The 57,671-nt window shown below is 48.2% G+C and carries 52 protein-coding genes and 1 tRNA gene (2 of these 53 cut by a window edge); 30 read left to right on the plus strand and 23 right to left on the minus strand.

Going from position 1 to position 57,671, the window contains the following annotated elements:
* A protein-coding gene (locus G459_RS0100250) for a DUF748 domain-containing protein (RefSeq protein ID WP_026965829.1) crosses the window boundary here: on the plus strand, window positions 1-93 show its 3' portion. Its footprint begins 1,515 nt before the window's first position; the window shows 93 of its 1,608 coding nt (coding positions 1,516-1,608); its start codon lies off the left edge, out of view; the stop codon is at window positions 91-93.
* Between the two features lie 70 nt (window positions 94-163).
* Here G459_RS0100250 and G459_RS0100255 read toward each other — a convergent pair whose 3' ends face one another.
* The gene (locus tag G459_RS0100255; protein WP_026965830.1) at window positions 164-448 is read right to left on the minus strand and encodes a sll1863 family stress response protein; all 285 of its coding nucleotides are present in this window, start codon (window positions 446-448) and stop codon (window positions 164-166) included.
* A gap of 242 nt (window positions 449-690) precedes the next feature.
* Here G459_RS0100255 and G459_RS0100265 point away from each other — a divergent pair, with 242 nt between their 5' ends.
* Window positions 691-2,079 (plus strand): S8 family peptidase, encoded by a 1,389-nt coding sequence (locus tag G459_RS0100265; protein WP_026965831.1) that lies wholly within the window; start codon window positions 691-693, stop codon window positions 2,077-2,079.
* Window positions 2,080-2,133: 54 nt separating this feature from the next.
* Here the strand turns inward: G459_RS0100265 and G459_RS0100270 are convergent, their stop codons facing one another.
* Window positions 2,134-2,754, minus strand: a complete 621-nt coding sequence (locus G459_RS0100270; RefSeq protein ID WP_026965832.1) for an FMN-binding negative transcriptional regulator — start codon at window positions 2,752-2,754, stop codon at window positions 2,134-2,136.
* 110 nt (window positions 2,755-2,864) lie between these two features.
* Between G459_RS0100270 and G459_RS0100275 the strand changes: the two genes are divergently transcribed.
* Together G459_RS0100275 and G459_RS28725 are read left to right on the plus strand one after the other, a co-directional pair.
* Window positions 2,865-5,144 (plus strand): helix-turn-helix domain-containing protein, encoded by a 2,280-nt coding sequence (locus G459_RS0100275; RefSeq protein ID WP_026965833.1) that lies wholly within the window; start codon window positions 2,865-2,867, stop codon window positions 5,142-5,144.
* Window positions 5,145-5,307: 163 nt separating this feature from the next.
* Window positions 5,308-6,021 carry a DUF502 domain-containing protein gene (locus G459_RS28725; RefSeq protein WP_051314997.1) on the plus strand — a complete coding sequence of 238 codons (714 nt, stop codon included), beginning with the start codon at window positions 5,308-5,310 and terminating at the stop codon, window positions 6,019-6,021.
* On the opposite strand, the gene G459_RS0100285 is transcribed toward G459_RS28725, so the two are convergent.
* The 3 genes from G459_RS0100285 to G459_RS0100295 form a co-directional block, all read right to left on the minus strand.
* Entirely contained in the window at window positions 5,990-7,507 is a 1,518-nt protein-coding gene (locus G459_RS0100285; protein WP_026965834.1) for a M20/M25/M40 family metallo-hydrolase, read from the minus strand. The genes G459_RS28725 and G459_RS0100285 overlap by 32 nt on opposite strands.
* A gap of 86 nt (window positions 7,508-7,593) precedes the next feature.
* The gene (locus G459_RS0100290) at window positions 7,594-8,154 is read right to left on the minus strand and encodes a YdeI/OmpD-associated family protein (protein WP_026965835.1); all 561 of its coding nucleotides are present in this window, start codon (window positions 8,152-8,154) and stop codon (window positions 7,594-7,596) included.
* 50 nt (window positions 8,155-8,204) lie between these two features.
* Window positions 8,205-8,765 (minus strand): DUF4256 domain-containing protein, encoded by a 561-nt coding sequence (locus G459_RS0100295; protein ID WP_026965836.1) that lies wholly within the window; start codon window positions 8,763-8,765, stop codon window positions 8,205-8,207.
* A 343-nt stretch (window positions 8,766-9,108) separates the two neighbouring features.
* On the opposite strand from G459_RS0100295, the gene G459_RS0100300 reads away from it, so the two are divergent.
* Together G459_RS0100300 and G459_RS0100305 are read left to right on the plus strand one after the other, a co-directional pair.
* Window positions 9,109-9,807 carry a ferritin-like domain-containing protein gene (locus G459_RS0100300; protein ID WP_026965837.1) on the plus strand — a complete coding sequence of 233 codons (699 nt, stop codon included), beginning with the start codon at window positions 9,109-9,111 and terminating at the stop codon, window positions 9,805-9,807.
* 24 nt (window positions 9,808-9,831) lie between these two features.
* Window positions 9,832-10,653, plus strand: a complete 822-nt coding sequence (locus tag G459_RS0100305; RefSeq protein ID WP_026965838.1) for a ferritin-like domain-containing protein — start codon at window positions 9,832-9,834, stop codon at window positions 10,651-10,653.
* 74 nt (window positions 10,654-10,727) lie between these two features.
* On the opposite strand, the gene G459_RS0100310 is transcribed toward G459_RS0100305, so the two are convergent.
* On the minus strand, window positions 10,728-11,258 hold the full coding sequence (locus G459_RS0100310; protein ID WP_026965839.1) for a GNAT family N-acetyltransferase: 531 nt from the start codon (window positions 11,256-11,258) through the stop codon (window positions 10,728-10,730).
* Window positions 11,259-11,556: 298 nt separating this feature from the next.
* Between G459_RS0100310 and G459_RS26505 the strand changes: the two genes are divergently transcribed.
* Window positions 11,557-12,024 (plus strand): methylated-DNA--[protein]-cysteine S-methyltransferase, encoded by a 468-nt coding sequence (locus G459_RS26505; protein ID WP_035454791.1) that lies wholly within the window; start codon window positions 11,557-11,559, stop codon window positions 12,022-12,024.
* A 40-nt stretch (window positions 12,025-12,064) separates the two neighbouring features.
* Here the strand turns inward: G459_RS26505 and G459_RS0100320 are convergent, their stop codons facing one another.
* A complete protein-coding gene (locus tag G459_RS0100320) occupies window positions 12,065-12,574 on the minus strand; it encodes a RidA family protein (protein ID WP_026965840.1) in 510 nt (169 codons plus the stop codon).
* Window positions 12,575-12,650: 76 nt separating this feature from the next.
* Here G459_RS0100320 and G459_RS0100325 point away from each other — a divergent pair, with 76 nt between their 5' ends.
* A complete protein-coding gene (locus tag G459_RS0100325) occupies window positions 12,651-13,112 on the plus strand; it encodes a GNAT family N-acetyltransferase (protein ID WP_026965841.1) in 462 nt (153 codons plus the stop codon).
* Window positions 13,113-13,214: 102 nt separating this feature from the next.
* Entirely contained in the window at window positions 13,215-14,039 is an 825-nt protein-coding gene (locus G459_RS0100330) for a universal stress protein (RefSeq protein ID WP_026965842.1), read from the plus strand.
* On the opposite strand, the gene G459_RS0100335 is transcribed toward G459_RS0100330, so the two are convergent.
* Window positions 14,040-14,963 (minus strand): DUF6089 family protein, encoded by a 924-nt coding sequence (locus G459_RS0100335; protein WP_026965843.1) that lies wholly within the window; start codon window positions 14,961-14,963, stop codon window positions 14,040-14,042.
* Window positions 14,964-15,014: 51 nt separating this feature from the next.
* Complete coding sequence (locus G459_RS0100340) at window positions 15,015-15,890, minus strand: mechanosensitive ion channel family protein (RefSeq protein WP_026965844.1); 876 nt, start codon at window positions 15,888-15,890, stop codon at window positions 15,015-15,017.
* A 184-nt stretch (window positions 15,891-16,074) separates the two neighbouring features.
* On the opposite strand from G459_RS0100340, the gene G459_RS0100345 reads away from it, so the two are divergent.
* The 5 genes from G459_RS0100345 to G459_RS26510 all read left to right on the plus strand — a co-directional run bounded on the left by G459_RS0100345 (window position 16,075) and on the right by G459_RS26510 (window position 22,595).
* Window positions 16,075-17,616: a bifunctional GNAT family N-acetyltransferase/carbon-nitrogen hydrolase family protein gene (locus G459_RS0100345; protein ID WP_026965845.1), complete on the plus strand. Its 1,542-nt coding sequence runs from the start codon at window positions 16,075-16,077 to the stop codon at window positions 17,614-17,616.
* Window positions 17,598-18,173: a KdsC family phosphatase gene (locus tag G459_RS0100350; RefSeq protein ID WP_026965846.1), complete on the plus strand. Its 576-nt coding sequence runs from the start codon at window positions 17,598-17,600 to the stop codon at window positions 18,171-18,173. The genes G459_RS0100345 and G459_RS0100350 overlap by 19 nt, the downstream gene beginning before the upstream one ends.
* Window positions 18,170-19,018: a 3-deoxy-8-phosphooctulonate synthase gene (kdsA, locus tag G459_RS0100355; protein WP_026965847.1), complete on the plus strand. Its 849-nt coding sequence runs from the start codon at window positions 18,170-18,172 to the stop codon at window positions 19,016-19,018. The genes G459_RS0100350 and kdsA overlap by 4 nt, the downstream gene beginning before the upstream one ends.
* 11 nt (window positions 19,019-19,029) lie before the next feature.
* Window positions 19,030-20,673 carry a L,D-transpeptidase family protein gene (locus tag G459_RS0100360; protein WP_026965848.1) on the plus strand — a complete coding sequence of 548 codons (1,644 nt, stop codon included), beginning with the start codon at window positions 19,030-19,032 and terminating at the stop codon, window positions 20,671-20,673.
* A gap of 275 nt (window positions 20,674-20,948) precedes the next feature.
* A complete protein-coding gene (locus G459_RS26510; RefSeq protein WP_051314998.1) occupies window positions 20,949-22,595 on the plus strand; it encodes a L,D-transpeptidase family protein in 1,647 nt (548 codons plus the stop codon).
* On the opposite strand, the gene G459_RS0100370 is transcribed toward G459_RS26510, so the two are convergent.
* Entirely contained in the window at window positions 22,585-23,274 is a 690-nt protein-coding gene (locus G459_RS0100370) for a murein L,D-transpeptidase catalytic domain family protein (RefSeq protein WP_035454794.1), read from the minus strand. The genes G459_RS26510 and G459_RS0100370 overlap by 11 nt on opposite strands.
* Window positions 23,275-23,669: 395 nt before the next feature.
* Here G459_RS0100370 and G459_RS0100380 point away from each other — a divergent pair, with 395 nt between their 5' ends.
* Window positions 23,670-24,080: a 6-pyruvoyl trahydropterin synthase family protein gene (locus tag G459_RS0100380; RefSeq protein WP_026965851.1), complete on the plus strand. Its 411-nt coding sequence runs from the start codon at window positions 23,670-23,672 to the stop codon at window positions 24,078-24,080.
* Entirely contained in the window at window positions 24,040-24,744 is a 705-nt protein-coding gene (gene folE, locus G459_RS0100385) for a GTP cyclohydrolase I FolE (RefSeq protein ID WP_026965852.1), read from the plus strand. Before G459_RS0100380 ends, folE begins: the two co-directional genes overlap by 41 nt.
* Before the next feature lie 135 nt (window positions 24,745-24,879).
* On the opposite strand, the gene G459_RS28730 is transcribed toward folE, so the two are convergent.
* Window positions 24,880-25,767 (minus strand): restriction endonuclease, encoded by an 888-nt coding sequence (locus tag G459_RS28730; protein ID WP_051314999.1) that lies wholly within the window; start codon window positions 25,765-25,767, stop codon window positions 24,880-24,882.
* Window positions 25,768-25,897: 130 nt separating this feature from the next.
* Between G459_RS28730 and G459_RS0100395 the strand changes: the two genes are divergently transcribed.
* Window positions 25,898-26,893 (plus strand): phosphotriesterase family protein, encoded by a 996-nt coding sequence (locus tag G459_RS0100395; RefSeq protein ID WP_026965853.1) that lies wholly within the window; start codon window positions 25,898-25,900, stop codon window positions 26,891-26,893.
* A gap of 67 nt (window positions 26,894-26,960) precedes the next feature.
* Here G459_RS0100395 and G459_RS26520 read toward each other — a convergent pair whose 3' ends face one another.
* The 4 genes from G459_RS26520 to G459_RS0100415 form a co-directional block, all read right to left on the minus strand.
* Entirely contained in the window at window positions 26,961-27,341 is a 381-nt protein-coding gene (locus tag G459_RS26520) for a DUF2750 domain-containing protein (RefSeq protein WP_035454797.1), read from the minus strand.
* A gap of 79 nt (window positions 27,342-27,420) precedes the next feature.
* Complete coding sequence (locus G459_RS0100405) at window positions 27,421-29,142, minus strand: M28 family peptidase (RefSeq protein ID WP_245588100.1); 1,722 nt, start codon at window positions 29,140-29,142, stop codon at window positions 27,421-27,423.
* Window positions 29,143-29,185: 43 nt separating this feature from the next.
* The gene (locus G459_RS0100410; RefSeq protein WP_026965855.1) at window positions 29,186-29,788 is read right to left on the minus strand and encodes a hypothetical protein; all 603 of its coding nucleotides are present in this window, start codon (window positions 29,786-29,788) and stop codon (window positions 29,186-29,188) included.
* A 118-nt stretch (window positions 29,789-29,906) separates the two neighbouring features.
* Window positions 29,907-30,509: a hypothetical protein gene (locus tag G459_RS0100415; protein ID WP_026965856.1), complete on the minus strand. Its 603-nt coding sequence runs from the start codon at window positions 30,507-30,509 to the stop codon at window positions 29,907-29,909.
* Window positions 30,510-30,850: 341 nt separating this feature from the next.
* Between G459_RS0100415 and guaA the strand changes: the two genes are divergently transcribed.
* A complete protein-coding gene (guaA, locus tag G459_RS0100425; RefSeq protein WP_026965857.1) occupies window positions 30,851-32,380 on the plus strand; it encodes a glutamine-hydrolyzing GMP synthase in 1,530 nt (509 codons plus the stop codon).
* A gap of 232 nt (window positions 32,381-32,612) precedes the next feature.
* Here the strand turns inward: guaA and G459_RS0100430 are convergent, their stop codons facing one another.
* From G459_RS0100430 to G459_RS0100450, 4 genes are all read right to left on the minus strand, one after another.
* The gene (locus G459_RS0100430) at window positions 32,613-33,479 is read right to left on the minus strand and encodes a cation diffusion facilitator family transporter (RefSeq protein ID WP_026965858.1); all 867 of its coding nucleotides are present in this window, start codon (window positions 33,477-33,479) and stop codon (window positions 32,613-32,615) included.
* 72 nt (window positions 33,480-33,551) lie between these two features.
* The gene (locus tag G459_RS0100435) at window positions 33,552-34,859 is read right to left on the minus strand and encodes an APC family permease (protein WP_026965859.1); all 1,308 of its coding nucleotides are present in this window, start codon (window positions 34,857-34,859) and stop codon (window positions 33,552-33,554) included.
* A gap of 162 nt (window positions 34,860-35,021) precedes the next feature.
* Window positions 35,022-37,583 carry a cation-translocating P-type ATPase gene (locus tag G459_RS0100445; protein ID WP_026965860.1) on the minus strand — a complete coding sequence of 854 codons (2,562 nt, stop codon included), beginning with the start codon at window positions 37,581-37,583 and terminating at the stop codon, window positions 35,022-35,024.
* Between the two features lie 114 nt (window positions 37,584-37,697).
* Window positions 37,698-38,237: a DUF4924 family protein gene (locus tag G459_RS0100450; protein ID WP_026965861.1), complete on the minus strand. Its 540-nt coding sequence runs from the start codon at window positions 38,235-38,237 to the stop codon at window positions 37,698-37,700.
* A gap of 176 nt (window positions 38,238-38,413) precedes the next feature.
* On the opposite strand from G459_RS0100450, the gene lepA reads away from it, so the two are divergent.
* The 6 genes from lepA (at window position 38,414) to G459_RS26525 (ending at window position 44,909) form a co-directional block, all read left to right on the plus strand.
* On the plus strand, window positions 38,414-40,201 hold the full coding sequence (lepA, locus tag G459_RS0100455) for a translation elongation factor 4 (RefSeq protein WP_026965862.1): 1,788 nt from the start codon (window positions 38,414-38,416) through the stop codon (window positions 40,199-40,201).
* 75 nt (window positions 40,202-40,276) lie between these two features.
* The gene (locus tag G459_RS0100460) at window positions 40,277-40,630 is read left to right on the plus strand and encodes a four helix bundle protein (protein ID WP_026965863.1); all 354 of its coding nucleotides are present in this window, start codon (window positions 40,277-40,279) and stop codon (window positions 40,628-40,630) included.
* 55 nt (window positions 40,631-40,685) lie between these two features.
* Window positions 40,686-41,567, plus strand: a complete 882-nt coding sequence (locus G459_RS0100465; protein ID WP_026965864.1) for a bifunctional 5,10-methylenetetrahydrofolate dehydrogenase/5,10-methenyltetrahydrofolate cyclohydrolase — start codon at window positions 40,686-40,688, stop codon at window positions 41,565-41,567.
* Between the two features lie 78 nt (window positions 41,568-41,645).
* Window positions 41,646-41,729: transfer RNA gene (locus G459_RS0100470), tRNA-Leu, on the plus strand.
* A 91-nt stretch (window positions 41,730-41,820) separates the two neighbouring features.
* A complete protein-coding gene (locus G459_RS0100475; RefSeq protein ID WP_026965865.1) occupies window positions 41,821-42,363 on the plus strand; it encodes a DsrE family protein in 543 nt (180 codons plus the stop codon).
* Window positions 42,364-42,410: 47 nt separating this feature from the next.
* Window positions 42,411-44,909: a hybrid sensor histidine kinase/response regulator gene (locus G459_RS26525; protein WP_051315000.1), complete on the plus strand. Its 2,499-nt coding sequence runs from the start codon at window positions 42,411-42,413 to the stop codon at window positions 44,907-44,909.
* A gap of 2 nt (window positions 44,910-44,911) precedes the next feature.
* On the opposite strand, the gene G459_RS0100485 is transcribed toward G459_RS26525, so the two are convergent.
* Together G459_RS0100485 and G459_RS26530 are read right to left on the minus strand one after the other, a co-directional pair.
* The gene (locus G459_RS0100485; RefSeq protein WP_026965866.1) at window positions 44,912-46,333 is read right to left on the minus strand and encodes a sigma-54-dependent transcriptional regulator; all 1,422 of its coding nucleotides are present in this window, start codon (window positions 46,331-46,333) and stop codon (window positions 44,912-44,914) included.
* Window positions 46,334-46,417: 84 nt separating this feature from the next.
* A complete protein-coding gene (locus tag G459_RS26530; RefSeq protein WP_051315001.1) occupies window positions 46,418-46,735 on the minus strand; it encodes a hypothetical protein in 318 nt (105 codons plus the stop codon).
* 323 nt (window positions 46,736-47,058) lie between these two features.
* Here G459_RS26530 and G459_RS0100500 point away from each other — a divergent pair, with 323 nt between their 5' ends.
* From G459_RS0100500 to G459_RS0100520, 5 genes are all read left to right on the plus strand, one after another.
* On the plus strand, window positions 47,059-48,942 hold the full coding sequence (locus tag G459_RS0100500; RefSeq protein ID WP_026965867.1) for an amidophosphoribosyltransferase: 1,884 nt from the start codon (window positions 47,059-47,061) through the stop codon (window positions 48,940-48,942).
* Between the two features lie 123 nt (window positions 48,943-49,065).
* Window positions 49,066-50,118, plus strand: a complete 1,053-nt coding sequence (locus G459_RS0100505) for a M42 family metallopeptidase (protein WP_026965868.1) — start codon at window positions 49,066-49,068, stop codon at window positions 50,116-50,118.
* A 56-nt stretch (window positions 50,119-50,174) separates the two neighbouring features.
* Window positions 50,175-51,146, plus strand: a complete 972-nt coding sequence (locus tag G459_RS0100510; RefSeq protein WP_035454800.1) for a phosphatase domain-containing protein — start codon at window positions 50,175-50,177, stop codon at window positions 51,144-51,146.
* A 9-nt stretch (window positions 51,147-51,155) separates the two neighbouring features.
* Complete coding sequence (locus G459_RS0100515; protein ID WP_026965870.1) at window positions 51,156-52,028, plus strand: diacylglycerol/lipid kinase family protein; 873 nt, start codon at window positions 51,156-51,158, stop codon at window positions 52,026-52,028.
* A 115-nt stretch (window positions 52,029-52,143) separates the two neighbouring features.
* On the plus strand, window positions 52,144-52,863 hold the full coding sequence (locus tag G459_RS0100520; protein WP_245588101.1) for a 3-keto-disaccharide hydrolase: 720 nt from the start codon (window positions 52,144-52,146) through the stop codon (window positions 52,861-52,863).
* A gap of 53 nt (window positions 52,864-52,916) precedes the next feature.
* Here G459_RS0100520 and G459_RS0100525 read toward each other — a convergent pair whose 3' ends face one another.
* Window positions 52,917-53,948 (minus strand): hypothetical protein, encoded by a 1,032-nt coding sequence (locus G459_RS0100525; protein ID WP_035454803.1) that lies wholly within the window; start codon window positions 53,946-53,948, stop codon window positions 52,917-52,919.
* A gap of 177 nt (window positions 53,949-54,125) precedes the next feature.
* Entirely contained in the window at window positions 54,126-56,759 is a 2,634-nt protein-coding gene (locus tag G459_RS0100530) for a valine--tRNA ligase (protein ID WP_026965873.1), read from the minus strand.
* Between the two features lie 288 nt (window positions 56,760-57,047).
* Here G459_RS0100530 and G459_RS0100535 point away from each other — a divergent pair, with 288 nt between their 5' ends.
* On the plus strand, window positions 57,048-57,671 hold the 5' portion of the coding sequence (locus tag G459_RS0100535) for an alpha/beta fold hydrolase (protein WP_026965874.1). Its footprint extends 207 nt past the window's final position; 624 of the gene's 831 nt are visible here — the first part of the coding sequence; it begins with the start codon at window positions 57,048-57,050; its stop codon lies beyond the right edge, outside the window.

Genomic DNA, 57,671 nt, shown 5'->3' on the forward strand with positions numbered 1-57,671 from the left:
TTTCACCTGATTTGGAACAGCGCCAAGGAAGGGATGATGCGAACGGTGCCCGGCGGCGCCGCAAAGACCATCCTGAAACCTGAGAACAAATAAAAAAGCCAGCTTTATTGCCGGCTTTTCATTGGAACTTCGAGATAAATGGGTTTACGTTCTCAAACGGGTCTTAATCAAACAGTCTTCCGAGATTCGTAAATCCTTCTTTGAATGACTTGAGCGAATCAGCCAGTATATCTTTTATCTCTTCCCAGCTGTCATCCGCATCATCCTGCAGCGCATCGATCTTTGCTTCGAGGGCATCTTTTTTGGCTTTCAGGACTTCGACTTTTTCCATAAATTCTTCCTTCAACTCTGCGGAGAGGCCGTCTTTCTTGGCGTCCAGCTCTTGGATTTTTGACTTGGCCTCTGCGAGTGCTTCACCGGCTTTGGCTTTTATTTCTTCTTTTGTCATGATAAAAATGGATTGAGATGAGACATTAAGTTAGCTAATAAAATCTTGATTTTTTGTCGTTTTGAGGGTTGGATTTTGTCCATTGCACGAAGCTGAAAAGTAACTGGTTTTGGGATTTTTCACGTTCCCGATATTTTTTACAAAGAGAGGTGTCGAAATAGTTTTTGTCAGGCATGTGTGGTTCGGAATATTTGTCGGTTAAAATTCTTATTTTCACTTTATTATCTAACCAAATTTACCTTATGAGAAAATTATACTCTATGCTGTCTTTTTCCGCTCTGTTGGGCGTAGCAGCATCCTGTGGGGACATCATCGAAAACGATGTTACAGTTGATGACACCGTCGAGGCGGTGCTTCACGAGGCTTTTGTGCCTGGGCAACTATTGATCAAATACAAAACCTCGAGTCAAAGCTCCCGCCTTTCCCAAGACATCTTGGCGATGATCGATGCGAGTGTGGTCGAAGAGATCACTACCGGAGCCATGGAAATGGCCAATGCAAGAAAGAGTGGACCCTCTGGAGATCTTCTGCTGGTCGAGTCCAAACTCGGTACGATGGAAGCGATCGAGCGATTAAAAGGAATGCCTGAGGTCGAATACGCTGAACCAAACTGGATCTATCAGCACCAAGCCACTTCCAATGATCCGTACTTCACTGGTGGGCAACTATGGGGTATGTCAGCTAGTAACCAATTCGGTTCAAAGGCAGCAACAGCTTGGGCTGCAGGTAAAACGGGATCCGCGTCAGTTTATATTGGAATCATCGATGAAGGCTACATGTACACCCACGAGGATCTTGCAGCCAATGCGGGAGTAAATCCTGGAGAAATTGCCAATAACGGAGCGGATGACGATGGCAATGGTTTGGTCGACGATGTGTATGGATGGGATTTTGACGGAGGAGACGCCTCCGTGTTTGATGGGACCGGTGATGACCATGGTACTCACGTAGCAGGAACTATCGGAGCTGTCGGTGGCAATGGAAAAGGTGTGGCTGGAGTGGTTTGGAGTGTGAAGTTACTCAGCGCGAAGTTTTTGGGCAGAAGAGGTGGTACCACCGCCAACGCCATTAAAGCGGTAGATTATTTTACAGATTTGAAAGCCAGTCAAGGATTGAATATTGTGGCGACTAATAACTCCTGGGGTGGCGGTGGATTTTCCCAAGCGTTGAAAGAGGCAATTGACCGTGCCAACACTGCTGGGATTCTTTTCATCGCTGCGGCAGGCAACTCAGGTACCAATAATGATACATCTCCCAGCTATCCCTCAGGATATACTTCATCCAACGTGATCGCCGTGGCCTCAATCACAAGTAGCGGGGCGTTGTCTTCGTTTTCGCAATACGGAGCGACTACTGTGGATATCGGAGCTCCTGGATCTGGTATATGGTCCACTGTTCCCGCGACAGTTGGGAAAGGCAAAACGGCTACCGTGGGTTCAGGCTATGCGAGCTATAATGGCACTTCCATGGCGACCCCTCACGTGTCTGGCGCAGCAGCGTTGTACGCTTCATTGAATCCGGCTGCGAATGCTGCTCAAATCAAAAGTGCTATTCTGGGTTCCGCTATCTCAACAACATCATTGCAGGGCAAGGTGGCAACTGGAGGCAGACTGAATGTATCCGGCTTCTGATACGCCTGATTAATCATAAAATAAAAAGAGCGTCGGAAGGCGCTCTTTTTTTATTTACTCGGGTCGTCTTTTTCGCATCTCATCAGCGACATCCCTATCCGAAGGATAAGGGCTTTCCCCGAGTTTCGAGACGATGTTTTGATAATTGACGTCATCGCGGTTTTGGGAAAGCTTGGCGCTCGCCTGTACTTCTTTGATCTCTATTTCGATCCCTACCAGGGCCCGAACCTGACTCTGCACATAGGATTCTGACATTGTTTCCACACTGACCCGGTTGGGACGGCCAGACTCATAGACATCTACCAAGGATTTTAAGTGAGCCATCAGCTCCTCGCCTTCGATAATTCGGACTTTGCCATAGACGTGCACCGCTAGGTAGTTCCACGTAGGGACATTTTCGTGATTGTACCAAGAGGAGGAGATGTAGGCGTGCGGCCCTTGGAAGATCACCAAGACTTCGTCCTGCTCGGAGATACCTTTCCACTGAGGGTTTGCTTTGGCGATGTGACTGCTCAGGATAGCATTTCCTTCCTTATTTTTTTCCAAGACAAAAGGGATATGGGTTGCCCAAGATCTTCCTTTTGCCTGGCTGACCAGTGTAGCAAACGCGTTCTTTTTGATGAATTCGATGATTTCAGGTTCGTTTTCCCAGGAGTTGATCGGGTGGATGTACATGGAAGAAAATTTGAGGTTTGAGATTTGAAATTTAGGGATTCGTCTTCAAATGTTGGGTCATTTAACAGCTGCAAGATTGGCTTTACCCGAAAAGAATCTAATTTAGTTGAATGGAAAACCAATCCACCAGCAGACTGGAGCTCGCGGCTAAGTTTATCAACAACACGGGAGCGCCGATTTTTTTGACGGGAAAAGCAGGGACCGGAAAGACCACCTTTTTGAGAGATCTCACCCGGCTGACCCATAAGCAATTTGTCATCGTGGCTCCGACCGGCATTGCCGCACTCAATGCCCGCGGGGTGACCATCCATTCCCAGTTTCTGTTGCCATTCGGGTCTTTTATCCCTACCCGGGAGGCGGAAGGGAACTACTCGGATCAGTCTGGGTTCTTCACCCAGCAGACCCTGGCAAGGCGGCATCCCCTCAACCAAGTGCGGAGAAATGTGCTGAAGGCCATCGACCTCCTCGTGATCGATGAGGTCAGCATGCTTCGCGCGGACATTTTGGATGCGATTGATTATCGGATGCGAAGTGTGAAGCGCAACTATCAGGTGCCTTTCGGCGGCATCCAGGTGTTGCTAATCGGAGATCTGTACCAGCTGCCACCCGTGGTCAAAGATCAGGAGTGGACCGTCCTCAGCCGATTTTACAAGTCTATGCATTTCTTTGAGGCGAAAGGCCTTCAGAACTCCGGCATGATCTACTTGGAGCTTGACAAGATCTTTCGTCAACAGGACGATGTCTTTATCCGGATATTGAACAACCTGCGAGACAACCGTGCTACCCAAGAGGATGTGCAGGCGCTCAATCAGCATTTCAAAACCGTCGACGAAATACGCGATTTGCCACCGACGATCACGCTCACCACGCACAACTACAAGGCCGACGAACTTAATCTGCGAGAGCTGAGGGTTCTTGATTCACCTTCCTATTTTTATGACGCCGAGGTCGAGCGGGACTTTCCGGAGTCGCTCTTTCCGCTACCAAAGTCAATCGAGCTGAAAGTCGGCGCGCGGGTAATGTTTATCAAAAACGACTCCTCGGGCAATTCATCCTACTTCAATGGCAAATTGGCTACGGTCACCAAGCTCAGCAAAGAGGAAGTCACGGTAGACTTGGACGACTCATACGCGGAATATGTGTTGAGAAAAGAGATCTGGGAGAACAAAAAATACCGCATCGATCCCGACACCAAAGAGCTCGAGGAAGAGGTGGTCGGGACGTTTTCCCAATATCCCGTCAAGCTGGCCTGGGCTGTGACGGTACACAAAAGCCAGGGGTTGACTTTTGACAGGGCGATCATCGACGTGGGGCAGGCCTTTGCGCCCGGACAGGTGTATGTGGCACTCAGCAGGTTGAGAAGTCTTGATGGCTTGATCCTGAGAACCCGCGTTCAGACCGAGGTGATCTATTCGGATCCGAAGGTGGTTGATTTTACGCAGGGAGCGGGGCAGAGTAATTTGTCAGAACTGCTTTCCCAAAATCAATCCCGGTACCTCAGTCGCTTGATTGAGGAGACTTTTGAGTTTGAAAGTATGCTGAAGTCGATGGTGCAGTTTGACAAGGACCAGACGAGCAGCATGGAGTTTGAAGATGATGACCTGCGAAAGGACCTGCCGGCGATCTATCAGGCTTTGGAGTCGGAGAAGGAAAATACCCGAAAGTTCCGGCTACAGCTGCAGGTTTTACTGCAGCAAAATGAGGGCGAAAAACTCCTTCAGCGAATCGAAAAGGGCTCTGGCTATTACCTCAATTTTCTCCAAAATGTCCTGGAAAAGCTGATGCTCCATGAGGCCATGGTGGAGGACTTTTCCCGAATCAAAACTTACCAAAGTGGCTTGGAAGAACTCGAACTGGAATTGCTGCGAAAGTACCTCGGGATCGCGAGATCGGGACGCCTGATTCAGGCGATTACCAAAGGGGAAATCACCGGGAAGATGGTAGATCTGGAGCAGGAAATCATCTCAAAAAGAAAATCGATCTTGGACAAAATCCGGGAGACCCTTCCCGAAAAAGCCAAGAGCAGCACGAAAACCGGAAGGAAAAAATCAGCCGAAAAAAAGACAAAAGCGCCGAAAGAAAAGAAAGGGAATTCCAGTTTGCTCAGCGTCCAGATGTTTCTCGAAGGAAAAAGTCCCCAGGAAATCGCCACAGAACGGGAGTTTGCGCTGACGACGATCATGGGACATTTGGGAGCTGGAGTGAGATCAGGCACACTCAAGCTGGAGCAACTCGTGTCGGATGAGGCCATTCGGGAGATTCAACCTCTGGCGGGAAAACACGATTCGCTTAAGCCGTATTACGAGCATTTTGAAGGGAAATACGATTACGGCACGCTGCGGCTGGTGTTGTTTTCGGGAGGGGAAAAAGACCAGTCAGAGGAAGGCTGAAATCATCCTTTCTCTGTTCAAAAAAGCGAACCAGTAAAGCGGGAGAGACACTGGCACAATTTTGACATTAAGTCCGGCTGACAATTAGAGAATTGTTCCTTCTGATGAATAAGATGAACGATTGATCGGTCTGCTAAACTAAATCGTCCGAAAAAAGCTAGAAATGGAAAACCCCGCATCCTCCCAAAAAGAAGAAGAATTCCGAAGCGACGCGTTTTGGTCAAAGTCGTTCTTTTTCAAGACTTTTTTACATGGATTGTTTTTGATTTTACCGACGATCATCATCTTATTTTTGCTGTCCGTGATTTTCAGATTCGTTTTTAACGTCGTATCGCCGATCAGTTCTTTGTTAAATCAAAATCCGGAAGAGCATACCTTTTTGATCAACATCTTGGCTTTGATGATCCTCCTTTTACTGATCTTCATCATTGGCCTTGTATTAAGAAATACCGGCCGAAAACGGTATTTTATACAGTTTGAAGGTAAATATTTGCTTCAAATCCCGCTTTATTCCACGATCCGGGAGATCATCGCCCAGTTTACGGGACTTAAGAAAATGCCCTTCAGCCAGGTTGTTTTGGTGGATGCTTTCAATACCGGTGTATTGCTTACAGGGTTTGTTACGGAGACGAACACCGGAGGTATTTACACCGTTTTTGTCCCAACCGCACCCAACCCAATGAATGGCAACATCTATCATGTGCCTGCTTCCCAATTGAGATTCTTAGACATCGAGCCCGAAAAGGCGATGCGCTCTATCGTCGGACTGGGGACCGGTTCCGCTACGTTGTTTGCTGCCGGGTACAGAATCGGGGAAGCGGAAGAGCTAGATCAAGCCGCCGGGATCAATACATCGGCTCCGTCAATACACTCATAATTGCCAAGATCCCTTCTTTGAAATTCCCCAACCTGAGGTTTTCGTTGGGGCTATGTTGGTTGTTGTCTGCATTGACGGTCGGGATCGTCACTGCGGGAATTCCCAGCGCATCGACGAATGGAGCGATCGGGATCGAACCTCCCGAGATACGGATCTGAACAGGGTCTTTGCCAAATGCCCGGTTCATGGCTTTTCTCAGCCAAATACCGACGTCAGAATCCATCGGTGTTCGGAATGCCTGATAGGAAATCGACTTGTTTAGCCTGACTATCTTGGGATATTTCATCCGCTCTTCATCCGTCGGGTCATGATCCAGGATTTGAAATCCCTGCGCTTTGATATGGCTTTCAATCAATCCAAAAAGCCGATTGGGATCTGACTCTGGTACGAGTCGAATGTCCAACTCGGCCACTGCCGTCGCGGGAATGATCGTCGTGGCCTGGGCTCCGGTGTATCCGGAATTTAAACCTCGGATGTTCAAAGACGGGTAGTTGATGCTTTCTTGGTAGGTGTCGCCCACTTGATCTGTCCGCCCGATTCCAAGGCGCTTCTGCACGGCGGGTTCGTTGTCCGGGACTTTGGAGAAAATCTCCCGCTCCGCATCGGTAAAGCTGATCCCATCGTAATAGCCGGGAATGACCACTCGGCCGTTGGCGTCCTTCATCGATGCAAGTAGTTGGGACAAAAGGAGCGCAGGATTTGGCGAGTAATTGCCGTAGTGACCACTGTGCTGGGGGACTTTTGGGCCGTAGGTGGTAAGCGTCATGTCGGCAATTCCACGGGCGCCATAGCTCAGCGTGGGTTCGTTGCTGGTGTGACGCGGCCCGTCCATGATCAGCATCAGATCGGCCCGGAGCTTTTCTTTGTATTGAATTACAGCAGCGGGTAGTCTGGGTGAACCCTGCTCTTCTTCGAAATCCAAGATGATTTTCACGTTGAAATCAGGTGCGATTCCGGCTTCAGCCAGCGCATCCCATCCAGCGATAAACATTGCCAGAGGTCCTTTGTCGTCCGAACTTGATCTTGCAAAAATCCTCCATTCCGGATTGTATTCAGTTTTTAATCTTTCCAGAGGGATAGCCTCCCAAACTCCAGCGGAGTTCTGGTTTTTCAGGACAGGAACGTAGGCGTTCGGCTGATCCCATTTGCTGATGTCGACTGCCTGTCCATCGACATGAAAGTAAAAGAGTGCAGTCTTGCTGGCATTTGGCTGTTTTTTTTCTACCAAAAGGAGGGGGATTCCGCCCGTCTCCAGTCGCTCTAAGTTCCAGCCTCTGGATTCAAAAATATCCTCGCACCAGGTGATATTGACCTCGATCTGCTCGGGAAAGACGGCATCATTTGGCATCGACACAATCTCTGTAAGGAGGTTGAGCGCAGGCTGCCACTGCTTTTCGGTGAGGGATTCCAGCTGTGCGCGACTTGGTGCCTGCGCCTTGATTATTGCGGGAAGGAGTAGGCAGGAGACAAAAAGGAGAACTCTCATAGGAAGTGGGTCGGAGGGATGGGGGGAAACAGAAATTTAGAAACAGTGGGTAAGAAGGCAGGGATGATCCCAACTGTAGGACAGACTCATCGATATTTGTCATTCAAACCGACTCCTTCCAACACCATCGGGATGATCTTTTCCAATCTGGTGATCTGGGTTGCTTCTCGCTTGGCGGATTCCAGGTATTCGACGTATTCTTTTTGCTTGAATAGAGTGAGTTTTTCGAAAGCGGATTTCAGGTTTTTGTCGGCATCAAGTCTTTGCTGAAATAGATCGGGAATGACTAGTTCTGAGGATTTTTCCGGCTTCCAGACTTTGCCAGCGTCTTCGTTTCGGATCGCCTCACGGATGTATTCCAGGATCTTTTCCTCGTCGATTTCTTCACCAGATTCAAATCTCCAGTGCCTCAGCGCTTTGGTGACACCTTCTTGGGCATTGACAAGTTTATGGTAAGGATCGGACAGGAAGACGCCGTTGTAAAACCAGAGGCTGAAGTAATTTTTGAAGCCGAGTGCGCTTACCACATTTTTGCCCTTGTGGGTGTAGACCTTGGTTCCCCATTTGATTCTTTCCTCCAATCCGCTTTTTGCGATGATGGATCGTAGTGTCTCGATTTCTTCCTGCCAAAGTGGATCGCCGTTCATAGATTGTTGGGTTTGTAAGTCGATTTATGGTGTTGCTGGATGAGATCAGTTTAGACCCGAAGCAGACCCCGAAATCCCCGTGCAGCATAGTAAGAGTCCGCTCCGTTGTGGTACAAAAAGACGTGATCGTAGCGACGGTCGCAGAAAAGTGCGCCTCCGAGTTTTCGGATCGCAGCAGGCGTCTTGATCCAGCTGGAGGTTTTGGTGTCAAATTTCCCAACTTGTTGCAGTGCTCGATACTGCTCCTCGGACAGGATTTCGATCTTCATTTCGGCGGCCATTTCCATGGCGTTTGTTGCAGGCTTATTCTGTTTTCTGGACTCCCAGGCCTCCAGATCGAAGCAGCAACTTCTGCGGCCAGCGGGGCTTTCGGCGGAGCAATCAATAAAAATGACTTCACCGGATTTCCCCTCTGCGAGTACGACGACGTCCGGTTCGCCACCGGTGGTTTCCATTTCATGCAGACTGTCAATTTTCTGAGGATTAGACTCGAGTTTCGCCCGCACAGCTTCCCAGTCCATTCCTGGGTGGCGCTGCATGTTTTTTTCGAAGCGGGTTTTTAAAATGCTGAGAAGTTCTTCTTGGCTTAGTTCTTCTTTGGGATGGTTCATTGTGCTGAATTTTTGGAATGATCAAGTTACTCGCTTGGCTAAAAATAACCCAACAAGCCGCGATTTTTCAAGTCTGGGAGAGCTAGAAATACTGCAGTCTTTCAAAAAAAGCTATTTTTTTCAACAGGCCATTGTGTTTTTAACTGTCTGAAATTCAATATCAAATAGCGTCTTTTTTGCCCGTTTCGGAGAAAATATTGAGAAAATAATTCATCGCCTCAATCCAAGGCCAACTACCACTTCGTAATTCCCTTCAAATCCAATCTTGAGAAAAGTCTGATTTCGGATTTGACTTTTTTTAATGGGAGACCGAAACCGAATTATTAACCTAAAACACCACAACATGAAAAAGGAATTGATCAAGCCTCAAGGCTTGGTAACCAATGCAAACAGACGTCAGTTTCTCCGGGTGGGAACCATGACCGTCGCTGGAGCAGGCCTGCTGCTCATGGGCTGTAACGATGATGACGATATGGTGCCAACGATGCCGGGTAAAGTGAATCTCGGCTCTGGAGATACAGGTATATTAAACTATGCCTATGCTTTGGAGCAACTGGAAGCGGCTTTTTACGCAGAAGTGATGAAGGGGAGCTATTTCGCAAACGCTTCTGCGGAGGAAAAAACCATCATGGGCGACTTGGAAAAGCACGAGAGAGCTCACCGCGAATTCTTCAAAGCTGCGCTCGGGACCAGTGCCATCGGTGCTCTGGAGGTCGACTTTAGCAGCATTGATTTCAGCAGTAGAAACTCCGTCTTGGGAGCGGCAAAGACATTTGAAGATTTGGGTGTAGCGGCTTATAACGGCGCTGGTCAGTTTTTGGAAAGTCCTGACTTTCTTCTCATCGCAGGTAAGATCGTGTCCGTCGAAGCCCGTCATGCGGCGGCGATCCGCGATCTGATCAACCCGGGCTCTGCAGATTTTGCAGGAGATGACATCATCGATGCCAACGGCCTGGAGCGCACATTGAATTTTACTGAAGTGTTGACAGCTGCCAGCACGTACGTGAAGACTGAGATCGACTTTAGCTCGCTACCAAGCTAATCCCACACTTTAAATCACACAGACATGAACTTGATCAAATTATTAGATAGCATGTGTCCTGACACGAATAGTGCGGAGGACAAGGATCGTTTTTATTCCCGAAGAGATGCCTTTAGGCAGTTTGGGGATTTCAGTAAGAAAGTAGCCATGGCCGCCGTGCCACTAGGAGTGTTGAATGCCATTCCCCATGTAGCCAAGGCTGATACAGCCAGCCTGATCGGCGTGCTGAATTACGCGTTGACACTCGAGCATTTGGAGTATCGGTACTACCAGATGGGCTTGGATTCAGGCGTGATAGAAGCTCCGGAGCGGGTGATTTTCCAAAAAATCAGAGACCACGAATTGGCTCACGTGAAGTTTTTGCAGGAGGTGATCGCTAACGTGCTCATGGGCACTCCGGTCGCTGAGCCTGGATTTGACTTTACAGCGGGAGGAAATTTCAGTCCGTTTACTGACTATCCTACTTTCTTGGCGCTTTCACAGGCATTCGAGGATACGGGAGTGAGAGCTTACAAAGGACAGGCCGCGAATGTGCAGGAGAGTGATGTGGTGTTGACAGCGGCCCTGTCCATTCATTCGGTGGAGGCACGCCATGCTTCGATGGTTCGTAGACTTCGTACCAAAAAAGGGCAGGATACCGTGAAAGGTTGGATCACCAATGGCTCGATCGGCACGCTGCCTGCAGCTACCACTGCGATCTATGCCGGCGAGGAAAACCTCACGCATGGCGGAGTGAATGTGTCAACGGCAACAGGAATCGATGCAGCGGCAGTGTCCGAAGGATGGGATGAGCCACTGAGCAAGGATGCCGTACTTGGTATCGCCAGCCTGTTTTTGGCCAGCTAAATCCCAGTCAGAGTTGAAAAGGGGTAGGAGTGGATGTCATCCTCATACGGGGATGGCATCTTTTTTTGCCTCGCTCAAAGATCGATCCGGTACAGGGCACAGCGCTCGATGTCGGGAAAGTCCTGAAGTTCGGAGTGGTCAAAATGCTTCCAGTAGGTCATCCCGATCTTTTTCATCACCTGAATGGATGCCGTATTTCCTTCAGATGCCATGGACAGCACTTCACGGATTTCTTTTCGCTTCGCAAAGTCCAGGCAGGCCAAAGCTCCTTCTGTAGTCATACCTTGGTTCCACCACTTTCGGGCGATTCTCCACCCGATATCCACGCAGGGAGTGAAATCCGCCTCAAAGGTCTTCCATCCAAGGCCGATCGTTCCGATCAACTCCTTGGTTTCCAATAGATCTACTGCGAAATAGCAGTAGCCCCTGTCGTCATAGAGTCGGAGCATCCGGTCGATCATCGCTTGGGTTTCCTCTCGGGAAAGAGGTTTCTGAAAGAAGCGCATGACTTCTTTGTCTGCATTGATGGCAGCAAAATCATCCAGATCGAAGGACTGCCAAGTGCGAAAACCGAGTCGGCGAGTAGTGAAGAGATATGGGCTCATTAAATGGGGAACTGCAAAATGCCTGTCGAAACCGAAAATTTACTGGTTTATTTTTGATTTCGTCCTTAAGGTGACAGGCCATGAAGCCAGAATTCGGTTCCTCTCGTGGTTTTTAACGAAGATTAAAAGCAAACAAAAAACCGCGTTGTTCAGTTAAACAGACCATAGTTGCGTTAGATATGGGAGCGGAGCAATGCAGCGGATTGCAGGATGTTATTGAGCTCTCGGCCGACTACTCCTGATTTTTGATCCTTTTCCGTTTTTGAGTATTCACAGCACGCAAACCAATTTCGCTATCATGGCTATCATCTCTTCTCCCGTTGGAAATATCCGCATTACCTCCCGGGAAGGCTGTCTTTCTGAGTTGAAGTTTACTGATGAAGAGCCGGATGGATTGATCTTGGATCAAGTGCTGTTGAGTACGATGCAGCAGCTGGAGGAATATTTCGCGGGAGCGCGGACGACTTTCGATATGCCAATCGGGTTGGGAGGAACGGATTTTCAGCACAGAGTATGGTTGGAGATGGCTAGTATTCCATTCGGTCACACGACCACCTACTTGAAGATCGCCCAAAAACTCGGTAATCCGGCTGTGATACGTGCAGTGGGGGCGGCAGTTGGAGCCAATCCGATTTTGGTGGTCTTGCCCTGCCACCGTGTGCTGGGGACTGACGGCAGCCTGACCGGCTATTCCGGAGGGATGAACAGAAAAAAGGCCCTCCTGGAAGTGGAAGGCCATGCATTTCAGGGAAGTCTCTTTTTGTGACCTGACTGCCATTTACTCTAACTCATCGCGGCAACTGAATCTACTGTAGTTCCACGATGACCTCGATTTCGACAGCCATGTTGTTTGGGAGGGATCCGACGCCGACCGCGGATCTGGCGTGTTTTCCCTTTTCTCCAAAAACCTCCACCATCAGATCCGAGAATCCATTGATGACCGCGGGCTGGGCAGTGAAATCCGGTGTGCAGTTGACCATGCCGAGGACTTTTACAAACTGCTTCACCCGGCTGAGATCTCCGCCCGTGGCAGCTTTGAGCACCGCGATGATTCCGAGTCCCGTCTCTCTGGCAGCATCATATCCTTGTTCGACAGTGAGATCATCACCGACTTTTCCCAATGTCTTTGGACCACTTCCCGAGAGATAGAGTAGGTTACCGACTTGTTTCCACTTGACGTAGTTGGCGATAGGCAGGCTGACCTCGGGGATCTCCAGGCCCAGCTGTTTGATTTTTTCTTCGGGTGTCTGAGCTTTTGCTATAAAAAGGATGCCGGAGGCAAGCAGTGCAAGCGAGGTCAAAAGGAATTTTTTCATCTATAATTATGAGTTGGATGGGTGTTCTAAGCTAGTCTATTCTCGCTATTTTTGGTACTGCTTTAATCCTGCTTTTATGCCGACTGTCGAAATAATTCCCTTTTCTCAACCGCTGAAACCCTATTTCGAGTCGATCAACAAGGCTTGGGTCGTTCATTATTTTTCTTTGGAACCCTTTGATATAGACCAACTGGAGAATCCGGAAGAGACCATTTTGGCAAAGGGCGGAGCAATTCTTTTTGCAAAAATGGGAGATGAAATCGTCGGGACCGTGGGACTGGTGCCTGTGGAAAAAGCTACCTGTGAAATGATCAAGATGGGAGTAAGTCCCGCCGCCCAGGGAAATGGCGTGGGATTGGCACTGGGAAAAGCTTTGATGGAGCAGGCAAAAGCTATGGGGTTTTCGAAGATGGTGCTTTATTCCAACACGGTGCTGGCGGCAGCCTTGCATCTATACGAAAAGATTGGTTTTCAAAAGGTTGATCTGGAATGTGGGGCGTATGGGCGCTGTAACGTGAAGATGGAAGCGGCGCTTTGAAAGGTAGTTTGATTCCTAATTTATATCAGGTTTTCCCCTGATTTTTCACAAATAGAATGTGTTTTCAAATGGAGAGATTGGAAACTAAAACCAGTCGATCTCATGAAGGTTGTATTAGTTCCTATCGATTTTTCTACTTTCTCACTTGCTGCGCTGCAAACTGCCCGCAGGATCACTGCCAAAAATCAGGGAAGGATCATTTGCATCTCGGTCATTCCCTCGGAGATAGATTGGGATCTATTGCCGGATGAGGCCAAAGCGAAGTATCCGGAGCTGATGAAAGAGCAACAAGAGACCTTGAAAATCCTTCCGGGATACACCAAATCGGTGACCCCGGTCAAGTCAGATTTTGGTCAAATCGTCAAGATCGGTGTGCCGTATGAGCAGATCCTGAGGGTAGCCTCCCAGATGGGCGTAAACTTGATCGTCATCGGTGCTCATGGCAAGGGCTACGTTGAGGGGAATTTCGTGGGCTCAACGCTCCAAAAAGTCATGCGATTTGCTCCCTGTCCGGTCTTGGCGGTGAAAGAGGCGCTCGACGGGAACGCGTTTCGCAAGTTCGCTTTCGCTACAGTTTTCAATCCTGCAGGAAAGGCCGCATTTCAGAAAATCCTGCCGCTTGCCAGGGTTTTCAAGTCCTCGATTCATCTGCTATTTGTAAACACTCCGGCGCAATTCACCACTTCCGCACAATCTGATCAGGATATGGCGGAATTTGGCAAGGGCCACGAGCAGTTTGTCATCCATCGCCATGTCTTCAATGACCAGGATGCCGAGCATGGGATTCGGGGATTTTGTGATAAAAACAGTATTCGTCTGGTCGGGACTGCAACCGGTGAGCACCTGCATTCTCCGGCCTACCAGATTGGTACTACCGAGACACTGATTTTTAAGTCCGATCTGGGAGTATTGAGTGTGAAAGCTTGATTACCAGAATCTAAATCGTTTTTCATAGATTCTGTTTCGGAAGATCCAGTTGTCCCAAATGTCCGGTGACAGGTAGATTTCGAGCCCCAGACTGACCGTCATGTAGCCGTCAAATCGGTGGTCGAGCCCCGATCCCCGGCGTACTCTCCCGTTGTTTCTGAGTATGGCGTCGACGTTTGGTTCGCCATTGTCCAGCACAAATTGTGGATTGCGGATTGCCAGACGAAGCCTGTCAGGATTGGTGCCGGAGGTATAGTCTTCGACCAGATCCAAATAAAATTCCTTCACGTTGTAGGCTGAAATGTCATCCATGTAGTCTGTGAGGGTGAAACGGTAGTTGCCCTCAAATTTCAAGTCCATGTAGACATTCAACTTGTACTTGAAGCCCAAGCCCATGGGGAAGACGACAATGTTCTCCTCATAAGGATTATTTTCCAATTGAAGTGGCCGTAGATCCACCCAAGTGCCGTTGAGCTCGGCTTGAGGGTTGTTTGTGGACATTCCTACACCCGCAAAAATGTAGGGATTCCAGAGATGACGTGTGATGTTATTGACCTTAACGGGATGCCAGTAGTATTCGATAAGGGCCGCAACTTCGATATTGGAAGCTTTGAAATGCAGGTTTCTTGGGGTGCGGTAGGCTCTCGGGTCGGAAGGTGGATCTGAGCCGGACATCTTATAGTAGGTGCCCTCAAGTCTGGCTTTCAGGTGTGTTCCGAAGATGTAGTTGACTGCAAAATTTGCATTCCAGTCCGGCTGTATTCCTTCATTGTATTTCCAAAAAGAATAGAGCTCCCCGAAATATTGAGTGGGGCCAATCCCAGCCGAGATCGACCAGGGTTCTTCAAAGCGGTAGCGATAGAAACTCTGGGAAGAAGCTTCCCAGACGATAAAGCATAAAAGTAACGTAAGAACTCTCTTCATCATCTACCTGTAATTCGGATCAAAAAAGTCCAAATCTGGTGGGAAATTAGCCTATTTTATCAATTTTTCAAACCCTGATTTCAGGTGAAGATCCCGCTGTGGAAAGGGAAGTTCGATGTCATGTTCTGCAAACTTCTTAAATATCTCATAGTACAGCTGACTTCGCAATACTCGGGGTTTACCCACGAATTCCGTGGACCAAACGCGAAGACTAAAATTGAGGCTGCTTTCGCCATAGCTGTCGAAAAGCACATCGGGGCCTGGGTTTTTGAGGACTCCCGGATTGGCATTGGCTACTTCTACTAGGATATTTTTGATTTTCTCTGGATTTTCTTTGTAAGCGACGCCGACAGGGAAATTGAACCGTATTTTACGCTCATTGAGTGACCAGTTGATCACCGGATTGTCGATAAACTGGCTATTTGGAACAATGATACTGATATTGTCATTGGTGAGAACTGTAGTGGACCTAGCCGAAATCCTGACCACATCACCGGTCACATCACCGACCTCTATCCGATCGCCTACCTTGATGGGCTGCTCAAACAGAATGACCATACCGGAGATAAAATTATTGGTGATGTTCTGCAATCCGAATCCAATCCCTACACCGATCGCACCGGCCAATACCCCAAAAGCGCTGAGGTCAATTCCGGTTGTTTGAAGGATGGAAAAGATTCCCGCCAGGATCAAGAGATACTTTACGATGGCTCCGATCGATTCTTTGGTGCCGGTTTCAATTTGCCGTTTACGGAGGATCTTGTAGACAAGAAGTTTCCGGATCCATTCGGACACAATAAATAGCAACGTCAGGGAAACGATCACTGTCAGAATCAATCCAACTGTTAACTTTGAGTCGCCGAGGGTAAAGAGGCTTTGGCTTAGGATTTTTTCCAACCATTCAAGGAAATCATTTTGATCTTTCATCGTAATCAGGTGAATAAAGCACAGCAACAAGCTACCATTTTAGAATCTATTCAAAAAATTGAGAGTTCCACCCAATTATGGTTGCATTAATTTGAATATGATTTTTAATCAGAATATAATTCTGAATCTATTTCCCCTTGATTTGGTTTTTAGAACAATTGACTGAATTCGATTAAATTTGACTATGAGTAAGCAAATACAAGAACTAGAGCACAGGCTCAGACTCAGAAATATCAAGCTCTCCGACTACGAAGACATTCGGGAGATCATGGTGTCGATCTATAGAAATCAAGGCGGCGCCTGGACCAAGGCCGAGCTCAAAAATCAACTCAAGGCTTTTCCCGAAGGGCAGATCTGCATCGAGGACAATGGTAAGGTAATCGCCGCTGCCTTGAGCATTATCGTCGACTATGGTAAGTTTGGTGACAATCATACCTACGACCAGATCACCGGATTTGGCAAGTTTGACACGCACGACGACGATGGGGACACGCTTTACGGTACCGATGTATTTGTACATTTCGACTACCGGGGCATGCGTCTGGGCCGTCGACTGTACGATGCGCGTAAGGAACTCTGTGAAAACCTGAACCTTCGCTCTATCATCGCAGGGGGGCGGATTCCCGGCTACTCCAAGTACGCCGATGAGATGACTCCGCGCAAATACATCGATCTGGTCAAAAACAGGGAGGTCTTCGATCCGGTGCTGTCTTTTCAGCTAGCCAATGAATTCCACGTGCGGAAGGTTATCACCAAATATCTGCCGTCAGACACCGATTCCAGAGCTTATGCGACCTTGCTGGAGTGGATCAATATCTACTACGAAAAAGACGAAAAACTCATAGGTAACAAGAAGTCCATCGTCCGTCTGGGACTTGTCCAGTGGAAGATGCGACGCTTCTCCAATGTGGATGACCTGATGCAGCAGGTGGAGTTTTTCGTGGATACAGTGTCTGGTTACAAATCGGACTTTTGCCTGCTTCCCGAGTTTTTCAACGCCCCGCTGTTGGCCGAATTCAATGACATGGATGCCTCCGAGGCGATCCGGAATCTGGCCGACTACACCGATGAAATCGTCGGGAGAATGAGCGAGCTGGCGGTATCCTACAACGTGAACATCGTGGCGGGCTCGATGCCTGAATACGACGGGAAAAAGCTGCGAAACGTCAGCTACCTGTGCCGTCGTGACGGAACTCAGGACAAGCAGTACAAGCTGCATATCACTCCCGATGAAGCTGCATACTGGGGACTTCAGGGCGGAAACGGGATCAACGTCTTTGAAACTGACGCTGGAAGAATCGGCATCTTGATCTGCTACGACGTGGAGTTTCCCGAGCTGGGCAGAATCCTCGCCGAGCAGGAGATGGACATTCTGTTCGTTCCCTTTTGGACAGATACCAAAAATGCTTTTCTCCGGGTAAATACCTGCTCCCGATCGAGAGCCATCGAAAACGAATGCTACGTGGCGATCACCGGCTCGGTGGGTAATCTTCCCAAAGTCGAAAACATGGATATCCAGTATTCTCAGGCTGCGATCTTCTCACCTTCCGATTTTTCCTTTCCGCATGACGCGATGGTGGCGCAAGCCTCCGAAAACGAGGAAACCATCATCGTCGCCGACGTGGATCTTGACCTGCTTACCAAGCAGCGCAAAGCAGGAAGCGTCAGAAATCTGGAGCAGCGCAGACTCGACCTTTATTCAGTACAATGGAAACAGAAAAAATAATCAGCGAATACTTCGCACATGTGCCGGAATCAATCTTTGAAAAGGCAAAATCAATTAAAGTGCTCATCACTGACATCGATGGCGTGATGACCGACGGAGGCATTATCTACGATGATCTCGGTACCGAGTACAAGAAGTACAATGTCAAGGACGGGCTGATTGTTCAGCATCTTAGAAAGGCGAAGTTTTTGGTTGGAGCGATCACTGGCAGGACATCGCCGGTGGTGGAAAACCGCTGCGAAGAGCTCAAGTTTGATTTCCATTATCATGGGATCAAAGACAAAGGGAAGAAGCTCGCAGAAGTGCTGGAGATCATGGAAGTGGCGGTCGAAGAGGTCGCTTTTATCGGCGATGATCTGATAGATTTGCCTATTCTGGTCAAAGTTGGACTGGCAATTTCGCCTGCTGATGCCCTGCCCTATGTGAAGATGCACGCGCATTATGTTTCCCCGTTTTCCGGTGGAAATGGCGTCTTTAGAGAGGTGGCGGACATCCTCCTCCACTCCAAAGACCAGTTGATCCCATTGATAGAATCCTTAGCCCACAAAGAATCATGATACGCAATACCCAGCCCATGCAGATCCGAGAAGGAATCGTCCTCGGATCAGAAAAACCCGTGCTTTTCTCCGGCCCCTGCGCCGTGGAGAGCTTTGATATCTGTATCGAGATCGGTACCAAAGTCAAAGCCTGGGCTGAGGCCCATGGCTTTTCTTATGTTTTTAAGGCTTCTTTTGATAAAGCTAACCGCACCTCGTCGGGTTCCTTCAGAAGTATAGGAATGGACAAGTCGCTGGAAGTCCTGCAGCGGGTCGGAAAGACGCTGGACGTTCCCTTGGTGACCGACATCCATGAGAGCTATCAAGCAGCGGAAGTGGCTGAGGTAGTCGACGTGCTCCAGATTCCGGCTTTTCTTTGCCGCCAGACAGATCTGCTTTTGGCAGCAGGAAATACCGGAAAGGCGGTGAAGATCAAGCGTGGCCAGTTCATGGCTCCTGAGGATATGCAATACGCGGTGACCAAGGTGAGATCTACAGGCAATGAGAATGTCTGTCTGACCGAGCGGGGATTTTCCCTCGGCTATCACAATCTGGTCGTCGATATGCGCGGACTGCCGATTATGCGCCAGTTTGCTCCGGTGGTATTTGACATCACCCATTCCGTGCAGCAGCCGGGAGGTCAGGGAGGGACGAGCGGCGGACAGCGGGAGTTTGCGCCAATCTTGGCTCGAGCAGCAGCGTCTACCGGCATCGATGGCTTTTTCATCGAAACTCATCCCGAGCCGGCCAAAGCACTCAGCGATGGACCAAACCTGATTCCCCTTCACCGGATGGGAGATTTCCTTGGTATGCTCAAGGAAGCATGGACTTTGGGGAGAAAGTATCAGGATTTCAACGTTCTATAAACTTAGCTACAATGCGGAAAATACTTTTTGGATTGCTTTTTTGGATCCTCGGAAGTTCAGTTTTTGCCTTTCAGAATACTCCAGAACCTATTTCGACTTTGCTAAGAACAAAGCTGGAGGTAGAGAATCCCACTGTGAAACCGGTAGTTTCTGGGAGTGAGCTGGAGAGTGCCGATTTGATCCACAAGTTTTATGCGGATCGGAATTTTGAAGCAGTTTGGTCTCAAAAGGGCGTTCTGTTGGAACTAGCCTATGAGATGCGATTTGAGCTCCTCCAGGCCAAATTTGACGGACTGAATCCGGAAGACTATCATCTCACGCTCATCAATTCCTATTTCCAGACTTTCGAATCCAACAAGGCTGGCAAGAAGGAAAATGAACCGGGCAACTTGGTCAACTTGGAATTGCTGCTGACGGATGCATTTTTTGCTTTGTCAAAAGATCTGGAATTGGGCAAAGTAGATCCCGCCTCTCTGAAAGGTGACTGGGAGATCAAGCGGAAAGACGCAGAAATCAACTACCTCGACCTGCTCAAGGAATCCATCGCGGAGCAAGAGATCCGGAGAAATCTGGAGACGCTTTATCCTAAGTTTACAATCTACAAGAAAGGTCGGGAAGTGCTCAGAGCAATGGACGAACGCACAAAAACCGACACGCTGGATTGGAAGGTCGTCAAGCTGGATAAATCGCTCAAAGTGGGTGATTCCCATAACTCGATTCCGACCTTGCGCGAGCGGTTGAACTATTGGGGTTATGCGAAGGCTGACACGGTCTCGGATCCTAAATTGTATGATTCCACGATGTTTTTGGGCGTCCAGGCGTTTCAGCTTAGAAACGGAATGCAACCTGACGGAGTCATCGGCAAGAATACCGCGATCGGTCTGAGCGCCTCTCCAACCATGCTGATGGAGAAGGCCGCTGTGAATCTGGAACGGCTACGCTGGCTGCCTGATACGGTGCAAAATCTGGAGATGATCCTGGTCAACATCGCCAACTACCAGCTGGACTACGTCGACAAGTTGGACACCTTGCTTTCCGCACGGGTCATTGTAGGGAAGCTGTATCACGAGTCGCCAGTGTTTACAGCCCAGATGAGCTACATCGTTTTTAGCCCTTATTGGAACATCCCACCGTCTATTACCAAGAGTGAGATTATGCCCGCGGTACGGCGAAATCCATCCTATCTTAGCCAAAAGAACATGGAGGTGGTCAACTTCTCCGGAAAACATGTCGATCCGGGGAGTGTAAACTGGTCAGGGAAATCCTTTCCATACATGGTTCGTCAAAAACCCGGCGGCAGCAATTCGCTTGGCTTGGTCAAGTTTATGTTTCCAAATGCACACAATGTCTACCTCCATGACACGCCTGCTCGGACGCTGTTTGACAAGGAAGATCGCGCCATGAGCCACGGATGTATCCGTGTTCAGAATCCTGCGAAACTGGCAGAGGTTCTTCTCAGGTCCGATCCAAGTTGGACACCTGCCAAGATCGACAACGCAATGCACCAGACTTCCGAGGTTATTGTCAATTTGCCGCGAAAAGTCCCCGTCGTCTTGCTGTATCTTACATTTTGGGCGGACTCAAAGGGAAATGCTCATTTCCGACAGGATATTTACGACCGAGACGAGGAGATCTTGGCGCTTTTGAAGAAATAGGAGATTGGTCAACGGAGGTCTTTCGACCGCTCGTGTGAGTATTCTTTTGCTACCTCTTGTAGATGGTTTTTTAGAGGTGTGTGAAAAGGATGTTTGATCAGCTGGGTGTGGGCGATTCCTCAATTTGGGTAAACGGTGACTCGCCTTTGATATTCGATTTTAGAGATTTCCCACGTTAATCCTTCTCAATGAATTGAAAGTTAGCTCTATAGGTTAGCTCAGTTGAAATGAGTACGAACTTTGAATCGTAACGGGCAACACACCAACCGCCCGTTATGAATAAGAAGATATTGATCCCGATTGCTGCAGTTCTTGTACTGGCTTTCGGGCTTTTTTGGTTTCTCGGCCAACGCCGAACTGATATTTCCGATGAACTGGAGCAAAGTCTGACCGATACTGAATCGGACGTCTTGGCGAATTCTGCCTATGCCGCCGAAATCGAATCTTTTTATGCAGATCGGGACTATCTGGAAGTTTGGCTGCTGAATGGCTCACTTTCAAAGGAAGGAAAGGACCTGCTTGCGCGGATCCAGGATTCCAAATATGACGGGTTGCAGCCTGCTCATTACCATTTGGAAGAGGTCGCGGCGCTCTCTTCCAATCCAGAAAAGGAAAACAAGAAGTTTCGCAATCTTTCACCAGATGAAAAAGTCCAGCTCGAACTCCTGTTGACAGCGGGTTTTTTTAATCTCGCTCATGACTTGGAAAAAGGGAGAGTGAACCCGGCGACGCTTGATCCGGACTGGAAGTTTGAAGCGAAAGAAACAGAGGTTGACTACTCCGATATGCTGAAGGAGATAGCTGCCGGCGCCCCAGTGGACAAGACCTTTGAGAGGCTCTATCCCAATTCCGACCTATATGCAAGTGGAAAAAAAGCCATCAAAGAACTCTATGAGATTCAGGAAAAGGACACCTTGACCTGGGACCTTGCAAAAGTCGACGGTGCAATCAAAGAGGGAGAGCGACATGATGCAATCCCGGCTTTGCGTAAGCGATTGATCTTTTGGGGATTTTTGAAGCCCTATGATGTCGAAGATTTGACATTGTTTGACCCTGAGATGGAGGCTGGACTTCAAAAATATCAGGAAGTCAATGGGATGAAACCTGATGGAGTCATCGGTTCGCTGGTCGCTGAGTCGCTGAACAATTCCCCTCAAAACTTGATCGACATCGCCTCGGTCAATATGGAGCGTCTTCGCTGGATGCCGGCGATTGACTGGAGCCAAGAGATGGTGCTTGTAAATATTGCCAACTATCAGCTCGATTACATGCAGAAGAATGATACCGCGTTCACTGCCAAGGTGATCGTGGGCAAGGAATACAGCGAGTCGCCGACGTTCACTGCCCCGATGAGCTACATCGTTTTTAGCCCGTATTGGAATATTCCGCCGTCGATCACCACGGATGAGATCATTCCAGCGGTAGAGGCAAACCGAGATTATCTTTCGGAGAAAAATATGGAAGTCGTCAATGGCGACGGGGAGACTGTGAACGCTTCAAAGGTGAATTGGTCAAAAGACACAGCCTATCGCGTGCGACAAAAGCCCGGAGGGGACAATTCGCTTGGGCTCGTGAAGTTTATGTTTCCAAACGAATACAACATCTACATCCACGATACGCCGGCCAGAAGTCTGTTTGACAAGGAAACACGGGCACTGAGCCACGGATGTATCCGCATCCAAAACCCGGAGCAGTTTGCGAAAATCCTGCTGGATGATGCTGAATGGGACGACGAGAAGATCCAAGAAGCGATGAGCCAGGACGAAGAAGAGATCGTGAAACTGAATAGAAAAATCCCCGTGGTGCTGCTTTACATGACTTTTTGGGCAGACAAAGACGGAAAGGCAAACTTCAGATCGGACGTGTACGAGCGGGACGCAGCGCTTTTGACAGCTCTGCGAAGCGAGGAAATCAAGCCTTGATCAGACTTGATTTCTCCAGATAACCTGCGTCCTGTCCAAAGATAAAAAGTAAAGAGCCGTCTTTGATCAAATCAATCGCTTTGGCTGAAAGCTCACTAGGAAGCGCGGGACAGCCTAGGCTTCGTCCCAATCTGCCCACAGACGCTGCAAACTCTTCCCGTGCATAGTCGGCTCCGTGAATCACGATCGCGCGACTTCTTGCCTGATCGTTAAAGCCCTTTTCCAAACCATCCAATCTCAGCGAATAGCCATGCTTGCCGGAGTAGGTTTCGGCAGTTTTATAAAAACCCAAACTGCTTTTGAACGATTCTGGCTGATTGGAAAATGACTTGGCCATCAGTTCGCCGGAGTTTCTGCCGTGAGAAACCACGGAATTGAGGAGAATCACGCCCTTTTCAGGATCAATGATCCACATGCGCTTGGCAGTAGAGGGGAGGCTGAAGTCAATCACGGTCAGCAGTTTTGTCTTGAGATTGTCTTTCATCTTGCTCCAACCTTGGATAGCCATTGTCAGCACTTCTTTGGAAGGAAGCGCGCCGGTATTTCCACGCAACCCATCGTAAATCAAGGCGATAGGATCTGAGGAAGCGACGGGGGCTGGGGTGTTTTCTTTAAAATTTGGGTTGGTGAAGATTCCTATGAACAATAGGAAGGTAAGCGTAATGGTTTGGGTAAGCATAAGCGTTTGGGTGATCGTGCAAAGTTAGGGCGATATCCCGCGATATCCTAAGGAGAAACGAGCTTGCAGTCAGTATCTTATGATTTAATGCTTAAAAGTTGTGAATTTTTTATCGGGAACCTTCCGCATATCAATCGCCGTTCTTGCTCTGATGCGCATCCAGACTGATTTTAATACCTGTGTTAAATTCTGTAATTTTGCGTTCCTGATTTTCTCGCTGTCATTCAGGATTTCTCTCTTGCAGTAGCAGATTAAACCTAAAAAAATCAAACAAAAGTCGAGAGACCGCTGTTTCATCACTTCATGAAATCGAGCATGACGAAAAACTTCACACACTGGGATGATCATCAGCCATGCAAAATTTCATATTCCCAGATGAAAGGCATTTTAAACACATGAAAGTATCAGTTTATAGAAAAGAGCACTTCAACGCTGCTCACCGTTTATTCAATGCCAACTGGTCAGACGAGAGAAATGAGGCGGTTTTTGGCAAGTGCAACAATCCGAGTTTTCATGGGCACAATTACGAATTGATTGTCCAGCTCAAGGGGGAGATTGACCCGGAAACGGGGTATGTTTACGATATGAAAGTGCTCAGTGAGCTGATCAAGAAGCACGTTCTGAACAAATTTGACCATAGAAATTTAAATCTTGATACCGATGAATTCAAGAATCTCAACCCATCCGCTGAAAACATTGCAGTGGTTATTTGGAATATTTTAAGGGAAAAAATTGATCTAAAACTCGAGTTAACTATTCGACTTTATGAAACGGAAAGAAACTTTGTTGAATACGATGGGAATTGACATCCCGCAGGCCTCTTTGGAGGAATTTGGTGAAGAGCATATCGGCACTTCCCTCGAAACTCCGCTTCGCGAGGATGCGTTTGCGATGACCGACGAGCTGAAGATCGAGTTGATCGAGAAGCATTTTCGCGAAATCATGAACATTCTCGGGCTGGATCTGACTGACGACAGCCTCAAGGGCACTCCCCATCGCGTGGCGAAGATGTATGTGAAGGAGGTCTTTTCGGGATTGAATCCCAAAAACAAGCCTGCAGCAAAGCTTTTCGAAAACAAGTTTAAGTACAACGAGATGTTGGTGGAGAAGGACATTACCTTCCACTCGCACTGTGAGCATCACTTCGTGCCGATCTATGGCAAAGCCCATGTGGCCTACATCTCCAACGGCAGCGTGATCGGTCTTTCCAAGATCAATCGGATTGTCCAGTATTTCGCTCAAAGACCACAAGTCCAGGAGCGTCTGAACATGCAGATCGGCAATGCGCTAAAAGAGGCGCTCGGCACCGAGGACGTGGCTGTGATCCTGGACGCTTACCACATGTGTGTCAGCTCGCGTGGTGTGAAGGACACCAATAGCTCCACGGTGACTTCTTTCTATTCCGGGAAGTTTGAGCAGGAGGAGCAAAGCCGAAACGAATTTCTGAAATACATCAGTCTGGAAAAATAAGACTGGAGTTAGCGATAAAAGGAAACCGGGCCGAGAGGTCCGGTTTTTTTGTTTAAACGCAGAGGGTGGGTTTTATTTTGATAAAGCAGTAAGAGCAATTGAAAAGGTTGTTTCGATATTGTTGCGGCAATATTTTTACAGACTGTTTCTAGGTGTAACCCAGCCGTACTCAAATAGGTGTTTAGAGTTGTTTTTGATATTTTCTCTAATTAGATCGACATCAATAACTGATTTCCGGCTTATTTTCAGTGCTTCGTAAAATTCCTTCGCGTTAATTAATTGAATAGGTAATTTTTTGGTAGTAAAATTCTCAGAGGCTTTTATAGCTCCACGCTGAAAGTCCGAGGTTGTTACAAATATCCCTTTTTCAAACCCGGATAGCATTAATGCGCCAGCAAACGATCTAATTTGTTCAGCCTTGATTTGATTTTTATATCGTTTGACTTGAATACCAATGGACTTGTTTTGGTCTTTTTCTAAAATGACATCAATTCCACCATCGTTGCTATATCCTGTTATGCTTACATGGTAGCCTAAGTTCTTAAATACATCGGCTACTACTTCTTCAAATACCCTAGGATTAACATAGAATCTACTGTCATACTTTGCCGTTAGATAGCTGGCTACTTCGGAGATAGGCTGGTTTACGTCCGCTAAGTCAAGGTTTTTTAGGGTTCCAGATATTCCAAAAAATATATCCCAGATTTGCCACACCTCAGCACATACACATACATCTTTTACGACCCGATACCATCCGCAGACTGGACAGCAATTTAACCATACCAGTTCTTCTTTTGATTCTATTCTAAGATCTAGGTAACAATCATCAAGTCCATTAATTTCTTTGTAGTCCCTGTGGATAGTCTTCTGGATCTTTAACACATGATCATCATCAGATTCTCCCCAGATATTTTCTATTTCAAATTGTTTTAAAGTACTTGAACAGAATGCGCATTTAAGGGTGTGTGGGTTATCACTAATTTCTTGAGGACTTATGTGATTTTTATAGTCAAAGACGCCCATGGTTATTTTCGAGATTACTATGCCCAATTTTCAATAACGTCTTCAATTACAAATTGTTAGATATGCGGATAGAATTGTAAATCCCGTTCAATAATTCACTTTTTTGACACAGGATTCCTAGATTTAGGTCATGAGATCAATTTTTCCATCCTTACTCTTCTTCCTTAGTCTCTTTTCCTGCTCGACACCAGAAAACAACCCTCCCTATTTTAACTCGGTCACTGGCAGCTTTCCCATCGACTCTCTCGGGCTGACCTTGATCCATGAGCACATGCTGGTGGATTTTGTTGGAGCGGATTCTGTCTCGCCGGAGCGCTACGATCAAGAGGAAGTTATCGCCAAAGTCTTGCCCTATCTGCTGGAAGTGAAGAAATACGGCGTAAAAACCATCTTTGACTGTACGCCTTCTTATTTGGCGAAGGACCCAATCTTACTTCAAAAGCTCAGCGAACAATCTGGAATCCGAATTGTGACCAACACAGGTTTTTACGGTGCAGTGGGAGGGAAACATCTTCCGGAATTTGTCTTCACCGAATCCGCCGAGCAGTTGGCGGATCGGTGGATCTCCGAGTTTGAAGATGGAATTGATGACACAGGAATCAAACCCGGTTTCATCAAAATCTCCGTAAACGAGGAAACCCCACTTCGGGAAGTTGACGAGAAACTGGTCAGAGCAGCGGGGATTACGCATCAGAAGACAGGATTGAAGATTGCTTCCCACACCGGAACTTGGGCGACGGCTAGTCAGGAAGTGGCCATTTTGCAGGAAATGGGAATTAGTCCATCGGCATTTGTCTGGGTTCACGCGCAAGCCGAGGATGATTTTCAAAACTACCTGAGAGCTGCCGAACTGGGCGTCTGGATCAGTCTCGATGGAATCGGCTGGGGCGTGGAGGAATATGTCGATCGCTTGTTTTTTGCGAAGCAAAACGGAATTCTCAAACACGTGCTGATCTCCCACGACGCAGGCTGGTATGATCCTGCCAAACCAGGCGGAGGGGATTTTCAGCCTTTTACCAATATCTTCGAAAAGCTGATTCCGGCTCTGAAGGCCAAGGGTTTTGTTGATTCGGACTTTGAGATGTTGTTGATCGAAAACCCAAAGAGAGCTTTTGGGCTGAATTGATATTAGGTTTTGTGGTCTTCTTGAGTGAAGCCATTAACGCGTTTTCAATCACAAATAATAAGAATTATTACTTAAAAAATTTCCCCCAAATGCTATGTTTCGGTTTAAAAGAGTTAACCCATACTATAATGTTTTCTGGATTTAAATCGAATCCGACCGCGTTTTTTCCACTCCAGTTTATTCCAACTAAGTAATTATCAATTTTTAATTGAACTAAGAATGATAGAAATTCATCGATAGTTATCTCCACAGGCTCAAAGCCCTTATATGCTGCCACATTTTTTATTATCAATTCCGCTCTAGATTTGCTTGACCAAAAGGGCATTGCTCTAGCACCATTCCGAGTTATTGGACTTGGAAAACCATCGGAATCTTTTATCGACCAAATTTTTTGTGAAATTTCAACATCTCGATAAAATATTGCGGCTTGTGAAGCTGACTGACTCATAATCTGGCTAATTGACTCTTTTGATCTCGGTTCATGTTTTTCATTTCTTTCCTTTGTGATTCATGCTATTTACAATTTTTCAAATTGCAGGCTTCATAGTCTGATAGGCTGCTTCCAGCTTTCGTTTGGCGACTTTAATTGAAACATCCAAGTCTTTATCGGCTTCGGCTGATAGATCGCTGATTGAATCCAGAGACTTCATGTACCAGTCCTTCCACGTTTCAAGGATAAGTTTTTGTTCCGTGACATCGGCGCCATCGGCGATGGCTTTCTTGCTCAAAATTGACTCGATTTGCAATCTGGCGATGGCTTTTCCAAGAATCAATTCTGCGAGTTCTCCGCCTGTTGCCACATCCGCATTTAGCAACGTATAAGCGCTCACCAAAGCCGCCGTTCCGACATTGACCATCGTAGTTTGGGATACTTTGTCCAGTCGGTCATTGTCCGTGTGGTAAAACTGATCGGTGAAATGCCAAAGCAAAAGTCCCGGGATATCGGAATGGAGGAATGGCGTGTGATCAGATCCGCCCTCGAAAGGATTGGTTTTCACCACCCAGTCGGCATATTTTCCTTGTTCCTCAAAAGTGCTGATGATAAAATCATTCAGATAGTGAGGCTTCATCTGGTCGATGGTCATCGGCTCTCCGCCCCATTCGCTGTGTTTTTCTTCACCACGAGTCCAGATCGCACTCGGATCGGGCATCTTTTCTATCAGAAAAGTTCCGCCCGTTACATCGGTATTCTCACCGACCATGTCCAGCGATATGCCCCAGTTGATCTCGGCTGCTCTTTTCTCTTTCTCCTCGATATAGCGATGAGTCGAGATGATCTCATCGCCCCAGAGGAAGGTCAACGTTCGCTTCAGATCGAGTTTTCCTTTTTGCATTAGATCAGCCGTGAGCATGGCCATCTCCAGTTGGGTGCCTACGCCGGTGGCGTTGTCATTGGCGCCGGGCTCTTGGATATGGGCGGAAAAGACCAGACTTTCCAGCGGCAAGTCCGAACCTCTAACATCTGCCACCACGGTCAATTCTTCTGATTCGTAGATCTTGGTTTGGATGTTCACTACGACCTCTACTTTGCCGGTTGCGAGTTCTGCTTTTAGTTTCTCTTTGGCTTCGAAAGACAAGGCAATGGCCCATGCAGGTTGTTCGGCCTCGTATCGGAGGCTTCGAAACTGAATCGATGTGATATTTTTCTCAGGCTGTAGATAGCCCGGCAGGTCGTAGGTCAGCACGCCGATAGCACCCTTTTCCTTTATGGCAACTTGCAGGGTTCGGTAGGGCAATTTGTCGGAAAAAAGGATCTTGCCGGAAAGGTCTTTGGAGCTGAGGTCTTCTTTGTTTTCGATGTAGACAACTTCTCCTTTTACGCCATCCGCAGAACTGGAATACTGGTAGACCATGTTTCGATTGGTTTCCGAGGAAAGCAAAAAGCCTTCGCTCCCGACCAATTTTAACGAAGCTGTGACAGGCTCCCACGTCGGGCGATCCATCTTCCGGGTTTCGATCCGATAGGTGAAGCGATCAGAGTCCTTCGCGTTTTCCCCCAAGACGTAGCCAGCCGCTTCCAGCTTTTCAGCGATCCGAAAAACTGTATTGTTGAAACCAGTATTGCCGGCGATTCTCCAGTATTGTTCCACGAAAGCCACCGTTTCATAGGCCTCGTTTCCTTTGAATTCGGACCTGACAAGGTCGAAATACGGGTCGGTTACTGTTGCCAGAGGGGACTTTTGGGCAAAGGAATGGATACTAAGGGCAAGAAGGAATAGAGTGCCGACGACTTTTAGATGTATGTTCAAAACGGGCGTTTCGTTGGTTTAGAGCCGCTAGTTACGAGTTTGATCAATTCTTTCCGAGGCCGAACCGCACTTTGTAAGTCAAGTTGACATACCAGGGAAAGGTTTTATCTGCTCCAAAAGCGGAAATACTCGCTGCATTTTTCACGTTTGGATTTTTTGTCTTCCATTCTGCTTCCAGTTCTGTTATCAGGCCCAGTCGTTGGTACTTGTTTATAACATAGGAAGGTGCTGGAACTCCGGTATAGAAGGATGCGAGGTACGTGTCTCCACCAAATTGGAGTGAAGGACCAAAGGCCAATGCCAATTTGAAGCCGGACGGCCGCTGGAGAATGTCGAATTTGAGAGTCGGACTAATAAAGAGTCCCGAGGACTGATCCTTGTTATTTCCTCCTGATTCCGGAGGCAGTGATATTGTAGAAGCGGAGAATAAGGATTGATAAAAAGATAGGCCCAGATTGAACGAAGTTCTTTTTCTCAAGTTGACATTCAGCTCGTTTGAAAAGTTTACTCCCCAGAGCGTGTTTGTCCTATCTAGAGTTGAGCCAAGACCAATAGTGTACTGCAGCTTGGGTTTGTCCTGTCCATTCGTAACAAATGGAATAGAAATCAAAAAGAAGAGGAAGAGAAATAGTTGGTTTGTTTTCATATTTGGGGTATTTAGTTGAGCTATAAAAAGTCAGATCAGGCCGAGAGCTGCCACTGTAGGGCACTCTAATTTTTCATGCGTAGACGCCGATAATTTTAGTCTTCCTGCTTTGAGTTTGTTACTTCTTTCCGAGGCCGAACCGCACTTTGTAAGTCAAGTTGACATACCAGGGAAAGGTTTTATCTGCTCCAAATGCGGAAATACTCGCAGCGTTTTTCACGTTTGGATTTTTTGTCTTCCATTCTGCTTCCAGTTCTGTCATTAATCCTATGCGTTGGTATTTGTTGCCAAAATAAACGTAGTTAGGTTCGTCTGAAGTGGGATAATTGATATCCAAAGTATATGCATCGCCGCCCAATTGTAAGGATGGCCCCACAGCCAAGGCTAGCTTAAAACCCGATTCCAGTTGGATGATATCATATTTGAAAGAGGGAGTTAGAAAAATCCCGGAAGATTGATCATTGCCATATTCCCCCTGAGGCATTGTTTGTTCTTTGGTGCTGCCCAATGACTGGTAAAAGGTGAGATTTGTGTTAAAAGATGCTCTTTTCCCAAGACGGACATTCAGTTCATTAGAGAAATTGATTCCCCAGAGTCCGATGTTATTGTCAAAGGAAGGACCGAAGCCGGCAGCGTACTGGAGTTTGGGCCTTTCCTGTCCAAACGAGGCGATCGGGATAGCAGCCAAAAAGAAGAGGATGAGAAAAAGGTTTGTTTTCATCTTAAAAAGGGTTTTGGATTTGTTTGAGCAATGTTCTAAATATTTATTCACAAAAAAAGTTTGCTTAGTTTTAATTAACTAAATAACTGTTAAAAATTAGATTGTCAGTATTTTAATAGTTGTAAAGGATGGAAAGGTGAGTCCCAATGTCACAAATCAACAATCGGACTTTTAAATTCTTGCCCATTTAACGACAGGGTTCCGTCTTTGACTCAACACATTTGCTGCTGCCAATTTTTCAATCTTCAAATCTTTCAATTTTGAAATCTTTGGCGCCAAACATTATTCTGAAATTTTTCGACAAGACTTCGTCAATTTGACTGACCTGCTTACCTTTGCGCATGGCAGAACAAATCCTCATCCTCGATTTCGGTTCTCAGTACACCCAGCTCATCGCCCGAAGAGTAAGAGAACTGAACGTTTATTGCGAAATCCACCCCTACAACAAAGTTCCTGAGATCACTTCCGACATCAAAGGCGTGATCCTTTCTGGGTCTCCCTGCTCTGTGCGGGAAGCTGACGCTCCCGACTTGGACCTTGGAGCATTCAGAGGGAAGTTGCCTTTGCTTGGCGTCTGCTACGGAGCGCAACTTTTGGCCAGCAAATATGGAGGTGAGGTTTTGCCGTCCACCATCCGCGAGTATGGTCGCGCCAATCTCGATCACATCGACCTGCATCATGACCTGTTGAAAGAAATGACGCACGGTTCGCAGGTTTGGATGTCGCATGGAGATACCATCAAGACCCTTCCGGCAGGATTTGAAGTGATCGCCAGTACATCTTCTGTTCGCGTGGCGGCTTTCAAAGTAGAGGGCGAAATGACCTATGGAATCCAGTTTCACCCCGAAGTGACACACTCCACCGAGGGCAAAAACCTCCTCAGAAACTTCGTGGTAAGCATCTGCGGTTGCTCTCAGGATTGGACTTCGGATGTATTTATCGATGCAAGCATCGCTGATCTCAAAGCTAAGATCGGTTCTGACAAAGTGGTCATGGGATTGTCCGGCGGCGTGGATTCGTCGGTTGCGGCAACCTTGATTCACAGAGCGATCGGCGATCAGTTGACCTGCGTGTTTGTGGACAATGGTCTGCTTCGCAAAAATGAATTTGAAGAGGTGCTCGATTCGTACAAGCACATGGGCTTGAATGTGATCGGGGTAGACTCCAAGAAGCGATTTTATGACGCTTTGGCCGGTTTGACCGACCCAGAGGCAAAAAGAAAAGCAATCGGAAAAGCCTTCATCGAGGTTTTTGATGAAGAAGCGCACAAGATCGAAGGCGTAAAATGGCTCGGACAGGGCACTATCTACCCGGATATCATCGAGTCCGTGTCGGTCAAGGGCCCATCTGCAACGATCAAATCCCATCACAATGTGGGCGGTCTGCCGGACTTCATGAAGCTGTCGGTAGTCGAGCCTTTGAATACACTTTTCAAAGATGAGGTGCGGGAAGTAGGACGTGCATTGGAGATCGTGGAGACGATAATTGGTCGCCATCCTTTCCCGGGCCCTGGTTTGGGAATCAGAATCCTGGGCGATATCACCGAGGAAAAAGTCAAAACCCTTCAGGAAGTGGATCACATCTTTATCCAGGGACTGAAGACGAGTGGACTCTATGATCAGGTTTGGCAGGCTGGAGCGATCCTTTTGCCGATCCAGTCCGTCGGTGTGATGGGTGATGAGAGAACTTATGAAAAGGTGGTTGCGCTCCGTGCAGTTGGTTCAGTGGATGGAATGACGGCCGATTGGATTCATTTGCCGTATGAGTTTCTGGGCAAGATCTCCAACGAGATCATCAACCGCGTCAAAGGCGTCAACCGCGTCGTGTACGATATCTCTTCCAAGCCACCGGCAACGATCGAGTGGGAATAACTCGATTTTAGATTTGCGATTCGGAGTTACGACTTTCAGATAATAGACATCCTGCTTCTTCGGAGGCAGGATTTTTTTGTAGGGGCCGTTAAGAAGAAATCACCACGGATTTGAAGCACAGGATCATACGGATATCTGTGTTGATCTGTGATTTTTTCCGTGAAAATCTGTGGGAGAAAGCCTCCGAAGGCCTTCACAAGTAGGTCGCTTTTTGGAAAAGGGTTGAATAAGCTTACGCCGGCTCGATGTGAATCAGGACGTGGCCCAGTTCGGTGATTTCTTTGCGCAGCGTGTCTTTCAGGGCATGGGATATCGTGTGGCCTTCTTTGACTGTCAGGGTTCCTTTGACAGTGGCATGCAAGTCAACATGGTATTTCATACCTGCTTTGCGGATGAAGCACTTTTCGGTACCTTCTATGCCATCTACTTTGAGAGCAATCTGACGGATTTTTAAGGTGAGATCTTCGTAGTTGTTTTCATCCATCACTTCGCCCAACGCGGGTCGAAATATCCCATAGCAATTGTAGAGAATAAATCCGCAGGCGATCAGGGCGGCATAATCATCCGCGACTTCAAATCCCTCGCCTCCGAATATTGCGACCGAAATACCGATAAACGCCGCAATCGAAGTAATCGCATCCGAGCGGTGGTGCCAGGCTTCGGCTTTCAAAGAGGAACTCCGGAGTTTTTTGGCTCTTTTCATCACCAGCTGGTAACTGATTTCTTTCCAGAGAATGATCGCCCCCAGGACAATCAAGGTCCACGAAGCCGGAAGTGCGTGGGGCGTTTGTATTTTTTGAATTGCCTGCCATCCGATCACCACTGCTGAAACGACCAAAAAGACCACCACCAAGAAAGTGACCAGAGGCTCAGCTTTTCCATGTCCATAGGGATGGTTTTCGTCTGCCGGTCGTGCAGCGTACTTCAATCCGAGCAAGACCAAAAGCGATGAGAAAATATCGACAGTGGACTCGATCCCATCTGCGATCAGGGCATAGGAGTTGCCAAAAAATCCCGCCAGAAATTTTATTCCCGCCAGACAAGCATTGCTCAAGATGCTGAAAAGGACGGTGCGTATGGCTAGATTGGGCGGCGACATCGGCGGTAAAGAAAACGCGTGTTTCTGTTGTTTTGGCTAGTTGGTTTTAGGAGGAATGTACTGGATTGCAAATCAGCTTTTGATTTGTTTTCTTCCAAGCCAGTAAAGTCCTGTGCCGATCGCTATAAATATCCCGGTCATCCAGATCGATTGGGCGCTTACCTGAAGCATCAGCCAAAGGCAAGCCAAGATTCCCAATATCGGCACAAGGTATCCTCCTCTCAGTATAAATCGCCCTCCTCCCCGAAAACTTGGGCGGAGCCTTGGAATCGCAGAACAACTCATAATATAGAGAAAAAGCCGGGACAAAACGGTCATCGCCGCCAAGACCGTAAAGGTGCCAAATGCTGAAAGCAGGAACGCTGAAATGCCAAAGAAAACCACTGAATTGGCGGGAGTGAGGAATTTGGAGTGCACTTTTCCAAACCAGGAGGGAAGCGAATGGTCCAGGGAGAGTGCGTAGGTCACCCGAGTGGCTGAAAACATGGATCCTATCAGATTAGCGACGACCGAAGCAGCCACACCGATCATCAGGATGACAGCTCCCGAACTCCCGAAAAGTGCCGCAGATGCGTCCAGAAGTGGAGTTTTGGTTGCAGCCAAGTCAGGAATGGCCGCTTGGGAGACGAGCTGAATCAGCATGTACAAGACAGTCACCACCGCCAAGCCAAACAACAGCCCCAGCGGCATATCCCGCTCCGGCCTTTTGGCCTCTCCAGCTGGCACCACCGCGCCCTCAAAACCGACAAATGCATAAATCAAGAGCAGTGTAGCACTTCCCAAAGCTGAGGACGAAGGCATTGCTGAGTCAAATGTAGGGATCACGTCTGCTCCCAAGATGATAAATCCCCCCAGTGGCAACAGGATCAAAACGGCAAATTTGATCAGCGTGAAGAGCGTCATGGATCGAATCGATTCCAAAGAGCCCAGCACATTGATGAGACTGAGTCCAAGACAGATCACGGCAAGGGAGATCAGCCGGCCCGTACTTTCTCCGGCTGCAGGTAGAAAGTAGGCAATGCTGTCCGTGAGGAGGACGGTGTTGGCAGAGAAGGAGATCAGGCGAGCGAGGTAGTACAGCCAGCCTCCCTGAAAACCAATGAACGGTCCGAAGGCCAAGGTCCCATAGCGGATGGGGCCGCCCGTACCCCTAAAATAACTTCCCAGTTCAGCGAAGCAGAGGATCACAGGAAGCATCAAAAGGGCACAAAACCCATAGATGAGAATGCTGTATTCGCCGGCCAAAGCGGCCGCGCCACTGGGGAGCCCAAAGATTCCTGCGCCGATCAGGCCATTCACTACCAGCATCCAGATTCCCCAAAATCCGAGCAATCTGGGCAGTTTTTCGTTTTTATCTTCCGTAGTAGTTCCTTGGAGCACGCGGTTATTGTTTCTGAAAAGTCCGATTTGGGAAGATAGAGAGAAAGTCCAAAGAACAAAATGGGTTCTACGGGATTGGTTGTCGGGGAAAAGCTGGGACTTCCGGTTTTTGAATGTATTGAGACCAGCGGAAGTATGATTGGTGGGATCGTCTGATCGAACTTACTTTTTCCTAAATCCCTTGATCCATTTTTCCAGCTCCACGGCGTGGAATACGATCAAAGCCATCCCCGCACAAAAGCCCAGTTCTCCCAAGTCCAGTGGCTGGGTGTGGAAGATGTCGTTGAGCCATGGGACATAGATCACCCCAAACTGGAGGATCATCGTAAATCCGACGGAATACAGAAGCGGCTTATTGCTCAGAAGTCCCTGCTTGAAGAGGAAGGTCCGGTCGCTGCGGATGGCCATGACGTGTGCGAGCTGGGAGAAGGAAAGCACCGAGAAGACCATCGTCTGCCAATGCCAATCCTGCCTGATCGCCCAGTATTGGGTGAAGAGCGTGACTCCTGCCATCAGCATCCCGACCCAGACGATATGATAGCCGACGCCCTCGGCAAAAAGACTTTGCTTCGGCGGCCGTGGGGGACGCTTCATCAGGTCTTTTTCGGACTTTTCGCTGGCCAAGGCCAAGGCAGGAAGGCCGTCAGTGACTAGATTGATCCAGAGGATATGAATCGGCAAAAGCGGATTTGGAAAACCGAGAAAAGGCGCTAGACCAATGACCCAGATCTCCGCTCCGTTGCAGGTCATGATGTACTTGATGAATTTTCGGATGTTGTCGTAGATCCTTCGGCCTTCCTTGACGGCTCTGACGATGGTGGAGAAGTTGTCGTCCAAGAGGATCAGGTGGGCGGCTTCCTTGCTTACGTCGGTACCCGCTATTCCCATTGCTACGCCGATGGTGGCTGCTTTGAGTGAAGGAGCATCGTTGACGCCGTCGCCGGTCATCGCGGCGAAGTGGCCTTTTGCTTGCAGTGTCTGGACGATTCTCAGCTTCTGCTCAGGTGCGACTCTGGCATAGACGCTCACCTTTTCGACCTGATTGGCAAAATCATCATCGCCCAGTTTCGCCAATTCGGCACCGGTAAGTACCAAGTCTCCCGTTTTCCAGATTCCAACTTCGTCAGCGATTGCCTTTGCCGCCGCCGGGTGATCTCCGGTGATCATCACGGGTTTGATACCCGCGGTTCTACACTCTTGAATAGATACTTTCACCGCCTCACGCGGAGGGTCTATCATCCCGGTTTTTCCGAAATAGTCCAGATCGGCCTCGAGCTTCGCCCATTCAGATTCTTCCGGCAGATCATCGATTACTTTTCCTGCGAAAGCTAAAACCCGCTCTCCCTTTGAAGCCCAATCTTCTGATGAAACCGAAAGCTCTTCGGCCAGTTTTGGGTCCTTTATAATCTCGGAGATGGACTCAGAGGCGCCTTTGCAAAGCACTAATACCTGATCGCCAAACTGGTGAAGCGTGCTCATTCTCTTTCGCTCAGAGTCAAACGGTATCTCACCGATACGCGGGAAGTCCTTGGAGATCTCATGGTACTGGTCTGTAGAAATTTCACCGAGCAGGTATTCTACCAAAGCCAGTTCGGTCGCTTCTCCTTCCGGTTTTCCCTTCTTGTCCAAAAGCACATCCTGACAGAGAGCCATTCCAAGCTGGAGATTGGAAAATTCCGAACTGACGGCCTCCTTGGAAGCCGGATCGACGTTCACCACGGTCATCTTGTTTTGCGTCAGCGTGCCGGTCTTGTCGGTGCAGATATAAGTCACCGAGCCGAGACTCTCCACAGCAGGAAGTTTGCGGATCAGAGCGTTCTTTTTAGCCAGTCTACCAGCGCCGAGTGAAAGTGCAATGGTGATCAGCGCAGGCAAGGCCTCCGGGATTGCCGCTACAGCTAAGCTCACTGACAGTAACAAAACCTGATAAATATCTTCGCCACGAGCCCATCCTGCCACAAAAAGTAACCCGCAAATCCCCAGAATCAGGTAGGAAATCACCTTTCCAAACCTTGCCATTCGCTGCTGGAGAGGAGTGACAGGGGGATCTTCCTGAAGGAGGCCCGCGATCTTTCCGATCTCTGTCCTCATGCCGGTACCGACGACCAGTCCGGTGCCGCGGCCATTGGTGACCAAGGTTCCTTTGAAGGCCATATTCACCTGATCCCCGGGAGCAAGATTCTCCGTTGCAATCGGTCCCGATGATTTGTCGATAGGGACCGATTCTCCGGTCAGGGAAGATTCATCGATCTTGAAGGAAAACGTCTCAATCAGTCGGCTATCCGCCGGCACCATATTCCCAGCTTCCAGCAGGATCACATCACCGGGCACGAGATCTTTGGATGGCAATGAAACGGTCTGACCTTCCCTTAGGACTTTGGTTTGGGTTTCTGTCAGCTTTTTTAGCGACTCCATCGCCTTCTCAGCGCGGTACTCCTGCACAAAACCCAAAACTGCATTTAGCACAATGATCACAAGTATGATGATTGTGTCGGTGAGGTCGCCGACGACGCCGGATATCACCGCCGCGGCAGCCAAGATCAGGATCATGAAGTCTTTGAACTGGGCCAGGAAAAGAACCCATGCAGGTTTTTTCTTTTTCTCTTGGAGTGCATTTGGGCCAAATTCTTTGATCCTCTTTTCCGCCTCGGAATCTGTCAATCCCTGCTTTTGGGAATCGATGGTCTTGAAAAGTTCCTCAATCGGCTGTTGGTAAAAAGTCATGCTAGCTGGCGTTCATTTGAGGTTAAAATACAAAGGATTGACCACATGCGGGTAGCCTGTCCCATGACACCCGGAAATTATGTAACGACCGAAAAAATAAGCCCAGTCAAATCGTCAATTCGGCGACAGAAAGATCCGCTGTTGGTAATAGAAGTTCAACAAACCGAGGACTTCTCCAAAAGCTTCGGCTGCAGCCACACGGTGATCCTCGACGGTGCCTCCGAGTAGCCTGTTAAGCAAGAGGCCATAGATGCCGTTGAGACAAATCTGGATCTCGTTTCCGGGATTTTCGCCGTTCGCTTCCACGATTGCCTCCAGGATAAAGGGCTTTGCCTTGGTGTAGGTGTCAAAGTAGGTTCTGTCCTCCTTGAGCAACTTCCAATGGAGGTTTGCCAAGTTGTCCACCAGATCCTTTAGCTCCTTCAGGTGACCCTTTTCGAGGATTTCCTGGCTTTTCATTTTCTCCAAGATGGATTCAAACCACGCGATGATCTCTGTTTTTTCCTCCTCAGAGACAGGGTAGTGTGAGACGACATACTGTCTGAGTTCGTCGATATTGCCCTGATAAGATCGGATCAGATCTTCCATCTGGTACATATAGATCAGGTATTCGCCTATGTTCTGGGACTTTTTGCGGTCAGCGACGGATTTCATTGATTACTCTTTGTTGGCTGCGCAAAGATAAAATGATCTTCGTTTGTTGAAACCCATTTTCAGCTTCGGATCAAATATGACTTTGGTCAATCAAAACTCAGGGTAAAACAGTGAAGCCCTCCAAAATAGGCCTGCAGGATCCTGTATTTTTTACTACTTTTGCGGCACGTAAGCTTATGAAAAACATCAGGAATTTCTGTATCATCGCCCATATTGACCATGGGAAGAGTACATTGGCGGATAGATTGTTGCAGCAGACCGACACCGTTGCGGATCGGGATATGCAGAATCAGTTGTTGGATAATATGGATTTGGAGCGTGAGCGCGGCATTACGATCAAGTCGCACGCGATCCAGATGAAGTACACCCACGAGGGGGAAGAGTATACGCTCAATCTCATAGATACCCCGGGCCACGTGGATTTTTCATATGAAGTTTCCCGCTCGATCGCAGCCTGCGAGGGTGCGCTTTTGATCGTGGATGCTTCTCAGGGCGTCGAAGCCCAGACGATTTCCAATCTTTATTTAGCACTCAATCATGACCTGGAGATTATTCCGGTCTTGAACAAGATAGACCTTCCCGGCGCAGATCCGGAGGTAGTTGCCGATGAGGTGATCGACTTGATCGGTTGCAAGCGAGAGGATATTATCCTGGCCTCTGGCAAAGCTGGACTGGGAATAGACGATATCCTTAAAGCAGTAGTAACCAGGATCCCGGCGCCAAAGGGAGATCCCGAAGCTCCGCTTCAGGCCATGATCTTTGACTCCGTCTACAATTCCTTCCGCGGCGTGGAAGTCATTTTCCGGATTTTCAACGGCACGATTAACAAAGGCGACAAGATCAAATTTGTAAACACGGGCCGTGAATACGAAGCGGATGAAATTGGGATCTTGGGACTCAACCAAATCCCTCAGCAGACCATGGCTGCAGGCAACGTCGGCTACCTGATCTCTGGGGTCAAAGTTGCCAAAGAAATCAAAGTCGGAGATACGATCACACACGTGAAGCGTCCTTGCGATGCCGCGATTCAAGGGTTTGAAAACGTAAAACCGATGGTTTTTGCCGGGATCTATCCGGTAGAGACGACCGACTACGAGGAGCTCCGCTATTCGATGGAAAAGCTCCAACTGAATGATGCGTCGCTCGTCTGGGAACCGGAGACTTCCATGGCTTTGGGCTTCGGTTTTCGTTGTGGATTTCTGGGTATGCTCCACATGGAGATCATCCAGGAGCGATTGGAGCGTGAATTTGACATGACCGTCATCACCACCGTACCTTCAGTACAGTTCAAGGCGCTGATGACCGACGACACCATTCAGTTGATCAATGCACCATCCGATATGCCGGATCCGACGCGGATGAAGCACATCGAGGAGCCGTATGTGAAAGCATCCATCATCACAGCTGCCGAATATGTCGGCGCGGTGATTACCCTTTGTATGGACAAGCGAGGCCAGATCAAAAATCAGGTTTACCTCACTTCTGAGCGTGTAGAATTGACGTTTGACATGCCGCTGGCGGAGATTGTTTTTGACTTTTTCGACAGACTGAAGACGATCTCCAGAGGCTATGCTTCCTTGGACTACGAACTGATCGGCTATCAGGTGTCGCACATGGTACGCTTGGACGTGATGCTCAACGGCGAGCCTGTCGATGCCCTGTCGGCGGTTGTTCACCGGGACAAGGCTTATGACTGGGGGAGAAAACTCTGCGAAAAGCTAAAGGAATTGGTTCCCCGTCAGATGTTTGAGATTGCGATTCAGGCAGCCATCGGACAGAAGATCATTGCCCGCGAGACCGTGAAGGCGATGCGTAAAAACGTTTTGGCAAAATGCTACGGTGGTGATATTTCGCGTAAGCGTAAACTCCTCGAAAAGCAGAAAAAAGGCAAGAAACGCATGAGGCAAGTGGGGAATGTGGAAATTCCGCAGGAGGCGTTTATGGCGGTGCTTAAATTAGATTAGGAATACGAGGTACGAAATACGAGTTGCGAGTTACGAATTACGAAGTGAATTAGAACCTCAATCCGAATCGTTACCATGAAGCAAGATTTGAAAAGCAGGACAAAACAATTTGCGATTGATGTTTGGAATCTTTGCTCAAAATTGCCTCATACCAGAGAATATAATAATTATATCAACCAACTTATAAGGTGTTCAAGCTCTGTTGGGGCCAATTTTAGAGCTGTCAGTAGAGCGAAATCTAAAGCAGATTTTATAAATAAATTAAAAATAGTTGAGGAGGAAGCAGACGAAAGTCAATTTTTCCTAGAGTTAATAAAAAGCATAAATTCTGATCCTAACTTGATCAATGATATTGATTTGTTAATTAAGGAATCTGATGAAATAATTTCAATAGTGGTTTCGAGTTTAAAAACGGCGAGAAGTTCTTAATTCAATTGAAGTTCATTTGGACGTCGTAACTCGTAATTCGTAACTCGTAATTAGAATGATACTAATAGACGGAAAAAAAACCTCCTCCGACATCAAAAGCGAGATCGCTGTTCGCGTAGCGGAAATCAAAGCTGAGGGAGGCAAAACGCCCCATTTGGCAGCAGTGTTGGTGGGAAGCGACGGCGCGAGCCAAACTTATGTAGGAGCAAAAGTAAAGGCTTGCGAGGAAGTGGGGTTTAAGTCCACACTTGTTCGTTTGGACGCAGACGTGTCTGAGGAGCAACTCCTCAAAGCGGTGGAGGACATCAACAACGATCCGGATATTGATGGTCTGATTGTTCAACTTCCTTTGCCCAAACACATTTCGGTAGACAAAGTCACCAACAAGATCAAGCCCGAAAAAGACGTCGACGGATTCACTCCGGCTAACGTCGGTCGGATGACCTTGAACTGGCCAGCCTATGTCGCTGCTACGCCCTACGGAATCATCGAATTGCTGAAGAGATACGAGATAGAGACCGCCGGAAAGCACTGTGTGGTCATCGGTCGTAGCCATATCGTAGGCAGCCCGATGAGCATCCTGATGGGTAGAAACGGCTATCCGGGTAACGCAACCGTGACGCTCACACATAGCAAAACCCAAAACCTTCCTGAAATCTGCCGGAAAGCGGATATTCTGATCGTAGCGATCGGGAAGCCAGAGTTTGTGACCGGTGACATGGTGAAGCCGGGCGCAGTGGTGATCGATGTTGGAATTCACCGGATCGAAGATGCCAGCAAGAAGTCCGGATTCAGACTGATCGGAGATGTGAAGTTTGATGAGGTGGCTGAAAAAGCTTCCGCCATCACTCCAGTGCCGGGTGGAGTAGGGCCAATGACCATCGCTGCCTTGCTTTACAATACGCTTCAATCGGCCGAAAAGAAGGTTTTTGGATAAAATTGAAAAAAAGTAGAGAAATCATCGAATCGCGTTTGCTTCGATTGAGTTGGATTTCTACTTTTGCAGTCCCTAACCGCGCACGTGGTGAAATTGGTAGACACGCCACTTTGAGGGGGTGGTGCCCTTACGGGTGTGGAAGTTCGAATCTTCTCGTGCGCACAAAGCCTAATCGAGCAATCGGTTAGGCTTTTTTGATTAATGGACTTTTTGCAGCGTGATTTTTAGCTATTTTTCAGGGAAATTCTTTCGCATGAACTATACTATAAAAACCATTCTAGCGGGTTTATTCTTATTTCTGGCCGCTCAGCTTCAGGCGCAGACAGCCCAATATCCGATCGTCAAAGGATTTGGTGGGATCTATGAGATCCCGGAAGCCACCGAGCGCCCTGATCCTAGTTTGGAATATAAAATCATCGTCGATCTTACCTCTGCAGCTGAAAATGACAAGGAGATTTCTCGCTGGGTAGACAATGTCGCCCGGATGATTAACCTCCATGGTTTGGCGGGAGTGCCAAAAGACAAAATCAAGGTAAAGGTGATTATTCATGGCGGAGCGATCTTCACCCTGCTCAATGATGAGAACTACAAAAATAAGTTTGAGGTAGACAATCCAAATCTGAAGGTTTTCGAGGCGTTGAAGGCCTCGGGCGTGGATATTATGGTGTGCGGCCAATCGTTGCTTGCCCGCAATCTGAAGACGACAGACCTATGGCCGGGAGTCAGGGTGGCTCACTCCGCACTGACCACCATTACCACCTATGTACCTCAAGGCTATGTTTTGCTTAAGTTTTGAAAGTTTTGGAATAGTTGTTGGGCTGAGAGAGGCTCAAGTATTAATGCATGAAGCCCTTCACCTCAATTACTTCCACCGGTAGAAAAGTCGCTGCGGGTTTCTTTCTGGCTACGGCGATTCTGATCAGTGTCGCGGGGCTGACTTATTTCACCTTAAACAAACTTGAAAGCTCAGTCAGGCAATTGGCACAACCCAACCAAAAGTTGGACTTGCTCAACAACCTGCAATCGGAGATCTTTAGAATTACCAGAATCGGCGGAGATAGCCTCAAGGCAGATGTCCGGGTCAATGATTCGACCATTTCACTGCTTCAGGGCAAACTGGATCAACTTGACAGCTTGACTGCAGATGCGCTTGAGAAGCAAAGTGTCCAGACCATCCGGGACAACCTCGCCGTCCTCATCAGCGGATACGTAGATCTGTATGAGGTCAAAAGAAACCTCGCTACGCGAAATTTTTCTCAGGAGGCGTTAAACCGCGTAGAGCTTGGAATACGCCGGAGATCCCAAAGTATGGAATACAGACCTCTTCAGGAGCTGAATCCAAAAAATTACCTCTACAACGAACTACAGCAGCAGACCACCAGTCGGCAGGATCTCCGAACAGGGATGATCACTAGGGACGAAGATCAACTGATTACGTATCTGAGGAGGCTGCAGGAGCAGAATTCCTCCGCTTCACCGACCACTGAAGCATTAAGCCCAGATAGCGTGCTGTATTCCCTCAGGGGTGTGATCGGCAGGATCTACCGAGAGGAAAGCTCCCAGCGGCAAAAGTTGGCGAATCTGGAGATCGATCTTTTACAAAAGCAGAATGACATCGGAACCACGATCCAGACGTTGATCGGAGATCTTCAGTCCAAGGCGATTCTTGCTTCCAATACACAAAGCGCCCAAGCGTCTGGTTTGGTGTTTGAAGTGACATTTTTCCTGATCATCGTGGTGGTAATAGCGGTGCTGGGGAGCTTGTTTCTCGGGTATTCGGTGCTGAAGGAAATTCGCATCAACTGGTCTTATCAGAAGGATTTGGAGCAATCCCGAAAGAAATCAGACGAGCTTGCACGTTCCAAGCAGGAGTTTTTGGCAAACATGAGCCATGAGATCCGCAATCCGCTCCACGTGATTCAGGGATATCGCGCGATCCTCGAAAAGTCAGAGTTGGAGTCAGACCAAAAATCGCATCTGAAAATGATCGGATTTGCCTCTGACACCCTGATTGAAATTGTAGACGATATCTTGGATTTCTCCAAACTTGAAGCCGGAAAACTCAAACTGGAAAAACAACCTTTCGACCCCATTCAGCTATTTGGGACAATCCAAAACTTCTTTGAACTCACGGCCAAAGAAAAGAAGCTGGATTTTAACTGGACACTAAACTTGCCTGAGGAGAATTGGTTGGTCGGAGATGAGCTGCGCATCAAGCAAGTGATGAACAATCTACTCAGCAACGCCTTCAAGTTTACGCAGGTCGGGAAAGTGGAAGTGGGCGTGACTTGGACAAAAGGTCAGCTGGAAATTGAGATCAAAGACACCGGAATCGGCATGACTCCTGACGAATTGAAGAAGGTCTTTCAGGAATTTGATCAGGCAGACACCTCGATTTCCAGGAAGTTTGGAGGGACGGGACTGGGGCTGTCGATTGTGCAGCGGCTAGTAACCCTGATGCAGGGTGAGCTGCGGGTAGAGAGTGTGTCCGGCAGTGGTACGACGATGTTCCTGAGCATTCCCATGGGCTTGAGTCCTGTGCTGGACATTCCTGAGGCTACCGAAGGAACTACTTTCATTGACCTAAAGGGACTGAATATCTTGTTGGTGGACGATGATCGAATAGGCCTGCGCTATCTAGAGACCATTTTGATTTACTACGGGGCCAATGTGATTTCATTTCCCGGAGGGAGCTCGTTTCGCGATGAATTCGAGCCGATCCCGTTGGATCTTGCGATGCTCGACATTCAGATGCCCGAGTTTTCAGGGTTTGATGTGGCCAGAGCGATCAAGAATTTTGACGAGTATAGAGATTTGCCTCTTTTGGCGATGACCGCCAATGTGTTCGTTGGAGAAAAGGAGCGTCTTTTGTCCGAGGGATTTGATCAACTGATCTTAAAACCTTTTCAGGAAAATAGGTTGGTTTCCGTCTTGGGTTCTTTTTTCCCGTCCAGATTAGAAGTTCGTGTGGATGAGCAGACGAAGGCCGAACCCGACTCACACGAACTGTTCGATCTGTCCGATTTGGAGAAGTTCTGTATGGGGGATCAGGAACTCCTCACGGATATCGTCCGCGACCTGATCCGGGACACGGAGACTGACCTTCAGCGAATCACCCGCGCCAGATTGAATAATCGCTGGCCTGAGATACTTGAGATCTGCCATCAGCTGGGAAGCAGACTTGGACAGATCAGAAGTCATACGGGCCCGATTGCCAGGAGAATTGAAAACAGTCTCAAGCTAAACAACCATCAGGGGCTCCAAGAGTCTCTCGGTCAGCTGGACCATGACACCAAAAAGGTCCTGAATGCTTTGAAGGAAAAAGTGGCAGAAATGGCCTGAAATTACTCCAGGCCGTATTTTTCGAGTTTGCTGTAGAGCGTCTTTCTGTCCATATTCAGTATCCGTGCAGTCTTGGATTTATTGAACCGGGTGTCGTGTAGCACCCGCTGGATCAGTTCTTTTTCTTGCTCTTTCCACTGGGTCTTGTAGTCTTGGGCAGGAACGGCATTTGCGCTGGAAGAGGCGATCCCAATAGGCTGGGGGGAGAAAGTCACTGGAGGCGAAGGTCTCTCTGCAAGGAACGACGAATCGTATAATTCCAGCGGCAAGGCTTCCCTTTCGATCTTATCTCCGGTGGAAAGCAGGACGGCACGCTTCACTATATTTCTGAGCTCGCGTAAGTTTCCAGGCCAGTCGTAGTTGTAGAAGATATCCCTTACTTCGGGACTCAGTCCTTTGATTGACTTGTTCAGGCGATGATTGCTTTCGGCTAAAAAGCCCGACACGAAAAATTCCAGGTCAGCCTTTCGCTGGCGTAGAGGAATCGCGTAGAGGGTAAATTCATTGAGTCGATGGTATAGATCTTCTCTGAAGACGCCTTCTCCGGACTGCGAGATCAGGTTTTCGTTGGTCGCAGCAATGATCCGCACGTCGATGTCGATTTCTTTGTTGCCACCGATTTTCCTGATTTTCCGCTCTTGGATAGCACGGAGAAGTTGAATCTGCACCTCGTAGCTGAGGTTTCCGATTTCATCGAGGAAGATAGTGCCGCCGTTTGCCGATTCGAAGTGTCCCGTTTTGTTGTCCAAGGCACCGGTAAACGCACCTTTGACATGGCCGAAAAGTTCACTGCCGGCTAATTCTTTGGGCAAGGCTCCGCAGTCGATCGCCACAAAAGGGCCGTCTTTCCGCTGCGAGTATTCATGGATTCGTTTTGAAATCAGCTCCTTTCCGGTTCCGGTTTCTCCGAGGACCAATACGCTCAGATCCGTGGGAGCGACCAGGTGAATGTGTTTTTCCAGTTTTTCAGCCTCCTGGGATTCTCCTGTGACATACGGAGTTGGGGCAGCTGGTTTTTGTGATTTCAGCGGTTCTTTTGGCGTCTCGACCGTTCGCTCCTCGATCTTTTGGGAAAGAGATTCTCTCACCGTCGCGAGCAATTCATCGGGATTGATGGGCTTGGTGATGTATTCGAATGCACCAAGTTTCATGGCTTTGATCGCTATTCTGATGTCAGAATAGTGGGTGATCAAGATGACCTGTAGTGTTGGGAAATGAGCTTTGGCCCACTGAAGGAGCTCCATGCCCGTGCCGTCGGGTAAGCGAAAATCGGCAATAACCAAGTCAAACTTGCCCGTGTTCAGGATGTTTTGAGCCTCTCTGACCTTGGTGGTGGTGACTACTTCAAATGAATTTTTCTCCAAGAACGTCTTTACGATCCTGGAGTAGGTCAAATCGTCTTCGACTAATAGTATGTGGGCCATCCTTTTTGTGGTTAATAATTAACAGAAACAAAAAAAGCACCAGACTAGTGTCGGGTGCTTTTAAAATAAAGGGGATCTAGCAACTTACTCCTTTATTTCGTTCCCTTGCGGGTCGTAGGTTTTCCAAAGTTTGTCTGCCGTACCGTTGTCGAATCCGACTTTGTAGGTGATTTGTCCTTCCGCACTCTTGAATTGCCAAGCTTCTGATACGGGAAAATCCTTCAATGTCTCGTCGCCGGCAATCGTCTGTTTGACAGGCGTTGGCAGGTCGTCGGGCTTGATTTGAATCTTCTCTTCCTGCAGCGTGATGACAACCGATCTGGCTACTTTGTCGGCGATAGCGGCAGCTGCAAAAGCGGCGCCGCCCACCATCACGGCGAATATTAGAATGACCTTTTTCATGATGTCTTAATAGTGGTTAGTGAAAGAGTCAAGTCCGGACTTGAAGCTTGGAAACATATTTCCCAAGTGTTTCGGATCGATTGCCAATGATGTGCCATCAAGGATATGGGGTTGGATGGGCACTTTTCTTTAAAAGTGGCATGGGAGAACTGGGGATATTTTACCCAAAATGGGGTGGCTGATGGGGAAAAGTTAAAGGAACTGCAGTCTTTCGTTAACGAACTGCCAGCCATATAAAATTCTTTAAACAGGAACTTTTTATCGGGAAATTATCTTTTGAAATCGCTTACCTTTGATGTCTCAATAGAACATTCGCCCCCTCCATGAGTGATGCTATAAAACATGAGTGCGGAATAGCCATGATTCGGCTACGAAAACCCCCTCAATATTACATAGACAAATACGGATCAGCTTCTTACGCGGCCAACCGGCTGTATGTGCTGATGCAAAAGCAACTCAACAGGGGCCAGGATGGCGCCGGAGTCGCAAATATCAAGATCAATACGATGCCCGGCACCCGATATATCAGTAGATATCGGTCGATCGAGCCCTCGGCAGTCAATGATATCTTTGATAAAATCGGCAAGAAGTACAAAAAGGCCAAGAAGCTCGGAGGCCATGATGCGCTTACGGACGCAGAATGGCTCAAAAAGAACATCGCATTTACCGGCGAAGTTTGGTTGGGACACCTCAGATACGGCACCCACGGAGAAAACAGCATCGAGACTTGCCACCCTTTCCTCAAACAGAATAACTGGAGAAGCCGAAACCTCGTCATGGCAGGCAACTTCAACATGACCAACAATGAGGAGCTTTTTAGTAAACTAGTCCAGCTCGGACAGCACCCGAAGGAAAAGACCGATACCGTCACCGTGATGGAGAAGATCGGACACTTTTTGGACGAGGAAAATCAGCGCATTTTCGACAAGTACAAGCATCAATTCTCCAACGAGCAGATTACCCATGTCATTGAAAACGAACTGGATGTAGCGAGAATCCTTCGCAGATCCTGCCGTGATTTTGACGGTGGCTATGCGATGGCTGGGATGATAGGCAATGGGTCTGCTTTTGTAGTGAGAGATCCATCCGGCATCCGCCCGGCATTCTATTACGCCGACGACGAAGTCATCGTAGTGGCATCTGAGAAGCCCGCGATCAAATCCGCTTTCAACATTGATTTCAAATCCATCAAGGAGATAAAGCCAGGCCACGCCTTGGTTGTAAATAAAGACGGCAGCTACGAGGAATCGGAGATCTTGCCAGCCAGAGAAAAGAAGTCCTGCTCTTTTGAGCGGATCTATTTCTCCCGTGGCACCGACCCGGGGATTTACCAGGAAAGAAAAAATCTGGGTAAAGCATTGATTCCGCAGATTCTGAAATCGATCGACTTTGATCTGAAAAACACGGTCTTTTCCTACATTCCAAACACCGCCGAAACGGCCTTCTTGGGCATGATCGAAGGATTGGAAGATTACTTAGTCGCTAAACGCAAGGAGATTTTCCTTGACGGGAAGCCGCACGTTGGAGATCTGGAGGATTTGCTGAGTTTCCGCCCAAGGGTCGAAAAACTCGTGAGCAAGGACGTCAAGCTGAGAACTTTCATCACCAGCGACGACGAGCGCGATTCCATGGTGGCGAGTGTCTACGATACTACCTATGAGGTGATCCGGCCGGGAATCGACACCGTGGTCGTCATTGATGACAGCATCGTGCGGGGTACTACGCTGGAGAAAAGCATCCTGACCACCCTAGACCGTCTGAATCCAAAGAAGATCGTCATCGTATCTTCTGCTCCGCAGATCCGTTTTCCGGATTGCTACGGCATCGACATGTCCAGAGTGAAGGAATTTATCGCCTTCCGCGCCGCCATCGCTTTGCTCAAAGAGCGAAAGATGGAAAACGTTCTGGACAAGGTGTATGACAACGCCGTCGCGCGTCCCAATGACTTTGAGAACTTTGTGAAGGAAGTTTACAGCAATTTCACCGATGATGAGATTTCTGCCAAGATCGCGGAGATCGTAACCACTCCGGAGATCAAAGCTGAAGTAGAAGTTATCTTCCAAACCGTCGAGAACCTTCATAAGTGCATACCAAACCATACCGGAGACTGGTATTTCACCGGTGACTATCCGACATCCGGAGGCACCCGCGTAGTGAACAAAGCCTTTGTCAACTACATGGAGGGCAAGACGGTCAGAGCTTATTGATCGGGCATTTCTTCCCAAATCAACTCAAGGCGCAGAGGCAAACTTTGCGCCTTTTTACATTTGTGGCCGCTTGCATTGCTGCCAAAAGTTTTAATTTGAAGCAAAATTGAATTCCTCTAGACAATGGAAATAAACGTTCCCTTACTGAAGCAGATCTGTGAAATTGCCGGAGCTCCGGGCTTTGAAAAGAGAGTGAGAGACCTCGTGGTCGAACTCGTCACGCCGCTGGTGGACGAAGTGAAAACCGACAATCTCGGCAATGTCATCGCGATCAAGAAAGGCAGGGAAAACCCCGACGGGAAGCGGGTCATGGTGGCCGCGCACATGGACGAGATCGGTTTTATCGTCACGCACATCGACGATCAGGGCTTCCTGAGGTTTCACACGCTGGGAGGATTTGATCCGAAAACACTCACCGCCCAGCGCGTAATCGTCCATGGAAAGAAAGATTTGGTCGGCGTGATGGGAAGCAAACCCATTCATGTGATGTCTGTCGAGGAGCGAGCCAAATTGCCGAAAACGACCGATTTTTTCATCGACTTGGGGATGTCCAAGGAGGAAGTGTCGAAGTATGTGACCATCGGAGATCCCGTCACCCGTGACCGCGAACTGATCGAAATGGGCGACTGTGTCAACTGCAAATCAATCGACAACCGTGTTGCCGTCTTTATCCTTATCGAGACGCTGAAACAGTTAGAGGACCCGGCCTATGATGTCTATGCGACCTTCACGGTGCAGGAGGAAGTAGGTCTTCGCGGCGCAAACGTAGCTGCGCACAGCATCAATCCGGATTTTGGGATCGCGCTGGATACGACCATTGCCTTTGACGTGCCTGGAGCGCAGCCCCATGAGCGTGTCACCGAACTTGGAAAAGGTACCGCGGTCAAGATCATGGATGCGATGACTATTTGCGACTACCGGATGGTGGACTTTATGAAAAAGACGGCGGACTCCGCCGGAATCTCCTGGCAGCCTGAGATCCTCACTGCGGGAGGCACAGATACTGCAGGTGTGCAGCGGATGGGCAAACAGGGAGCAATTGCCGGGGCGATTTCCATTCCAACCCGCCATCTCCACCAAGTCATTGAGATGGCGCATAAACAGGACATTGCCGACTCTATCGCTTTGCTGAAAGCCTGTCTGGAGCAAATCGACACCTACAATTGGGGTCACTGACCTAGCCGCCGGTGACGAACACCGGCTTTTTTATTACCAAAGAATCCAAATTTACTATGGCGGTAAAAAGGACAGTTTTAAAATGGATTGGGAAACTCGACATCATCCAAGTGGAGCCTTTTTTAGCATTTGGAAATGGGATCGAAATTTTCACCAAAGGCAGGGTGATCTCTGCATACAAGCAGAGCAGGCCTTCTGCCAAGAATAATTGGCTAAAAAATATCCTGGCCGCCATCCGCCGATATTCTGGCAAGGGGATCTCTGGGGTCAAAGTCAATATTTCGGTTGGAGATTCTGAGTTTATGGTAGAGACGGATGAAGACGGGGTTTTTCAGTGTGTTTTTAAAGATTTTCAGCCTGAAGTTGACCGCATTTTGTTCCGGATTTTGGACGAAAGTGAGGGATTACACACCAGAAACAGAACCTTGAAAATAGACCGGATCCATTCTGATGTCGGGGTGATCTCAGATGTGGACGACACTATCTTGATTTCCCATGCGACAGACATCGGAAGGAAATTCTGGTTGTCCATCTCTAAAAATGCCTACACCAGAAGGCCGCTGCCCGGGGTCTCTGAGTTTTACAGGAAGTTGACCCATGAAGGTCATCACCCGATTTTCTACGTCTCGAGCAGCGATTGGTCTCTTTTTGATCTGATCAAAGATTTTCTAGCGTATCGGAGTATTCCGATGGGGCCGATCTTGCTGAAGGACAAGCATATCAACCTTAGAAATATCTGGAAATCCGGAGGTGGAAGCCATCAACACAAGAAGGAGAAAATAGTGCTGCTGTTGGAAATGTTTCCCAAGATGGCGTTCTATTTGATTGGCGACAGTGGGCAGCACGATCCTGAGATCTACGAGGAGATCGTGCATGAATTTCCCCATCGGATCAAGGCTGTTTTTATCCGAATCGTGAATCCCTCACACGAAGAAAAAGAGCGAAGAGAGCGATTGGATAAACTTCCCAATTTTCATTTCGTGAAAAATACACAGGAGGCCATGGAGGTCGCCTTGCAATACGTTTAGAATCTCCTTATGAAAAACAACGCTGTTTTGGTCTATAATCCAAATTCTGGAAGTGATTCAGTTCCCAAAGCTGAAGTCTTGGAGCGTATCCAGCTGAATCTTCAAGATTTTGAGATTGCTGATTTTGACGTCGAAGGAGAAAATATACTGGAGAAGCTTCGGGAGTTTTTGGATCAGACCAAGCCGTCTTTAGTGCTGATAGCAGGAGGAGATGGTACCGTTAAGCTGACCACTTCTTGCATGACGTCGCGAGTACCCCTTGCCATTTTGCCTCTTGGATCAGCCAATGGTTTGGCAAAGTGCCTGGGAATCGGGAATCTGGAGGATGGATTGGAGGCATTGAGAAAACTTGAGACCCTCAAGGTTGACGCGGTTCAGATAGGGGATGAGGTTTGTCTCCATTTGGCAGATTTTGGATTCAATGCGAGTATGATTCACAAATTTGAGCAGGACGGAGTGAGAGGCATGATGGGCTATATCAAAAGTTCTATTTCAGAAGTTTTCAATACCGAATCCTGCCGATTTAGGGTGGAAATGCCGTCGGAAGTCATCGAATTGGAGGCGAAAATGTTGGTCATTGCCAATGGAGAAGAATACGGAACAGGCGCCGTGATCAACACAGAGGGAAGGATGGATGATGGGAAATTTGAGATCGTAGCTGTAGAATTCAAATCCGCGGGTGATCTAATCTCGATCACCAAAGCGCTGGTCACCGGCGAAAATCAAGCGCAGCCGGCTGTAAAAACGTGGTCTGTAGAGGCCTGTAAAATAATTAATTTGGATCTGGCCAATTTTCAAATCGACGGAGAGCTGAGGGGTACACCCGAATCAGTAGACGTGAAAATATTGAAAGGTGCCTTTGATTTTGTAATTAAATCCTGAATTTGTCAGAAACTATAACCCCGACTTGAGCATGAGTTATTTTGTGAAAATTTTTATTTATTCCCTTCCCCTGTTTTTGCTGTCTACTCTCTGGTCCGAAAAACCGAAACAGGAAGTGCCCACATCCAAAGCTGAATGGCAAGTGCTCTTTAACGGAAAAAACCTGAAAGGCTGGGTTCCGAAGATTTACCATCACGAAGTCGGGGATAATTACAAGAACACGTTCCGGATCAAAGACGGGGCAATTGTCGTGGATTACTCCGACTATGAAGGTTTTGGAGATCGGTACGGCCACTTATTCTACGAGAAGCCTTTTTCTTCTTTCCACCTCCAGTGGGAATACCGGTTTACCGACCAGTGGCTGAAAGACGCAGCGAGCTACACCTACCGCAACTCAGGGATCATGTATCATTCTCAAGCTCCTGAAACTATCCTCAAAGAGCAGGATTGGCCAATCTCTGTCGAATATCAGATGCTTGCTGAGGAAAAAGAAGGCGTGGCCCGTCCGACCGGAAATATGTGTTCCCCCGGAACTGACGTGGTTTTCGAAGGGAAAGTGGACCCCCGTCACTGCATTAACTCGACCTCTCCAACATTCAAATGGAATGAGTGGGTAAAGGCTGATCTGATCGTTTTTGGGGATTCATTGGTGATTCACCTCGTCAATGGGGATACCGTGTTGAAATACAGCAAGCCTCAGATCGGCGGCGGTGTCGCCAATAACTTTAATCCGGAAATCAAGGTGGACGGCACTCCGCTCAAGTCCGGCTACATCGGCCTGCAAAGCGAAGGACAGGGGGTGATTTTCAAAGAAATCAAGATCAAGGAGCTATAACTGTCAAGCCATTTGGGGGGATCAGAGTTTCCAGGTATCTGAAGTAAGGGTGCTCACACTTCCACGATGATCTCAAAGTCCTCGAAAATCGCTTCGCCTTGAGTCCCAGGCATCATCACGGCAAAGGGTATCAGACGAACAGTCTTTCGCGTTACATTGAGGAAGCTGATCTCGATAGTTTGTTGTTCCAAAACGCCGGAAACAGGATTTGCTTCTGTTGAAGACACGAAAGATTCCGTAATCACTGCTCCTGTGTTTTGGATTTGGAATTCATACCCTCGAAGGCCGACGGCCACTCCCGGGCCGGTAAGCCCCGCTGAGCTGACCTTGGTCCGGAGCGTGACTGTTGCACCGACGGGGATATTTTGTACCTCTAGCTCTGTGCGCCAATATCCGGTTTCAGTGGATGTTTTTCCGGTGACGGAAGCTATGACCAACGCGTCAGCTGGGGAGCGCGATCCTGTCATCGTTCCCTTGGCATCATAAAAAATCCAACTACCAACACCTGTTTGATGCTTGACGAAGGTCGGGTTTGCGCTCCAATTCTGGGCTGATTCAATGCATTTGTCGTCTCCAACCGAGCGGTCGAAAAGCTCATCGAGGTAGTATTTCTTTTTCTCGGATTCTCCGTCGTAGTAGTCAAGCGCATGAACCTGGGAATTCATCAAGGTGATCGGGCTCCCGTCGCATAGGGCTGCGTTGTCATGCGTTCGATTGAGGAATGCGTGGCCGATTTCATGGAAAAAGAATTGCTCTCGCTTCAAGTCAGACAGCGTCGACCAGGCACAGGGACTGGATTTAGAGATATAGACCGTTCTCTTTCCTGTGTCTGGATGAGCCGTCCAACCATATCCGCAATAGATGGATCCATCAGCGAATTTAATTTCATCAACATAGGCTACATCAACGGCTGAAGCGTTCAGATTTAGACCTCTGGCTTTGGCTTCAGCTAAAAAACGCTCTGTGAAAGTGGATAAATCAGGATAAGGCGATGGAGTTGGTGTAGGATCATCTTTCTCGTCACAGGAAAAGCTAAAAATGGAGATAAAAGTGAGGAGCAGGATTTTGGGATAGGTTCTGTTCATGAAAGTAAAATTGGTTGTAGATGAAAAAATAAATATAAACAACGGTAAAATTATTGATTAGTTCTATTTTGTCGTTTTCTCTGTCAAACCGATCTCTGCACAAAAAAATCCAGAGCCTCGCGACGCTGGATTTTTTGTATGGAGTGTAAACTTTCGAGGTCTTCGAGACCTCAAAGGTTATCCCAGCTTCGCCAGACTCTCTTCCAAAGCCTTGATCTTAGCCTCTGAGTCAGCCTGCTTTTTGCGTTCCATTTCGAGTACTTGGGCAGGCGCGCCGGCGACGAATCGCTCGTTGCTGAGCTTTTTCATCACCGAATTCAGGAAGCCTCTCGTGTACTCAAGTTCCTTCTGGATGTTTGCTTTTTCCTCTTCGATATCGATCGAGTCGCCCATTGGGATGAAGCACTCGTCGGCTTTCACAACGAAGCTCATGGCGTTGTCTACTTTTTCGGCAAAGCTCAACGAGGACAGGTTTGCCAGCTTGGTCAGCACCGATTCAAAGCGGCCGTAGAGTTCCGGATTTTTAGCATTGATGCTCAAATCCAAGGCTTCTTTTGGAGACATTCCTTTGGATGCGCGTAGATTTCGCACCTGAGAGACCACCTCAAATACCTGCTCGGCTTCTTCAATGATCTTTGGATCAAAGGATTTTGCCTCCGGCCAAGAAGCCAAGATGAGTGAATCCTGGACGGATCTTTCTTTGATCTGGTGCCAAAGTTCTTCTGAAATGAACGGCATGAACGGATGTAAAATCTTCAGGATTTTCTCAAAGATTTCAACTGTCTGGTCATACGTCGTCTGATCAATCGGATGCTGATAGACGGGCTTGATCATCTCCAGATACCAAGAGCAGAAGTCATCCCACACCAACTTGTAAGTCGCCATCAGGGCATCGGAGATGCGGAACTTCTCGAAGTGCTCGTTGATCTCCGTCAGCCCTTGATTGAAGCGGTTTTCAAACCACTCAATGCTTGCCGCATTTGCAGAACCGTCCAGACTTGGGTCAATTTCCCAGCCTTTCACCAAGCGGAAGGCATTCCAGATCTTGTTGGCAAAGTTTCTTCCCTGCTCGACCAGCTTGTCGTCGTAAGGGAGATCATTTCCGGCAGGAGAGGAAAAGAGCATGCCGGTTCTGACGCCATCAGCGCCGTATTGGGCGATCAGATCAAGCGGATCCGGAGAGTTGCCGAGCGACTTGGACATCTTGCGGCCCAACTTATCCCGGACGATTCCGGTCAGATACACGTTTTTGAAGGGTTTGTCGCCCATGTATTCGTATCCGGCAATGATCATCCGCGCCACCCAGAAGAACAAAATCTCCGGAGCAGTCACCAAGTCATTGGTCGGGTAGTAATATTCCAGTTCTTCGTTCGGCTTGCCGGTGGTGAAGACCTCAGGATCGAAAACCGATATTGGCCACAGCCAAGAGCTAAACCAAGTGTCCAAGACATCCTCGTCCTGTTTAAGATCCGACAGGCTATAACTTGTGCCAAATTGGTTGTTTGCCTGAGTCAAGGCTTCTTCGGCGGTTTTGGCAACGACATATTCCCCGTTTGGAAGGTAAAAGGCCGGAATCCGGTGTCCCCACCAAAGCTGACGGGACACGCACCAGTCTCGCACATTCTCCATCCAAGAGCGATACATGTTCTTGAACTTGGGCGGATAGAGCTGGATCACATCGTCCATGACCGAACTGAGTGCCGGTTTGGTGATTTCGTCCATCTTAAGGAACCACTGCAGGGACAGCTTCGGCTCGATCACGGCGTCTGTACGCTCGGAGTGACCGACGTTGGATTTGTAATCTTCTACCTTGTCGAGTTGATCAGCCTCCTTGAGGCGTTTGGCGATCATCTTTCTGGCGACAAAGCGATCCTCTCCGACGAGGATCTGCGCCTTTTCATTCAGCGTGCCGTTGTCATTCAAGATGTCGATGACTTCCAGCTTGTGCTTGACGCCCAATTCGTAGTCATTGATATCGTGAGCAGGCGTCACTTTCAGACAACCCGTACCAAACTCCATGTCCACGTACTCGTCCTCGATGATCGGGATGGCTCGGTTGATGAGTGGAATGAGCGCTTTTTTGCCCTTCAAATGCGTGAATCTCGGATCGTTGGGATTGATGCAGATCGCCACATCGGCCATGATCGTCTCCGGTCTGGTAGTTGCTACGGTGAGGAATTCGTCCGCTGTTCCGTCGATCTTGTACTTGATATAATAGAGCTTGGAAGCGATTTCTTTCATGATCACTTCGTCGTCCGACAGCGCCGTTTGGCCTTTTGGGTCCCAGTTGACCATGCGGATGCCGCGGTAGATCTTGCCCTTTTTGTGCAAATCCACAAAAACCGAAATTACCGCGTCACTAAGTCCCGCATCCATCGTGAACGCTGTTCGATCCCAATCGCAGGATGCACCCAGTTTCTTGAGTTGCTCGAGGATGATTCCTCCGTATTTTTCTTTCCATTCCCAGGCATACTTCAGGAATTCCTCACGGGAAATAGACTTTTTGTCGATTCCCATGTCCTTGAGCATGTTGACCACTTTAGTCTCCGTAGCAATCGAAGCGTGATCTGTTCCAGGTACCCAGCAGGCATTTTTGCCTTGCATTCTGGCACGACGGATGAGTACGTCCTGAATCGTATTGTTCAGCATATGACCCATGTGGAGGACGCCGGTCACGTTTGGCGGAGGAATTACGATGGTGTAGGGTTCCTTGCTGTGATCGACTTTAGAGGAGAAAAGCTTGTGCTCCATCCAGTAAGCGTACCATTTGGCCTCAGCCTGGGCCGGATCATATTTGCTGGCGATAGACATACTTTGGGGTTTTTTCGAAGGTGCAAAAATAGCAGAAAAAGGGGAAAAGGCCGTTCAAACTTCCAATTCGGTGAAACATTGATGAATCACAAACCCACCTGTTTTCCAGTAGGATCAAAATCTATTTGAGTCGGGCGTAGCCGGAAGAAATGGCCTGAAATGCAACAAAAACCTGCAATGCAAGTTTTAATAAGTGCCGAAGGGAAGGACCAAAGGCCTTTTTCTTTCGTTACTTATGTACTCGATTTTTAAGCGAGTTTTAATCATTTTAACCTAAATCAGTTAGTTATGCCATTTTTGAAACACAAAGAAGGAACCGAACCCGTGCGGATATTCTATCAGGACTACGGGAAAGGAAAACCGGTCATCCTGATTCACGGCTGGCCACTCAGTCACCAGAGTTGGGAAGGTCAGATCCGGGTTTTAGTTGAGGAGGGATTCCGGGTGATTGCGTACGATCGACGGGGATTTGGAAAATCTTCGCAGCCGTGGGGAGATTACGATTACACAACCCTGGCAGGCGATCTACACCAACTGATCCTGCATCTCGATTTGAAGGATGTGACGCTCGTCGGCTTCAGTATGGGAGGAGGAGAAGTGGTCAGGTATTTCACGGAGTTTGGCGCAGACCGGATTTCAAAAGCTGCGCTGATAGCGTCGATTATTCCTCTGGTAGCCCAGAAGGACGATAATCCCGATGGAGTGCCGCAAAAAGCTTTGGACGAAATCCTTGCCACCCTGAAGTCCAACCGGATAGGTTTCCTGAAGGATTTTCACAAGAATTTCTACAACTACAAGAAAGAAACGGATGAAGTGAGCGAGGCCAATCTGGACTTTGATTTCTCAGTCGCCTCTCAGGCTTCTCCTATCGCCACGATCAAAGCAGCGGAAGCTTGGGCCGGGACAGATTTC

The sequence above is a fragment of the Algoriphagus terrigena DSM 22685 genome (assembly GCF_000429445.1).
In the GTDB taxonomy this organism is placed as follows: Bacteria; Bacteroidota; Bacteroidia; order Cytophagales; family Cyclobacteriaceae; genus Algoriphagus; species Algoriphagus terrigena.

Bases quoted from the DNA above. Each gene is read 5' to 3' on its own strand.
- G459_RS0100465 (WP_026965864.1), top strand. From the start codon at position 40,686: ATGATACTAATAGACGGAAAAAAAACCTCCTCCGACATCAAAAGCGAG.
- G459_RS26505 (WP_035454791.1), top strand. From the start codon at position 11,557: ATGGCTATCATCTCTTCTCCCGTTGGAAATATCCGCATTACCTCCCGG.
- G459_RS0100450 (WP_026965861.1), bottom strand. From the start codon at position 38,237: ATGAAATCCGTCGCTGACCGCAAAAAGTCCCAGAACATAGGCGAATAC.
- G459_RS0100305 (WP_026965838.1), top strand. From the start codon at position 9,832: ATGAACTTGATCAAATTATTAGATAGCATGTGTCCTGACACGAATAGT.
- G459_RS0100530 (WP_026965873.1), bottom strand. From the start codon at position 56,759: ATGTCTATCGCCAGCAAATATGATCCGGCCCAGGCTGAGGCCAAATGG.
- G459_RS0100270 (WP_026965832.1), bottom strand. From the start codon at position 2,754: ATGTACATCCACCCGATCAACTCCTGGGAAAACGAACCTGAAATCATC.
- G459_RS0100505 (WP_026965868.1), top strand. From the start codon at position 49,066: ATGGAAATAAACGTTCCCTTACTGAAGCAGATCTGTGAAATTGCCGGA.
- G459_RS0100345 (WP_026965845.1), top strand. From the start codon at position 16,075: ATGAGTAAGCAAATACAAGAACTAGAGCACAGGCTCAGACTCAGAAAT.
- G459_RS26520 (WP_035454797.1), bottom strand. From the start codon at position 27,341: ATGAGTCAGTCAGCTTCACAAGCCGCAATATTTTATCGAGATGTTGAA.
- G459_RS26530 (WP_051315001.1), bottom strand. From the start codon at position 46,735: ATGAAAAAGGTCATTCTAATATTCGCCGTGATGGTGGGCGGCGCCGCT.
- G459_RS0100350 (WP_026965846.1), top strand. From the start codon at position 17,598: ATGGAAACAGAAAAAATAATCAGCGAATACTTCGCACATGTGCCGGAA.
- G459_RS0100290 (WP_026965835.1), bottom strand. From the start codon at position 8,154: ATGAACGGCGATCCACTTTGGCAGGAAGAAATCGAGACACTACGATCC.
- G459_RS0100395 (WP_026965853.1), top strand. From the start codon at position 25,898: ATGAGATCAATTTTTCCATCCTTACTCTTCTTCCTTAGTCTCTTTTCC.
- G459_RS0100475 (WP_026965865.1), top strand. From the start codon at position 41,821: ATGAACTATACTATAAAAACCATTCTAGCGGGTTTATTCTTATTTCTG.
- G459_RS0100285 (WP_026965834.1), bottom strand. From the start codon at position 7,507: ATGAGAGTTCTCCTTTTTGTCTCCTGCCTACTCCTTCCCGCAATAATC.
- G459_RS0100460 (WP_026965863.1), top strand. From the start codon at position 40,277: ATGAAGCAAGATTTGAAAAGCAGGACAAAACAATTTGCGATTGATGTT.
- G459_RS0100275 (WP_026965833.1), top strand. From the start codon at position 2,865: ATGGAAAACCAATCCACCAGCAGACTGGAGCTCGCGGCTAAGTTTATC.
- G459_RS0100515 (WP_026965870.1), top strand. From the start codon at position 51,156: ATGAAAAACAACGCTGTTTTGGTCTATAATCCAAATTCTGGAAGTGAT.
- G459_RS0100295 (WP_026965836.1), bottom strand. From the start codon at position 8,765: ATGAACCATCCCAAAGAAGAACTAAGCCAAGAAGAACTTCTCAGCATT.
- G459_RS0100300 (WP_026965837.1), top strand. From the start codon at position 9,109: ATGAAAAAGGAATTGATCAAGCCTCAAGGCTTGGTAACCAATGCAAAC.
- G459_RS0100310 (WP_026965839.1), bottom strand. From the start codon at position 11,258: ATGAGCCCATATCTCTTCACTACTCGCCGACTCGGTTTTCGCACTTGG.
- G459_RS0100370 (WP_035454794.1), bottom strand. From the start codon at position 23,274: ATGCTTACCCAAACCATTACGCTTACCTTCCTATTGTTCATAGGAATC.
- lepA (WP_026965862.1), top strand. From the start codon at position 38,414: ATGAAAAACATCAGGAATTTCTGTATCATCGCCCATATTGACCATGGG.
- G459_RS0100255 (WP_026965830.1), bottom strand. From the start codon at position 448: ATGACAAAAGAAGAAATAAAAGCCAAAGCCGGTGAAGCACTCGCAGAG.
- G459_RS0100340 (WP_026965844.1), bottom strand. From the start codon at position 15,890: ATGAAAGATCAAAATGATTTCCTTGAATGGTTGGAAAAAATCCTAAGC.
- G459_RS0100410 (WP_026965855.1), bottom strand. From the start codon at position 29,788: ATGAAAACAAACCAACTATTTCTCTTCCTCTTCTTTTTGATTTCTATT.
- folE (WP_026965852.1), top strand. From the start codon at position 24,040: ATGAAACGGAAAGAAACTTTGTTGAATACGATGGGAATTGACATCCCG.
- G459_RS0100265 (WP_026965831.1), top strand. From the start codon at position 691: ATGAGAAAATTATACTCTATGCTGTCTTTTTCCGCTCTGTTGGGCGTA.
- G459_RS0100335 (WP_026965843.1), bottom strand. From the start codon at position 14,963: ATGAAGAGAGTTCTTACGTTACTTTTATGCTTTATCGTCTGGGAAGCT.
- G459_RS0100380 (WP_026965851.1), top strand. From the start codon at position 23,670: ATGAAAGTATCAGTTTATAGAAAAGAGCACTTCAACGCTGCTCACCGT.
- G459_RS0100430 (WP_026965858.1), bottom strand. From the start codon at position 33,479: ATGTCGCCGCCCAATCTAGCCATACGCACCGTCCTTTTCAGCATCTTG.
- G459_RS0100500 (WP_026965867.1), top strand. From the start codon at position 47,059: ATGAGTGATGCTATAAAACATGAGTGCGGAATAGCCATGATTCGGCTA.
- G459_RS26510 (WP_051314998.1), top strand. From the start codon at position 20,949: ATGAATAAGAAGATATTGATCCCGATTGCTGCAGTTCTTGTACTGGCT.
- G459_RS0100325 (WP_026965841.1), top strand. From the start codon at position 12,651: ATGCCGACTGTCGAAATAATTCCCTTTTCTCAACCGCTGAAACCCTAT.
- G459_RS0100445 (WP_026965860.1), bottom strand. From the start codon at position 37,583: ATGACTTTTTACCAACAGCCGATTGAGGAACTTTTCAAGACCATCGAT.
- G459_RS26525 (WP_051315000.1), top strand. From the start codon at position 42,411: ATGAAGCCCTTCACCTCAATTACTTCCACCGGTAGAAAAGTCGCTGCG.
- kdsA (WP_026965847.1), top strand. From the start codon at position 18,170: ATGATACGCAATACCCAGCCCATGCAGATCCGAGAAGGAATCGTCCTC.
- G459_RS0100320 (WP_026965840.1), bottom strand. From the start codon at position 12,574: ATGAAAAAATTCCTTTTGACCTCGCTTGCACTGCTTGCCTCCGGCATC.
- G459_RS28730 (WP_051314999.1), bottom strand. From the start codon at position 25,767: ATGGGCGTCTTTGACTATAAAAATCACATAAGTCCTCAAGAAATTAGT.
- G459_RS0100525 (WP_035454803.1), bottom strand. From the start codon at position 53,948: ATGAACAGAACCTATCCCAAAATCCTGCTCCTCACTTTTATCTCCATT.
- G459_RS0100485 (WP_026965866.1), bottom strand. From the start codon at position 46,333: ATGGCCCACATACTATTAGTCGAAGACGATTTGACCTACTCCAGGATC.
- guaA (WP_026965857.1), top strand. From the start codon at position 30,851: ATGGCAGAACAAATCCTCATCCTCGATTTCGGTTCTCAGTACACCCAG.
- G459_RS0100360 (WP_026965848.1), top strand. From the start codon at position 19,030: ATGCGGAAAATACTTTTTGGATTGCTTTTTTGGATCCTCGGAAGTTCA.
- G459_RS0100510 (WP_035454800.1), top strand. From the start codon at position 50,175: ATGGCGGTAAAAAGGACAGTTTTAAAATGGATTGGGAAACTCGACATC.
- G459_RS28725 (WP_051314997.1), top strand. From the start codon at position 5,308: ATGGAAAACCCCGCATCCTCCCAAAAAGAAGAAGAATTCCGAAGCGAC.
- G459_RS0100415 (WP_026965856.1), bottom strand. From the start codon at position 30,509: ATGAAAACAAACCTTTTTCTCATCCTCTTCTTTTTGGCTGCTATCCCG.
- G459_RS0100330 (WP_026965842.1), top strand. From the start codon at position 13,215: ATGAAGGTTGTATTAGTTCCTATCGATTTTTCTACTTTCTCACTTGCT.